Below are 54524 nucleotides of genomic sequence, written 5' to 3'. Positions count from 1 at the left end.
CGCGCACCTTCTCCGCGTCCATGCCGACCAGGTTCTGGCCGTCGAGCAGGATCTCACCGGTGATCTTGGCCGTGCCCGCCTTGTGCAGACCCATGACCGACAGGCTGGTCACGCTCTTACCGGAGCCGGACTCGCCCACGATCCCCAGCGTCTTGCCGCGCGCGACGCTGAACGACAGGTCGTCGACCGACTTGACGACACCGTCGTCGGTGGGGAAATGCACCCGCAGCCCGCGCACCTGGAGGAACGCGTCCGGGTTCTTCGACGGCTCGGGCCGGATCACGGCGCCGCCGTCGAGGCTGTCTTCGGAAAACTCGCTCACTTGGTGCGCACCCTCGGGTCGACGACGGCGTAAAGGAGGTCCACGACCAGGCTGGCGACGACGATGAAGAACGCCGCCAACATCGTGACACCCATGACCTTGGGCAGGTCGTAGTTGGTGATGCCCTCGATGGCGTACTTGCCCAGGCCCTGCAGCGAGAACGCGCTCTCGGTCAGGACGGCGCCGCCGAGCAGCAGGCCGACGTCCAAGCCGAAGATCGTGAGGATCGGGGTGAGCGCGCCGCGCAGACCGTGCTTGACGACAACGGTGCGCTCGGGCAGGCCCTTCGCCCGCGCGGTGCGGATGAAGTCCTCGTTCATCGTGTCGAGCATGCCCGCGCGGGTCTGCCGCGCGTACTGGGCTGAGAACAGGAACGCGAGCGTGATCCACGGTAGGAGCAGGTTGTACGCCCACTCCCCCGGATTCTCCAGGAACGGTGTGTACGCGCCTCCTGGCGCCGCCCAGCCCAATGAATAGCTGAAGAACGACAGCGAGATCAGCCCGGTGAAGAAGATGGGGAGCGACACGCCGGCAAGGGCCACGCCCATGGCCGCGCGATCGAAGAAGGAGCCACGGCGCAGCGCGGAGAGCGTGCCCACCGCGACCCCGCCGACCAGCCACAGCGTCGCCGCGCCCACGGCCAGCGACATCGTCACCGGCGCGCGGTCGAGCAGCTCCGGCCAGACTGGCTGCTTGGTGCGGAAGGAATAGCCAAGGCACGGCGCGGGGCAGTGCTCGACACCGGCGCCGTAGTCGAAGTCGGCGCCGACGACGACGCCCTTGACCCAGTTGCCGTACTGGACGACCACCGGGTCGTAGAAGCCGAGCTTCTCCGCGGTGATCTTGACGGTTTCGGCGGTCGCTGCCCGGCCCACGTAGCGGGTGGCCAGGGTTTCCGGTGTGCCGCCGACAAGCCTGGGCATGACGAAGAAGATCGAGAACGTCACCGCGCTCACGATGAAGAGCAGAACGACCGCTGCGAAGAGCCGCCGGAAGATGTATGTGATCACCGTGGCCGGCACCGGTGGCAGGCCCGGGGGTCACCCGGGCCTGCCACCTGCTGCCTTCACCTGCCTAACGTGGAGTTACCGAGGGGACGTGGTGGTTATTCGACACCCATGGCGAGGTAGTCGTACATGCCGTAGGCGTCGGAGACGAACACGTTCGTCAGGCCCTTGCCACGAAGGATCAGGCTCTTGCTGAAGACGCCCGGGAGGATGACTGCCTCCTCCATGACCTTCTTGTCGATAGCGGCCCACATCTTCTCGCGCTTCGGCGCATCGGTCTCACCGATGGCCTCGTCGAGCATCTTGTCGACCTCGGGGATGCGCACGGAGGTGTTGGAGGAACCACCGGTCTCACGGATCACGCGGCTGTCGACGATCTGCGACAGGAAGCCGAAGCCGTCGTTCCAGTCGGCGCCCCAACCGTTGAGCGCGAGGCCGAGCTTGTTGGCCACGACGTACGGCGGGTTGCCCGCGAACTGCGAGAAGTAGTCACCCTGCGGGAACGGGCGCAGCGTCAGCTTGATGCCGACACGAGCCAGCGCCTGCTGCATCGACTCCGCGGCGGCCTTCTCCTTCGGCCGCTCGGATCGGTAGGCGATGTTGGTCTCGAAGCCGTTCGGCTGACCGCAGGCCGTCAGGGCCTCCTTGGCCTTGGCCACATCGCCCTTGTTGTCCGGGCCCGCCGGGTAGAGGTCGAATTTCTCGGCGCCGGGAATCTGCGGGGGCAGCAGGCTCGTCGCGATGTCGCCACCGGAGAACGTGCCGCCGTACGCGGTCTGGTAACCGGTGCGGTCCACGGCGTACAGGATCGCCTTGCGGCATTCCTTGTTGTCCAGCGGAGCGACCGTCGGGTTGACCGAGGTGTACCAGAGGCGAGCCAGCGTCGGGTTGTCCGCGCTCGCCTTGAGCGCCGGGTCGCTGAGGACGCGGCTCAGGGACGCGGGCTGCACGCCCGTGCCGGTGATGTCGATGTGGAGGTCGCCCGAGATGAGTCGGTTGTCGATGTCGTCGGCGTTGACGTTCATCGTGACCTCGTAGCCGTCCGGCAGCGCCTTACGGTTCGGGTCGGTCTCCGGCTTCCACTCCGGGTTGCGAACGAGGTTGAACTGCTTGTCGATCTCGTTCTTGTCGAACTTGTACGGGCCCGTCGAGATCACGTGCTCGCGGTACTTCGCGCCGGTGTCCTTGGCCTCGGGGACCGGAACGGTCTGCGGCAGGTGCGCGAAGTAGTCGAAGCCACCGAAGGGCTGCTTCAGGTGGAAGACGATGGTGCGGTCATCCGGCGTCTCGATCGCCGAATTGGTGTCCATGTCCTTGGTCTTGTACGGACCCTTGTAGCCCTCGGGCAGGTTGAGGTAGCCCTCGAAGTACGCGGGACCGTTGGGGAAGGTCTCCTTGTCGGTCGACCGCAGCACCGCGTGCTTGACATCCTTCGAGGTCACGGCGGTGCCGTCCTCGTACTTGATGCCCTCACGCAGCTTGTACGTCCAGGTCTTGCCGCCTTCGCTGGGCGTGCCCAGGCTCTCGGCGAGGTCCGGGACCAGCTCGTTGCTCGCGCCGCCGGGGGCGGGCTTGAACATCAGCAGCGAGCGGCCGTAGAGCCGCAGGAAGTTCCACGAGTAGCCGTAGTAGGTCTCGCCCGGGTCCAGGGAGTCCCATGTGCCCGCGTTGGCGATCTTGACGATGCCCCCCTTCTTGTCAGAAGGGTTGAACGTTTCCGTCAACGCCGCGTTGAAGGCGGGGGTCTTGGTGCCACCGCCACCGTTCTTGCCATCGGTGCCGTTGCCACCACAGGCCGAGAGGCCCATGACGACAACCGCGCCCGCGGCCACCGCGGTAACCAAGCGCTTGTTATTCATCTTGCGGTTGCACCCTTTCTTTCCCGGAGCAATGGGATTACCGGAACCAATCACCTATCGAGCCCGCGGATCGAGGGCGTCACGCAGCCCGTCTCCGAACAGGTTGAAGGCCAGCACGGTCACGAAGATCGCCAGACCGGGCCAGAGCATGAAGTGCGGCATCGTGTAGTAGCGCGATGCCTCCGAAAGCATGCCGCCCCAGGTCGCGGTCGGCGCGTTGATGCCGACCCCGAGGAAGGACAGCGCGGATTCGAAGAGGATGTTGGTCGGGATCAGCAGCGTGGCGTACACGAGGATCGGGGCGACCAGGTTGGGCAGCAGTTCCCGGAACAGGATGTACGGGCCACGCGCGCCCAGGCTTCGGGCCGCGTCGACGAACTCGCGCTCACGCAGCGAGAGCGTCTGGCCGCGGACGATGCGACCGATGTAGGGCCAGTTGAAGAAGCCGATGATGAAGGTCAGCATGCCGATGCGGACCGTCTCCGAGCCGAGGCCGAAGATCGTGTCCGGCATGACGCCGACCAGCGCCATCGCGAAAACCAGCAGCGGGAACGCGAGGAAGACGTCCATCGCGCGGCTGATGAGGGTGTCGATCCAGCCGCCGAAGAAGCCTGCCATCACGCCCATCACGGTGCCGATCAAGACCGACAGCACGGTGGCGAGGAACGCGATCAGCAACGAGATCCAGGATCCGGCGAAGATTCGCGCCAGCAGGTCGCGGCCGTTGACGGGCTCGACACCGAGCGGGTGCTCAAGGCTCATCCCGCCGAAAGGGCCCTTGGGAGCGAGCGTGCCGCCCTCGGTGTCGATCAGGTCCTGGTGGAAGTCGTTCGGACCGATGACGTTGAAGAAGCGGTCCAACACCAGCGCGGCGACGGCCGCGAGGATCAACAGGATGATCACACCCGCGCCGACCAGGGCGACCTTGTCGCGCTTGAGGCGCATCCAGGCGATCTGACTCAGCGACCGGCCCTGGATCGCCTTCTTGCTCATCCCGGCGAGCGTGACCTCCGGCTGCGCTTCAGCGGCCGACTCGGTCACTTCGAGCGGCGGCGTCATCCGACGAACCGCCCGTGCCGAGGCGACTGCGCGACGAGCCGAGGCGTGTACGCCTGCCGGCCAAGTCGCGCGGATCGCTGGTAAGCCATCACGCACTCCTCATATCCGCTCAAAACCGTGCACGGGATCACACCGTGTGGTCGCCGACCATAGCCGCTCACTACTACTTCGCTCAGCTACGGCAGGTCACGATCCGGCCAACTGGTATACGCAGAATCACCATTGCGCGACGGTTCGGCCACGGGGGGTGAGATTTCTTGATCGTACGTCCGTTCAGCGGACACTCGGCTGCGTCGAATGCTCAGGAGCGGACACGCACGCAAGCGCGCGCACGTGTGCCGTCGACGGCGAACCAGCCGGCCTCGAATGCCTGCCAGCGCACAAGTTCGGCCCGACTCGCCGCGCCGTCGCGGGCCACCGAGCGGTCCAGGCGAGTCGCGAAATCGCCGAAATCCACCCAGACCAGACACGACAGCCGCGCGTGCACGGAGCGCCTGCCGGAGGAAACGCCCTCGATGATGAGCACCTCCGGCACCTCGACGGTGATCCAGGACCCCGGGGAGGGCACCCCACCAGGCCATTCAGTGCGCTGGTAGCGGCCAGGAACACCGTTTTGGAGGGGATTCAGCACGCCTTCGACGAGCCGGGGCCACCAGGCGACCGGGTCGTCCCAGGTGGCGAAATGATCAGTGGGCACCACGGCCGTGGCCACGCTGCGTGTTCGCAGGTCGTCGGCCAGCCGGGCCGCGAGCGTGGACTTGCCCGCGCCTGTCGGACCGTCCACGGCGACCAGCCGGACAGCGCCCAAACGCGCGGGCGCGGCCAGGATGTCGCCCGTGAGGCTCACACCGTGCGGCGGCCGGACATCGCGCGACCCAGGGTCAGCTCGTCGGCGAACTCCAGGTCGCCGCCCATCGGCAACCCCGACGCCAGCCGGGTGACAGTAAGACCGGGGAAGTCGCGCAGCATCCGGATCAGATAGGTGGCGGTCGCTTCGCCCTCGGTGTTCGGGTCCATCGCCAGGATCACCTCGGTGATCTCCTCCGACCCGATGCGCGTGAGCAGCTGGCGGATGCGCAACTGCTCAGGGCCGACACCGGACAACGGGTCGAGCGCACCGCCGAGCACGTGGTAGCGGCCCTTGAACTCACGGGTCCGCTCGATCGCGAGGACGTCCTTGGGCTCCTCGACCACACACACCGCCGACAGGTCGCGGCGGGCGTCGGAACAGATGCGGCACGTGGTCTCCGCGGAGACGTTGCCGCAGACGTCGCAGAACACGACGCCCTCCTTCACCTTCTGCAGGACCTCCTGCAGCCGGGTGACGTCGGCGGGTTCGGCGCCGAGCAGGTGGAAGGCGATGCGCTGCGCGCTCTTGGGCCCGACCCCCGGCAGTCTGCCGAGCTCGTCGATCAGGTCCTGGACCGGGCCCTCGTACATTTGTCGCTCACATACCCGGCAGGCCGAGCCCGCCGCCCAGTCCGCCCGCGAGCGGGCCCATCTTGGTCTCGGCCAGCTTCTGCGCCTGGGCGCCCGCGTCGCGCACGGCGGCGACGATCAGGTCGGCCAGCGTCTCGGTGTCCTCCGGGTCGACCACCTTCGGGTCGATCTCGAGGGCCTTCAGCTCGCCCGCGCCGGACACCGTCGCGGTGACCAGGCCGCCGCCCGCGGAGCCCTGGACCTCGGCGTCGGCCAGCTCCTGCTGCGCGTTGAGCAGCTGTTCCTGCATCTTCTGTGCCTGCTGCATGATCGCCTGCATGTCGGGCGCACCGCCACCGGGAAACACCGCGGCCCCTCTCGTCCGGGAACGACCCGACGGTCTACGTCGGCGTCGCCACCAGCTTAGAGGGCACCCACCTGTGGCATCGTGGGCGCGGTGCTGAGAAGACACGCGACCGGACTCGCCGCCGCCTGCGCCCTCGCCGCGGCGATGTCCGCCTGCGCCGGGCCGCAGGCCAAGCCGGTCGGCCAGACGCTCGCGTCCACGACCTCGACCTCGCCATCGACCACGTCCACGGCTCCCACCACCTCGGACGTGCCCACGACCACCGCTCCCTCGACTTCGTCGAGCCTGCCCGCGGCGCCGACCACGACGACCGCTAAAGCCGTGCCCGCGACCGGGCGTGTCGTGGTGATCGACCCCGGCCACAACGGCGGCAACGCCACGCACACCGCCGAGATCAACCGGCAGGTGCCCGCCGGGCGCGGGCGCACCAAACCGTGCAACACCACCGGGACGGCCACCCAGACCGGTTACCCGGAGCACGCGTTCGCCTGGGACCTGGCGGTCCGATTGCGCGAGATCCTCACCGCGCGCGGGGTCAAGGTCATCATGACCAGGGCCGACAACGCCGGTGTCGGACCCTGCGTCGACCGGCGCGCGGCCATCGGCAACGAGTCGGGCGCGGCGGCCGTGGTGTCGCTGCACGCCGACGGCTCGACCGCGGCCGGGGCGCACGGGTTCCACCTGGCGCACTCGTCGCCGCCGCTGAACACCGCGCAGGGCGAGCCGTCGCTGCACCTGGCCCGGGCGGTACGCGACAAACTGGTCGCCGCAGGCTTCCCGACGTCCAACTACGCGGGGAAGGACGGTCTGTCCGCGCGCGACGACCTCGCCGGGCTCAACCTGACCGAGCGGCCGACGGTCCTCGTCGAGTGCGGCAACATGCGGGACGCGAATGAGGCGGCGACGCTGTCCAGCCCGGCGGGCAGGCAGCGTTACGCCGAAGGGATTGCGAACGGGATCCTCGGATTCCTCGGATGACCTGTGTTGTGACAGGGTGGAGATCATGTCGGGGATGCGGGTGCTCGATGTCGACGAGCGCGAACGGTTACTGATCTCGGTGACCGATGGCGACCAGGCACGCCTGGTCGAGATCGATGCCAAAGGCGTGCGCCGGAACCTGGAGACGGTGACCGATCTGCGCGCCGCGAAGTACTTGCCCGGCGACCGGAAAATCGTTGTCGAGCATGGGAAACCGGCCCGGCTGTCGCTGCTGAGGGTCGGCGCGGGCATGGCCCCGCTGCTCGGCTCGGCCGACTACGACACCGAGTTGCTCGGCGTGCTGCCCGGCCGCATCGTCTACCGCGCCAACCGGCGGCACCGACTGCTGTTCACCGTGGTCATCCGCAACGTGCTGGTCGGCGAGGAACAGGCCGTCTACGACCGAGGCGGCGCGGTCCTGGAGGCGGCGGTCAGCCCGAACAGCCGCTACATCGCGATCCGGCTGCCGCGCAAGCTCGTGCTGGTCGACACGATGCCGGTCACCGAGGACGACCACGTCCGGCTGATCTCGCCCGAACCCGCCGACGCGGGCAGGCGCGACCTGCGCTGGCTTCCCGACTCGATGCGCCTGGTCGCCACCGAGTACACCGCCGACGAGGCGCGGATCGTGCGCTACAAGGTCGGCGGTGAGGAGTGGGAGCCGCTGGTCCCGTCGCTGCCCACCGGTTCCCAGGCCCGGCTCGCGCCGGACGGCAGGCGCATCGCGGTCGTCGACGGCACCAAGGTCTCGTTCCACCAGACCGAGAACGGCCGCTTCCTCCGCTCCGCCGACCTCCCCGCCCCGGTCAGCCCCGACGGCATCGTCTGGTCCCCCTCGTCCCGCGCGGTCGCCGTGACAACGGAATCCGGCGACGCCGCCCTCGTAGCCGCCGACTCCGCCCGCATCCGCCCCATCACCTAACCCATTCGCGAGTCCAACGTTCAGAACAATGAGTCCAACGTTCAGAACACTGAGTCCAACGTTCAGAACACTGAGTCCAACGTTCAGAACACTGAGTCCAACGTTCAGAACACTGAGTCCAACGTTCAGAACACTGAGTCCAACGTTCAGAACAATGAGTCCAACGTTCAGAACATCGAGACCTACATTCGCGCGATAGCGAACGTCAGGTGTGATGTTCTGAACGTTGGACTCATTGTTCTGAACGTTGGACTCGCGAATGGGTTAAGAGGTGGGGGGTGTGCCGATCTTGTCGACTACGGCGGTTTCGACTGAGGTGAAGCTGATGACGGTGCCCGGCTCGATGCCGTCGATGTCGTCGCCCGCGGTCTTGCGTTCGCCGATGAACTGGCCGGTCGCGACGTCGATGATGATCTCCATGCGATCCTCTTCGTCGCCGATGCCGAACGCGACGCCGACCTTGCCCGCGAGGTTCGCCGCGCGGTCGGTGATCTCGATGCTCGGCACCATCGCGAGGACCCGGTACAGGTTGGCCCTGATCTCCGCCGGGACGGTGCCCGACCGCAGCACGTCCGCCACGTACACGAGCATCTCCTCGTCCGGTCCCGGACCCCGACCCTCGGTGTCGGCACGCAGCCGGTCGTAGAGCTGACGCGGGTCCTTGGGCAGGCTCGCGAGGAACGCGGGCGTCGGAACCTGCCACGCCCCTTCGCGGGTGCACGGTTCCCGGCCCTCGTCGGCGGCGTAGAAGTCACCGCAGCGAGCGCGTTTCTCGCCCTGACCGGGCCTGCGCCCGCCCAACATGCCCGAGGCCTTGACTTCCTCCTCGGTGCCGACGAGGACCTTGTGGTTGCCGGTGACCTGGCGCCGCTGCATCCATTCCTGGTCGAACTCGGCGGGCGCCCACTGCTCGATCAGGTTCTCTTCCAGGACCGCCAACATCTTCCCCTCCGGCGCACCCATGCCCATCCACCACGCGTGCGTGCCGACATAGCGGTACTGACCGGGGCCGACCGGCGGATCGGACGCGCCGACGCGGTCCGCGGCGGCGTTGAGTTCGGCCGCGGCGGCGACGGCTCCCGGCGGATTTCCGTTGAAGGACACCGTTTGCGCCACCAGCAAGCCGGCGACCACCGCGGCGACGGCGGCCGCCGGGGCCGCCCATCGCACCCAGCGCCGCTTCGGGCGGGATGTCTGCGTGCTCATCGTGCTCCCCTGTTCGGGACCGCCCGCGGCGGCCATCAGCTCGGCGCGTGCCCTCGCGAGGGCGTGCGCGTCGGTTCGCACGGCGGAGTTCAGCCGCGACAGCGCGGTGTCCAACTCGTCCTCCGACCAGAGCTCACGCAGGTTGTCGTGGTCACCCATGGCTTTCCTCCTCCCGTGCGGTGTGCTGACGATGACCGTTGGCACGCAACGACTTGCGGACCCGATGGAGCCTGGAACGCACTGTGCCCACGGGAATGCCGAGCGCCTCGGCGACCTCGTTGGAGTCCAGGCCGGCCCACGACGTGAGCAGCAGGACATCCCGGTCGCCGGGCGAAAGGTCGGCCACCGCGGCCGCCAGTCCTCGCACGGCGACCTCGGCGTCGACCCGGTCGACCACCCGCGCCCCCTCGTCGTGGCCTTCCTCGCGGCCCAACGACCGGACTCCCGCTCTGAGCGCGCGTTCCTCCTGGCGCACGAACCGGCGCATCAGGTTGGTCGCGATGCCGTAGAGCCAGGAGCGGACCACGGCCTGCCTGGCGTCGTAGGAATCGCGCTGCCGCAGCGCCACCAGGAAGGTCTCACTGACCAAGTCGTTCGCTATCTCGGGCCCGACGCGGCGGGCGAGGTAGCGGTGCAGTGGGGCCGCGTACTGGTCGAACAGGCGGCCGAACACCGGTGCCACGTCCGGACCGCCCAGGTATGGGCGGTCGGACTCCGTGTCGTCGCGGTCGGTCATCGTCCTCACATCAGTTGTTGCCCGATGCGAGGGCGCGCGTTCACGACTTCAGCGGTTTGGCGCCCAGCTTCTCGGCGAGCAGCTTGAGCATGGCCTCTTCCGGGTCCTGCCGGGAGCCTTCCGCGCCGGGTTCCGGGGCGTGGGCGGCCTGCGCCATCAGCTCTTCCTCGTCTTCCGGCTCCGGCGGCAGTTCGGGCTCCGGCGGCGGAGGCGGCACGTCCTCGGCGGGTGGCCGGTTGTTGATCACTCGGCTGGGCGGCTCGTACGTGCGCTGCGGCGGCTGCGCCGACGGGCGGGCGGGCGCCGCGCTCGTCGGGGTGCTGCCCGGCTCGGCATGGACACAGCGGACCTGCCACGTGCCACCGAGAACGGCGTTGAGCGCCTGGGCGATCGCCTCGACGTTGCGCGGCTCACCCAGCCTGCGCGCCAAGGGGGCGGCGGTGTGCGCGATGACCACCGTGTTGCCCTCGACGGACAGCACGGTCGCGTTGGTGAGCATGGCTTCGGTGCTGCGGCTGGCCTTGCGCACCGCGCCGAGCAGTTCGGACCACACCCGGCGGATGGCGGTGGCGTCCAACGCTCCCGGCGCCGACGGGGTGGCCGCCGGGGCGGTGGGCGCGCTCCCGCTGTGGGGGGCGGCGCCGTTCGCTGGGGTGCTCGGTGTCGGCCAGTCCGCCGCTGCGCCGGCATTCGGCGAAGGCGCGGTGTCGGGTCGGGCGGGCGCCGGAGCGCTCGCGCTGCTGGCGGCGGGGGCGGGCCGGTCTGCCTCGACCGGCGATCCCGCGGCGGTTCGTGCGGGTGGGCGCGCTTCGTCCACTGCGGCCGGAGCGGTGACACGGCCGGGTGTGGTCGCGCCTGCCGGAGCCGCCGTGCGGCCGGGTGTGGTCGGGGCGGCCGTGCCGCCGGCTGTGGTCGCGGCGGCCGGGCTCGCACCGGTCGCGCCCGCCGCGGCGGCGGGTCGGGCGGACGGGGCGGGCTGGTCGGCCTGCCGCTGCGAGGGGCGGGTGATCACCGGTCGGGCCGGGGCGTCCGCGGCGGGCGCGCTGCCGCCGGCGACGACGCGCCTTTCCATCTGCTCCAACCGCTGCAGCACCGCGGAGTCCGCGGCGGCGTCGGTCGACACCGCGCCGGGCAGCAGCATCCGCGCGCACAGCAGTTCCAGCAGCAGGCGCGGGGCGGTGGCGCCGCGCATGTCGACGAGTCCTGTGTGGACGATCTCGGCGTAGCGGGTCAGGGTGCCGGGGCCGATGCGCTCGGCCTGGCCGACCATCCGGTCGATCTCGTCGGCGGGCGCGCTGACCAGGCCGCGGGCGCCCGCGTCCGGCACCGCGCGCAGCAGGACCAGGTCGCGCAGGCGGTCGAGCAGGTCGGAGGCGAAACGCCGGGGGTCGTGGCCCGCTTCGACCAGCCGGTCGACCGTGCCATAGACGGCGGCGGCGTCGCCCGCGCTGAGGCCGTCGACCATGTCGTCGATCAGGGCCACATCGGTGACACCGAGCAGAGCGACCGCTCGCTCGTAGGTGACGCCTTCGGGTCCCGCGCCCGCGAGCAACTGGTCGAGCACCGACTGGGTGTCACGCGCCGAGCCGCCGCCCGCGCGGATGACCAGCGGGAACACGGCCGGTTCGACGGTGGCGCCCTCGGCGGCGCAGTTGCGTTCGAGCAGCTCGCGCATCGCCCCGGGCGGGATCAGCCGGAACGGGTAGTGGTGGGTGCGGGAGCGGATGGTCGCGAGGACCTTGTCCGGCTCGGTCGTGGCGAAGATGAAGACCAGGTGCTCCGGGGGCTCCTCGACGATCTTGAGGAGCGCGTTGAAGCCCTGGGTGGTGACCATGTGCGCCTCATCGACGATGAAGACGCGGTAGCGCGACTGGGCGGGCGCGTAGAACGCCCGGTCGCGCAGTTCGCGGGCGTCGTCGACACCGCCGTGGCTGGCCGCGTCGAGCTCGACGACGTCGACCGTGCCCGGCCCGTTCGGCGCGAGGCCGACGCACGAGTCGCAGGTGCCGCAGGGCTCATCCGTCGGGCCCTGTTCGCAGTTCAGCGACCGGGCGAGGATGCGCGCGCTGGACGTCTTCCCGCAGCCGCGCGGGCCGGAGAAGAGGTAGGCGTGGTTGACCCGGCCCGCGGAGAGCGCGACACGCAGGGGGTCGGTGACGTGTTCCTGGCCGACGACCTCGGCAAAGGTCGCCGGTCGGTACTTTCGGTAAAGGGCAAGCGCCACGGGCCCGACCCTACCCGGCCCGACCGACATGTCCGCGTCCGGGAAGCACCGGCCGCTCCCCGGCGTTGCATCCTGACGTGCCCACCGACGTCCCCTTCTCCGTGCTCGACCTGGCGCCCGTCGCCAGCGACTCCACCGAGACCGCCGCCCTCCGCAACAGCCTCGACCTCGCCCGGCGCACCGAGCGCCTCGGCTACCACCGGTACTGGGTGGCCGAGCACCACAACATGCCCGGCATCGCGAGCTCCGCACCCGCCGTGCTGCTCGCGCACATCGCGATGGCCACCTCGACGCTGCGGATCGGGTCCGGGGGTGTGATGTTGCCCAACCACCCTCCGCTCGTGGTGGCCGAGCAGTTCGGCATGTTGGAGGCGCTGCACCCCGGCCGGGTCGACCTGGGCATCGGCCGCGCGCCCGGCACCGACCAGGTGACCGCGCGGGCGCTGCGCCGCTCGACCGGTCCGCTCTCGGCCGACGACTTCCCCGAGCAACTCGCCGAGCTGTCCAACTACTTCACCGGCCGGGACTCCAACGGCATCACGGCCGTGCCCGCGCTGGACAACCAGCCCGCGATGTGGCTTCTCGGGTCCAGCGGGTACAGCGCCCAGGTCGCCGGGCTACTGGGCCTGCCGTTCGCCTTCGCCCACCACTTCAGCTCGGAGAACACACTGCCCGCGCTGGCGCTCTACCGCGAGCGGTTCCAGCCGTCGGCGACCCTGGCCGAGCCCTACGCGATGGTGGCGGCGTCGGTGATCTGCGCCGACGACGACGAGACCGCCCGCGAACTGGCCCAGCCGGGCGCGCTGCAGTTCCTCCAGCTGCGCAAGGGCACGCCGGGCCGGATGCCGACACCCGCCGAGGCCGCGGCCTATCCGTACACGGACATGGACCGGCTGTTCATCGACGACCGGCTGGACTCACAGATCATCGGCGGCCCGGACACCGTTCGAAAGGGAATCGCCGACCTGCTCGCGGCGACCAACGCCGACGAGCTGATGATCACCACGAATGTGTACGACCACGCCGACCGGGTCCGCAGCTACGAGCTGGTGGCCAAGGGGCGCGAATAGGACCCCGGGCAAAAGGGGACCCCGTGCACCTGCCAGAGCCCGCTTATCCTTGCTGCCTTCCGGCCCTGGGGAGGTTCGCGAGATGAACACCGCACGGGGTCCATGGACGAGTGTACCGGGCCGCCGCGGCGGCCCGCCGAACACCCTTGGTCACCCGGGGAGGGGAAAGCGAAGAGCCGGCCACCACTGGTGACCGGCTCTCGCGGTGCGGAGGATAGGGGATTTGAACCCCTGAGGGCTTTTACACCCAACACGATTTCCAATCGTGCGCACTAGGCCACTATGCGAATCCTCCAACGCGCAAGAGGGTACCGCAGGCGGGTTTGGCCACCCAAAACGGGAGGTCGGACGCAGGTCCGGACCGACGCGCCGCCGTCGGGACCCGACGTTCACCGGAAACCCCCCGGTCGGGTGAATATGCCCCATGGCGACCCGGTGAACGGCGACCAGGAGTTGTTGCGGCGCAGCGAAAGCGCGCGCAACCCGGGGCGTGGCGCACCGTGTCCACCGACGCGCGGGCCTGGTGTCGCGGGCTTAGCCTCGGCCCGCGGCCCCAGGTCGCGGTTATCAGCGAAGAGCAAAGGAAATCACGTGGCTGACGCACTGGAATCTGGTTCGAGCCTGGCCGTGGGCCAGAAGATTCACTCCGCCAACGGCAGGCACTACCTGGAGATGCAGGACGACGGCAACCTGGTCCTGGCGACCGAGGGCATGCCCACCTGGTCGGCCAACGCCAAGGGTTCCGGCGCGGTCCGGGCCGACATGCAGGCCGACGGAAACTTCGTGCTGTACAAGGAAAACGGCGAGGCCGTGTGGTCCAGCGAGACCAGCGGCAAGGACGGCGCCCGCCTGGTGCTGGAGAACGACGGCAACCTGTGCGTCCGCCAGGGCGGCAGCAACGTGTGGGCCAGCAACACCCCGCAGCCCGAGCCCGCGCAGGCGGCCCCGCAGGCCCAGGCCGCGCCCGCCGCCCCCGCGACCCAGACCTACACGGTCGAGGCGGGCGACACGCTGTCGAAGATCGCCAAGCAGTTCTACGGCGACGCGAACCAGTACATGAAGATCGCGCAGGCCAGCGGTGTCGACAACCCGGACATGATCCACCCGGGCCAGGTGCTCACCATCCCCGCGTAAGCGGCGACTGATCGGCCACCCCGCCGATCGACCACTGTGGACGGGCCTACCGGGTGACCGGTGGGCCCGTTTCGCCATCTCCGACAGCCCTGCCGCAGCCCTCACCGCCCTACGGGGCATCGGGGCGCCACCGGTCCCGCGGCACAGCCTCGAGTCCAGGAGCGGCGGCCCGCCTGTGCTCCTGCCGTTCGCGCAGGTCACGCCGCACGGGACAGCGGCGGCGATTGCGTCGACTGGGCCGTAAAGCAAGCTGACCGGAATGCCCCCTGGGTCAGCCCGCTATCCGGCGGCGGCTCGGGTGCAAGTCCGCCCGGTCGGCGGCCAGCAGGCCCGCGCCCCAGCCGTCGGCGCTGCTCACCGACGAGCGGCGGACGCGGACGCCGGGGAACATCGCCTCGAATCTGGCCGTCACCGCCGCGTCCCGGCTGGCCAGGACCGGCACGAGCCGGGTGTCGCCCGAAGCGGCCTGTGCTCCCGCGCGGGCGAGGCGCTCCCGGATTCGGTGCGCGTAGGCGACCAGGAACGAGTGCCGGTACGCGCGGCTGCGCGACGGTGACGCGTTCAGGGCGTGTTCGGCCTGCACCTGCAGGGACCGGGACAGCATGGTGACGATCTCCACATCGGTCTCGTGGCCGACCAGCACCACGCACCCCAGCTTCGGGTAGAACACCGCCCGGCACCGGTTCGCGCCCGCGACGACGTCGACGAGTTGCGCCTTCGGCCCCTGGTAGGGCGCCTGCAGCCATAAGCGGTGGGCGGCGGCGTCCTGCGGGCGGTCGTCGATGCCCTCCACCACGGCCTGCTCGAACGCGTAGCGGGCCATCAGCTCCTGGGCCTTGGCCGAGAGCGCCTCCGCCTCCTCGGGATAGGGCGTCGACTCCGCCTTGGCGAGCAGGCCCCGCACCCGGATCAGCACCCGGGCGTCCACCCCGGTCGGATTGGTCTCGTGCGTGAAGGACTCCCCCGGCCCGGGGACCAGGTGGGGCAGTTGCGGCAGCACCATCAGCTCGGCGATGAGGTCGACCGCCCTGGACAGGGCGTCAACCAGGGTCAAGCGTTTGCTTTCAGCCCAGCTGGGCAGGTGCGCGCCGGTCCACCAGACCTCCGCGCCGATCTCCGCGAGTTGCTGCCGCCAGCGCGGATGCAACTGCCGGTACTGGGCGGTCTGCGCCGCGACCACATCGACCACGAGGGTGGACAGCGAGCGCGGTGTGGCCGCGACGACGTCGGCGGGCAGCCAGCCGCGCTGCCAGAGCAGCTCGACCGTGTGCCCCAGGGCGGACGCAGCGGCGGCGCCTGCCTGCTCCGGCCCGTGCGCCGCCACGTCGCGGACATAAGCCGAGACGGCCCGGGGCGCACCCCGCGACCGCACCGCGGCGGCCTCGGTCAGCCGGGCCGCGAGCACCGCGACCGACCCCCGGGTCTCTCGATCATGTGTTCGCATGGGGCCATGGTGCACCCCCGGTACGACAAACGCAGGCCATCCCGCGGGATGACCTGCGTTTCGCCTGGTAGATCAGGCTTCGTCGTCCGGTGCGGCGTGATCCGCGCGGCCCGGGTTCGGGTCCCTGGACAGGTCGATCAGCGGGTGCCGCTCGGCTCCCTCCGGGGCGGCGTGCTTGCCTGCCTTGACCTCGTTCTCCGTACGAGTGTCGTGGTCCGTGTTCGACACGACGCCCTCCTTCGCTCCCCTGACTGTGCACTCCACTTAGGAGCCGAGGCTACCTGCGCGAGCCCGCACCCACTCGGCTATCCCGACACGGGTGATGGGCAGCGCGTCGGAGATGACCTGGTTACCGGTGGCGGTGACGATCAGGTCGTCCTCGATCCGCACACCGATTCCGCGCAGCTCAGGCGGCACGGTGAGGTCGTTCGGGTGGAAATACAGGCCGGGCTCGACGGTCAGCGCCATGCCCGGTTCGAGCACCCCTTCGTGGTACGACTCGGCGCTCGCGCGCGCGCAATCGTGCACGTCGAGGCCGAGCATGTGCCCGACGCCGCACACGATGTAGCGGCGGTGGTGCTGCCCCCGCGGGTCGAGCGACTTGTCAACCGACCCGGGAAGCAGGCCCCAGTCGTGCAGGCCCTCGGCGAGCACCCGCATCGCGGCGTCGTGGAAGGCCTTGTACTCGCGACCCGGGCGGACCTCGGCCATCGCCGCGAGGTGCGCTTCGTAGACCAAGTCGTAAACCCGCGCCTGGGCGTCGCTGAATTCGCCGGACACGGGGAACGTCCGGGTCACGTCGGCGGTGTAGAGCGTGCCCATCTCGACGCCCGCGTCGAGCAGCAGCACGCCGTCCTCGGCGACCGGGCCGTCGCAGCGGGTCCAGTGCAGGACCGGCGCGTGCTCGCCCGCGGCCACGATCGAGGCGTAGCCGGGACCGTTGCCCAGGGTGCGGGCGCGCCGGTCGAAGGTGCCCTGCAGCCAGCGCTCACCGCCGCCGCGCACGGCTTCGGGGAGTTCGCGGGCGACGTCGGCGAAGCCGAGCACGGTGGCGTCGACGGCGGCCTGGAGCTGCCCGATCTCCCAGTCGTCCTTGATCCGGCGCAGCTCGGCGAGGGTGGTGCGCAGCTCGGAGCTGTGCGCGCCGACCAGCGCGTCGAGCAGTGGCTCCACGCCCTTGGCGGCCAACACCTCGGGCAGTTGCCCGCGCAGGACCTTGGGCAGCTCCTCCAGCGGACGGCACGCGACCCCGAGGGCCTCGGCCCACTCGGCGAGCCCGGGTGCGGCGCCGATCCACAGCTCGCCGTCGCGGGCGTTGGCGAAGAAGTCCGCCTCGGCCGGTCCGGCTGGTTCGCGCAGGTGCAGGACGGCGTCGTGGCCGTCGCCGACCGGGTGCATGACGAGCACGGCGCCCTCGGCGTAGCAACCGGTGAGCCAGGCGAAGTCGCTGTCGGCGCGGAACTCGTAGTCCGTGTCGTTGGATCGCACGGGCGCGCGACCCGCGCCCACGGCGATGCGCTTGCCGGGGAACGCGGCGGAAAGCCGTGCGCGGTGCGCGGCGGCGGCCTCGGCCGCGCCGGGGACCACGCGGACCCGACGGTCGGCCGGACCCCAGTCGTCGCGGACGTAGTCACGGAAACCTGCGGCTTCCACCAACTTCGACGGATCACGCCGAGCCGGGCGGTCGCTCATCTGCTCACCTTCTCTGCTTGTCGCTTTAAGACCACCAAAGCACAGCGGGCCCGCGTCACCGTGACGCGGGCCCGCTGTGGTCGTGCTGCTAGCTGGTCGGCCAGGGGATGCTGGTCGGGTGGAACCGCACGACCTGCGGGTCGTGGTCGCTCGCCTGGTCGGCGAACTCGGCGTTGATGTGCACGATGTCGTAGTCCGTCCGGAAGATGAACGGGCTCACCGTGACGTGGTCGAGCGCCTGGGCGTTGCCCTGGAAGACGTAGCTGTAGCGCTCCGTCTCAGGCAGTTCGTCGATCAGCGCCCGCAGCACGCCACCCTCGGTCAGCTTCGCCATCACCGGGGAGAACTGGAAGTCGTTGATGTCGCCCAGCACCACCACGTTCGCGAACGGATCGATGTCGGTGATCTTCCGCGCGAAGGCGTTGACCAGCTCGGCCTGCTTGAGCCGCTGAACCTCGGAGGTCCGGTTGGGCGGCTGGTTGCGGCCGAACAGCGGCTGGTCGCCGCCCTTGGAGCTGAAGTGGTTGGTCACCACGACCACCGGCTTGCCGCGGAAGGTGAACTCGCCGACGAGCGGCTTGCGGCTGTCCGCCCAGGCCTCGTTGTTCGGCTCGATGCGCCCCGGCGAGAGGGAAAGCTTTGCCTGGAAACGGAACTCGCCCTGGGTGACCTCGATCGGGGTGACCGCGTCACCACCCGGCTTGTCCACAAAGGACACACGGTCCGGGTTGAACAGGAACGCCACCCGGATGTTGCCGCCGGGCTGACCGCCGTCCTGACCGTCGACCGGGTCGATCTGCCGCCAGTCGTAGCGTGGGCCGCCGAGGGCGACGATGGTGTCGCTGAACTTGCGCAGCGTCTCGTCCGCCGCGACGACGCCGTTGTTCACCGGGCCCGAGTTGTCCTGGATCTCCTCCAGGGACAGGATGTCCGGCGTCGACAGGTTGGTGATGATCGCCCGCGCGAGGCGGTCGAACTTCGCCTGCGGGTTGGCCGGGGAGAGGTTCTCCACGTTGTAGGTCGCCACGGACAGCTCGCCGCCGCGCTCCGCCCGGGTGACCTCGGGCTGAAGGTTGCCGGAGACCAGGTCGCCGAGCCGCGTGGCCTGAATGACGTAGCCGCCGAAGCGGCTGAAGTCGACCGGACCGGCGGTCGCGCCTGCCAGCGTGTCGCCGACGTTCGCCTGCGGGAAGGGCCGCTGCGCGAACGGGATCAGGGACAGAACCTGGAGCCTGCCGCTGTTCGGGTCGTCGTAGCCGGTGTACACCGTCGCGCCGCGGGCGGAGCGGTTCTGGTCCGGCTTGGTGGTCACGAACACCTCGTTGAACCTCGTGGTCGCGCCGACCACACGGGCGTTGTCGACCTGGACCCGCATGCCCTCGCGGGACTCGTAGAAGTCGAGCGCGAACGCGGCCGGGTCCAGCGGCAGGGCCTCGATGTTCCCGCCGGGACTCGGCGCGTAGGCGTTCGGCACGGTGTCCGGGGTGAGGATCTCGGCCGCGGGAAGCGGGTTGCCGCTGGAGTTGACCGTCCAGGTGGCGCTGGTCAGCTCGGTCGTGGCGAGCATGACCGAGGACGCGGGGGGCGCGTCCGGGTAGAACTCGTCGACCGTGCCGACGACCGTGACGGCGTCGCCCACGGCCAGATTCGGGGTGACCGAGCCGGTGAAGACGAACAGGCCCTCGCTGGTGGCCGGGTTCGCGTCGGCCTGCGGGTCCTGCAGCCAGAAGCCGCGCGAGGAGCCGAAGGGCCGGACCGCGGTCACGACGCCGGTGGTGCTGACCTTGACGCCGTCCATCGCGGACAGGTGGCCCGCGCCCTGGATCTCGTGGATCTTCGCGGGGGTCGGCGCGGGACCGCCGCCGCCGGGCGTCTGTCCCGCGGCGTTGGTCGGCGTCGGCGCGCCGATCACGAAGTCCGCGGAGTTGTTGTCCGTGTCGGTCAGCGCGGGGCGGGCCGCGGAGGTGGTGTTGCTCGTCGCGGGGGTGGGGGTGGTCTCGCGGACAACCGCCGCCCCGTAGCCGACCAGGTCGCGGATGCGCGCGTCGGCAGCGCAGTCGGCAGCCGTCTTGCAGGTCAGCGCGGCCGTCGAGTTGACCAGGGCGACCGTGCCGCCGGTCGCCGACATCGGGATGGACCCGGTCGCGTTCGGCGGCGGCAGCGCGACGGTTCCACCGGCTCCCGCCGCTTCGGCGACGAGATGGCGACCGTTCGCGCCGAGCACCCCGGTCAGCGGGGTGACCTGCCACGCGGTGGTCGCGCTCGCGGAGGCGGACAGGTACTGCACGCTCCAGCCCGTCAGGTCGACGGGGTTCGCACTGGCGTTGCCGAGCTCGATGAAGTCGTTGGTCAGCGTGGCGCCGGAGTTGCCGCCGCCGCCGTAGACCTCGGCGATCATCGCGCCGGCACTGGGCGCGGCGGTGGCTGCCGGAGCGGCCACGACGACGACACCGAGCGACAGGGCGGTGCCGAGCAGCACTAACCGGGGTGTTCTCACGGGTGTTCCTTCCTCACTGCGGTCCCGGCATCCTTCACCTGTTTGGTTAACAGTGAAAGGCCCGCAAGGGCGGATCATCCCCACACCGGGTGAGGAATAAGGGCCCTTGAAAATTCGGACCGCGAGGAGACCGTGATGCTCTTGCAGGACGCCTACGAGACCGCACAAGCGCTGTTGGACGCCCGACTGCGACCCGACTGGCCGGATCTCGTCGTCTGCTCGTGCACGGAATTCCCGAACGCCTGGTCGTTCGGATACAACACGCGGCGGTTCTTGGTGCACGGGGACATATCGGCCAGCATCGTGGGCGGCGGGCCCGTGGTCGTGCCGAAGTCAGGCCGAGAAGCGTTTCTCGCCGCCTCCGGCCGTCCGGTTGAGGAGCAGATCGGGCACCTCTAACGGACAGCAGAACGCCGGTCCTCCCGTGACGGGAAAACCGGCGTTCTGACTGGCGGTGGCGGTGGGATTTGAACCCACGGACGGGGGTTACCCGTCACGCGCTTTCGAGGCGCGCTCCTTCGGCCGCTCGGACACGCCACCGCGAAAGAGATTACCGAACGCCGTGGGCGCGTCGTCAGCGGGTGGGCTCAAACGCGACGAGTCCGCCGTCGATCGGGTCGACGGCGGACTCGGAGCCTTGCGGAGGTCAGTTGTTGCCCCGCAGCTTGTCCTTGGCGTCCTCGAACGCCGAGCCGGCCTTGTCGCGCAGGTCGTGGGCCTTTTCCTTCAGGCCACCCTCCGCCTGGTCGGCCTTGCCCGAGGCTTCGAGGTCCTGGTTGTCAGTGTGGTGGCCCAGCTTCTCCTTGGCCTGGCCCAGCGCCTGCTCGGCCTTGTCCTTGGCCTTGTCGAACACACTCATCGGACATTCCTCCCTGTCCGAGGGCTGTTCCGCCCTCAGTCAAGGGGTGTCCCGCATTCGGCCTAATCCCACATGAATGTGATGGGAGTCACATCACCGTCGCGAGGCGAAAAAGGCCTCCAGCAACTCGGCGCACTCGGCCTCCAGTACACCGCCCACGACCTCCGGACGGTGCGTGAGCCTGCGGTCGCGCACGACGTCCCAGAGGGAGCCGACGGCTCCGGTCTTGGGTTCCCAGGCCCCGAAAATCACCCGTTCGATACGTGCCAGAACCAGCGCCCCGGCGCACATGGTGCACGGCTCCACCGTCACCGCGAGGGTGCATCCCGCGAGCCGCCAACCGTCGCCGAACGCCGCCGCGGCCGCCCGGAGCGCGAGGATCTCGGCGTGCGCTGTCGGGTCGCCGAGGGCTTCACGGGCGTTGCACGCCGAGGCCAAGACCTTGCCGTCCGGGTCGAAGACCACGGCGCCGATAGGGATGTCTCCCGACACGTCTGCCTGGCGGGCCGCGGTGATCGCGGCCCGCACCTGGTCTTCTTCGCGAGTCACTGCAGGATGGTGTCGAGGTGCTTCGCGTACTCGTCGGCGAAGCCCAGGCGCTGGGCGATCATCTGCAGCTGCTCGTCCGGGTACAGGTCGATCTCGTCGATGATCACCTGCATCTCGGCGGCGGGCAGGCCCAGGTCGGCGAGGATGTCGAGCGAACCCTCGGGCCAGACCTCGTCCTCGTCCTCCGGCGGGTCGACCCGCAGCAGGTCCAGGGCGTCGGCGGCGATGTCGTAGTCCAGCGCGGCCGCGGCGTCCGAGAGCAGCAGCGACACGCCGCCGGGGCTGGGGCGCAGCAGCAGGAAGAACTCGTCGTCGACGGCCAGGAGGCCGAACACGGCGCCGGTCGACCGCGCCTTGCGCAGCTCAGTGATAGCCGCGTCCAGCTCGCGCAGCGACGAGGCGTCCATCGGATCGCAACGCCATTTGCCGTCCTCTCGGACGACCGTCACTCCGAAGCCCGTTACCGGCTCCTGCTCCGACATGCCCACACCGTATTCCGCTTAGAGGTCACCCGGAAGAAGCAGTCCCCCTAACTGGGGGTCGATGACACTATCGAGAGATGAATATGCCGCACGACTCGAGGTTCAGCGGCCTTTTGCCAGCCGCCCACGCGCTGCAACCCAAAACAGTCTCCCTGCGCAGGCAGCTCCACAAGCACCCCGAACAGGGACTCCTGCTGCCGAAAACGCAAGCGGCAGTGTTGCACGCATTGGAGGGTCTTGACCTCAAGATCGTGAAAGGAAACGCCGTCGGTTCGGTCGTCGCGGTGCTCCGCGGCGCCCGTCCGGGTCCCACCGTGCTCCTTCGTGGCGATATGGACGCGCTCCCGCTGACCGAGGAAACCGGCCTGGAGTACGCCTCGACCGAGCCCGGAACCATGCACGCCTGCGGCCACGACACGCACACCGCGATGCTCGCGTCCGCCGCGCGGCTGCTCCATGCCCGCCGCGACGACCTCGCGGGCCAGGTCGTGTTCATGTTCCAGCCGGGCGAGGAGGGCCACCACGGCGCCCGGTTCATGCTCGACGAAGGCCTGCTCGACGTGGCGGGCGCCCCGGTCGAGCAGGCGCTCGCCCTGCACATCACGTCGAAGGAGCTCTCCGGCGTGATCCGGTGCAGGCCCGGCCCGATCATGGCGGGCGCCGACTCGTTCCATGTCACCGTGACCGGCCGCGGCGGCCACGCCTCGATGCCCGCGGACGCGCTCGACCCGATTCCCGCCGCCGCGGCGATGGTCGGAGCGCTGCAGACGGCGGTCACCAGGCGGGTCAGCGTGTTCGAGCCCGCCGTGGTCACGGTCGCGCGGATCACCGCCGGGACCACGACCAACATCATCCCGGAGACGGCGTTCCTGGAGGGCACGCTGCGCACGCTGTCCGACCAGACCCGCAAGACGATGATCGAGGAGATCGTCCGCGTCTGCGAGCACGTCGGCGCCGCGCACGGCTGCGCAGTCGAGGCGTCGGTGACGCCGGGCTACCCGGTGACGGTCAACGACGCCGACGTGGCCGACCGCGTCGTCGAACTGGCCGCCGAGGCGCTGGGCCCGCGCTACTCCGCTGTCCTGCCCAACCCGCTGATGGGCGCCGAGGACTTCTCCTATGTCCTGCGGCAGGTCCCGGGCGCGATGGCCTTCCTCGGCGGGTGCCCGCCCGACACCGAACCGGCCGCCGCCGCGCCCAACCACTCCAACCGGGTCCACTTCGACGAAGCCGCGCTCACCCACGGCGTGACCATGTACGCCGCCTTCGCGCTGGACGCGTTGTCGGGGTAGGGCGTGTCCTGTGGATCATGGGCTAGGGCAGGATGACCCGATGCGATCGGTGTGCGTGATCGGGTTGGGTCTCATCGGCGGTTCGGTCCTGCGCGCGGCCGCAGCCGCGGGCAGAACGGTGTGGGGCGCGACCGGCTCGGCCGCCGACTCCGACGCCGCGGCCGCCGACGGCTACACGGTTGCCGCCGTCGCCGACGCCCTCAAGCGGGCGGCCGACGAGGACGCGCTGGTCGTGCTCGCGGTCCCGCTGCCCGCCGTGGACCAGGTCCTGCGCCAGGTCGCCGACGTGGCGCCGCACTGCCTGCTCACCGACGTCGTCAGCGTCAAGGGACCGGTTGCCGACGCGGTCGCCCGGCACGCGCCGGAAGCCCGGTTCGCGGGCGGGCACCCGATGGCCGGGACGTCCGCGTCGGGATGGTCGGCGAGTTCGACCGACCTGTTCCGCGGCGCCGCGTGGGTCGTCGTCGCCGATGACGACACCGAGGTGGCGGCCTGGCGGGCGGCGGCCGACCTCGCCATCGACTGCGGCGCGCACGTCGTCCCGGTCACCGCCGACGAGCACGACGCGGCCGTCGCCCGGATCTCGCACCTGCCGCACGTGCTGGCCGCGGTCCTCGCCTCGTGCGGCGCCGACGGCGGCCCGCTGGCGCTCGCGCTCGCCGCCGGGTCCTTCGGCGACGGCACCCGGGTGATGGGGTCGCGCCCGGAGCTGGTCCTCGCCATGTGCGAGGGAAACCGGCCCGCACTGTTGGGCGCGGTCGACGACGCCCTCGGCAAGCTTGGCGCCGCGCGGGGAGCGCTGGCCTCCACCGGGTCGCTGGGCGCCACCATCCGCGCCGGTCACAGCGGCCGCGCGAGGCTGGCCGAACTACGGGCCGCGGGCACCACCCGGGTCATCGTCGATCTCACCGACCGGGACGTGATCGACGAACTGCAGTCGGTCGGCGCCCAGGGCGGCCGGGTGGTGGCGTTCGAGGGCGACCTGGCGATCGCGGAAATACCCGCGGACTGAGATATCGGCTCGGCAACGAAAGCCGAGCCGCGGGCTGAACAGCCATACGTTGACCGGGTGGATCTCGACGAACCCGCCTTACCCAGCCGCCGCACACCGCACCGGGTCGCGATAGTCGCGGGCGGCCTGGCGGTGATCGGCGCGGCCATCGCGCTCCTGCGCACACCGGAGCCGGTCGATTCGGGTCCACGTCCCGTGCCACCCCCGCAGACGACGGTCAAGGAGTTCGCCGCGGACGGCATTGTCCTTCCCGCGCCCGGCAATCCGCCCACGCAGCCCGCGGGACTCAGCGTCATATCGGGTCCGCAGCGGCTGCTTGTCGCGTGGGGACCCGACCGCACCGGGAAGCCGGAGCCCGACGGGGCGGCGGGATATGAGATCCGCTGGGGGCGCGGCGACACCATCGACAACGTCCGCCTCCTCTCGCAGCCCGTCGCCCAGCTCGACGCGCTCGAAAACGGCACGCCCTACCAAATCGAGGTCCGCACCATCGATTCGTTCGGCGGGCGCTCGCTCCCGGCCATCATCAGCGGGACGCCGCGGGCCCCGGAGAACGAACCCGCCTGGTCCTTCTACGACCGCTTCAGCTCCCGGGTCGTCCCCGAGCCGCAGCGCTGGCGGCTGAGCGGGACCTCGGACTGCGGCCGCGCCACGCGGGGCGAGGGCGACGACGGCAAGCGCATGGTGATCAGCGGCCAGTGCGGCACCGAGCCGCTGGTCCTGCGCCCACGCGCCCCATTCAAACTCCACGAGAACGCGGTCGACGGCGAGCTGGGGCGCGTCGTCGTGGAGACCGACCACCCCGGGCAGGCAGGCGAGCTGACGATCGACCTGGTCCCCGGCCCGGCCGACCTCGTCGGTGGTCCGACCGCCCTCTCCCATGAGGACCCGGCACTGCCCCCGGACACGATCCGCGTTCGAGTCACCGGCGAAGCCACCGCCATGGCCGAGATCCGGGCGGCCCCCGGTATGACTCGCAGTGGCGTCACCGCCGACCTGAACCCGATGGCTCCCGCCGAGATCGGCGTCAGCGTCCGCTGGGAAATCGTGGTCCGCACCGACGGTGTCCGGCTCGTGCGTGACGGCAAGGTCGTCGCGGCAAGCGACGCCGTCCCGGCGTGGCGGGAAGCCACGGTCCTGGTCGGGTTCGCCGGCGGCCCGACGGGGCTGCACGCCGCCGTCGACCTGGTCGGGTTCGTCGGGGCGCCGACCGCGGTCCCGGTCTTGGTGGTGCCACCGGTGCTGGACACCGGGAGGTCGGTCATCGAAGCGGGGTCCGGCCTCGTGACCCCGTCGGGCGGAGCGCGCGTCCAAGGCGCTATCGGCGGACAGCTCCGGGTCACACTCGTGCCCACGAACCGCGCCCCGGCGGACGACCAGTTCACCGTCGAGGTCGGCGGCCGAGAGTTCCCGGCGCGGCCCGCGGTCACCGGTCAGACCCCCGCGCGCGGGGTCCGGTATCCAATCGTCGCCGATCTGCCGCCCGACGCGCTCGTCCTGCGCGGTGACGGCAAGACGCTCCCAGTCCGGGTGCGTGGCCCGGTCCGGCGTGGTGAGGGCGCGGCCAGGGTGGTCAGCGCGTCGATGGAGCTGACCGCCCCGCCGGGTGCGGTGTCGGCGCGCAGCGGGTCCGGGACCGACGTCCCGCTCGCTCTGACCCGGCTCGGGCTCGCTCAGCCCAGCGCGCGGTTCCTCGACGCGGCCGGGCGGGTGATCGGCCGGGACACGGTGGTCCCGCGCGGGCGGATGGTCCTGGAGGTGACGGCCGACGGCCCCGGTGGGCAGCGGCTCGGCGGCGAACTGGCAGGCCTTGCCGGGATCGAGATCCGGCTGGACGACCAGCGGATCGCGGGCATCCCCACCGTCGCGGACGGGCCGGGCGCCGCCGGGGTGTGGCGGCTGGCGGTGGACACGACGGGGATGTCCGCGGGCGAGCACATGATCGAGATCAAGGCGATCGGGGTGGACCCGCGCGCGGCGTTCGCCGTGGCCTACGCGCCGTTCCGGGTCTAGACCCGGCGGCCCACGCCTGCGTGATCGATGACGACGCCGTCCGCGTCGACGACCAGCGTGCTGGTGGTCCCGGCGCCGGTGAACTCGATCGTCGCGCCGCCCTCGGTGATGGACACGGTCCGGTAGGTCGCGCGGACCAGGCTCACCGCGAGGTCCGGCAGGGCGACGAACACGACCGGGAGCTCGGCCTCGCCCGCGACCCGGTGCAGCCCCAGCCTGCGGATCGGCAGCGTGTGAAACGTGATCGCGCCCGCGACGGCGACCGTCACGGACCCGTCGAACTCGTCGCGCCGGGACACCCCGTCGCGGTCGACCAGCCAGACACCGTCCTCGGTGCGGCTGAGCGAGATCTGGCGCTCGTCCTCCGACGTCGTGGTCCGCAGCAGCAGCCTGCCCGCGGTGTCGCCTTCGACGGAGGCCTCGAACGACGCGCTGAACGCCTCCGACCTCTCGTCGGCCGCCGCGATGATCCGGCCGGAAGCGCGCAGCCTGCTATCGCTGACCAGCAGCCGAACCGACTCCAGCCGGGGCGGGCTGTCGCACTGCCAGGTGACCATCGAGGGTTTTCGCGCAGCAGCGGAGCGGGCCCCTCCCTGAGGAAGGGCCCGCTCGTCACGCTGCTTGTCTAAGCTCACGCCTGGTTGCCCTCGGGGGCTTCAGGGGTGGCGCCGGGCTTGTCCGGGATCATGTCCTGAACCTTGTTCACGACACCGTCGATCTTCTCGTCGTGGCCGGTGAACTTGCTCTTGGCGAACTCGCCCGCCTTCTCGACACCCTGCTCGATCTTGTCCCCGTGCTCCTCGACAAGACCAGCGGCCTTGTTCTTGAGCTCGTTGAAGTCGATACCCATCAGTGCTCCTCACGCACTCCCCGACTCGGGCGCGCACCCGTGCAGGGTACCCAACCAAGTCTTGCCATCCCACTGCGGAAGCTGCTCCGCGTGGCTCAACTTACTCATTTCGGCGCAGTTCGCGACCCGGCGCGCACATGGGTGAGGCCCCGCCGGACTGGTCCGGCGGGGCCTCACTCAGCTCAACTTCAGGCGGAGCGGCGGCGGCGCTGGTAGATCAGCGCGCCCGCGCCCGCGCCGACGAGGCCGAGGCCCACGAGGGCGGGGACCAGGATCGACGCACCGGTGTCCGGCAGGTCGGAGCCCTGCGGGGTCGGGGCGGGGGTCGTGGTCGGCGCCGGGGTCGTCGGGGCCGGGGTGGTCGTCTCGGGGCTGGTGGTCGGCGTGGTCGTGGTGACCGGCGCGGCCTTCCAGTCACCCTTGGCGGCGGCCTCGACCTTCAGCTCCGACGAGTCGGCGACGATCAGCGACTGCGCTGGGTCCTTCGCGTAGCCCTCCACCATGAAGAGCCTGCCGATCTCGACCTGCGACATGCCCTTGAGGACGAACGAGCCGTCACCGGCCTTCGCGTCCGCCGGAACCTTCAGGAACAGCTCGGCGCCGTCCTTGATGTCCTTGGCGGCGATCTCCTTGCCGTCCTTGTCGGTGATCGCGACACCCTCGGGCAGCGACTCCACGATCTCGGCGACCGGGCCGTTGGTCGTGACCTTGAACGGTCCGATCAGTTCGCCCGCCGCGCCCTTCGCGCTCTCGGGGCTGATCTTCAGCTCCGGCGCGGGCTTGGGCGCGATGTCGGTGGCGGAGCCGACCAGGTGCTTGTACAGCGCGAGGACGTCTTTCGCCGCCTCCGGCTTGTGCGGGGTCGGGTCGGACTCGACGACGTTGATGCCGTCGCTGAAGTGCCAGATCGCGGCCTGGGTAGCCCCGATCGCTTCCGCCTCGTCGAGGTCCGTGAGACCGGGAAGCGCCTGCAGATCCTTCAGGTCCTTGCGCGGGACGCTGTTGTGCAGGACCCAGTTGATCTTCCCGCTGTTCTTGTGGAACGTGTCCTTGGGGTGCTTGTCCCAGGGCACCTCGACCATGTCGCGGTCACCCTTGGCCCGGACATGGATCTCCACGCAGTACACATCGAGCTTCGTGCCATCGGACAGTTGGAACTTCGACAGCACGGGCTCGGTCACCCAGGTGGGGCTGACGCGCACGCCGACGCCTCGCGTGCCCTCGTTCTCCAGCCACCTGCCCTTGACGGGGTCGGCGGCCGAGGCGGGCACCGCGGCGAGCATCAGGGCGGCCGAGGCCACGGCCAGCACGGCGCCGGCGCGGCGCATCGGGAAGCGAGTTCCCATGGAGTCTCCTTGATCAGATCCGACGACGATCCTGCAAACGATGGATGCGGCGTGGATGCGCAATGCCCGCCGCGGCTGTGTCCGGCGAATAGATCATCACTCGAATGAGTAAGATCATCCCCTTGGCGGGGCGAACTCTACTCAGAGTTGTAATCACCCCAGCACTGGGGTGACCCCTAACTGGGTGACCCGCCACCGCTGGGTGAAACCGAGGTGGATAGCCCCTCGCCGCGAAACGAATACGGGGTTGTCGCGCCCGCACTAAAGTCGGCACGTGACCGGGTGGCCAAGCGAAGATCCGATGCGTGAACACACAACGGGAAGCGGCTCGCCGCCACTGTCCACTTTCACCGAATTGCCCGCTCCGACCAGGTCGCTATTGCCCGCGACGCTGAGCATCATCGCGATCATCGCCATTGTCGGAACCGTTATCACCATCGGCGTAATCAACCGCAATGGCGGTACCCCCGAGGCGGTGCCGACCCCTGCCCCGGCCACCACGAGCGTCCCTCCCGCGACCAGTTCCATCGTGAACACCCCGGCCCGACTCACCTATGCGGTTCCGACGGACTGGATGGCCTCGAACGAAACCGTCGACGTCCTCGGCGTCAGCTTCACCGGCGCCGCCGAGTACGGGGCCTACGACTGCGCCGGCGCCCGACGGACCCGGGCGCGCGTGATGGGGGCGGCGGCGCAGAGCAAGTCGAGCAAGCCCCTGGACCCGGAGTCGACGGCCGCTACCTTCGCCAAGGCGTTCGCCGAGACCTACTACCCGGGCGCCCGGGTCGACTCGCCCGCCGGCCAGTCGACGCTGGTCGACGACAAGCCCGCCGTGGTGGTGACGGCGAAGATCAGCCCGAAGGCCGACCCGGCGTGCCTGCCGAAGGAAGCCGAGGTGACGGTCCTCGCGACGAGACTGGGCGACCGTGGCGCCGCCCTGCTGGTGATCACCAACGACCTGACGCGCGGGCCGGGCAGCACGGAGACCCTGCCCGGCGCGACCATCCGAAAGATTGTCGACAGCGTCCGCCGGAACTAGCCCTCCCAGCGGTCGACGACCTCCGCGAGCACCGACAGCGGCAGTGGTCCGCCGCCTAGGACCAGGTCGTGGAACCGACGGATGTCGAACGCCTCGCCCAGCCGGTCTTTGGCCGCCGCGCGGATACGCAGGATCTCGAGCCTGCCGACCATGTAGGACAACGCCTGACCCGGGTACGCGATGTACCGGTTGACCTCGTTGCCGATCTCGAGCGCGGACAGCGGGGTGTTCTCGCGCATGTAGGACAGCGCCTGCTCCCGGCTCCAGCCCTTGGCGTGCAGTCCGGTGTCCACCACCAATCGCGCCGCGCGCAGCGAGTCCATCGACAGCATGCCGAGGCGGTCGACGTCGCCGCTGTAGAGGCCCATCTCCTCGGCCAGCCGCTCGGTGTAGAGGCCCCAGCCCTCGGTGTAGGCGTTGACGTCGGCGAGCTTGCGCAGCATCGGCAGGCCGGTCAGCTCCTGCGCGATGGTCAGCTGGAAGTGGTGTCCCGGCACGGCTTCGTGGAACGCGGTGACCTCGGCGACGAACCGGTCGCGCTCGTGGGCGCGATCGGTGTTGGCGTAGTACACCCCGGGCCGCAGACCGTCCAGCGACGGCGGCATGTAGTAGGCGGCAGGCCCGCCGGGCGCCTCGGCCGCGGGGATGGGCTGCACCTGGCAGCGCTGCCCGGGCAGGGTGCCGAACCACTTCGGCGCCTCGGCCTCTGCCCGCTCGATGGTCGCGCGCGCGTGCGCGAGCAACTCGTCACCATCGCGCCAGCGCAGGTCTGGGTCGGTGATCATCCGCTGGAAGATCTCGGCTTGGTCGCGCACGCCGAACACGCGCTCACCGATCTCCGCGTACTCCTCGCGCAGGGCCGCGATGAGGTCCAGCCCGGTCTGGTGCAGGTCCTCGGGTGTGCGGTCCGTGGTGGTGTGGGCCCGCGACAGACCGGCGTACGCGGCCTCACCGTCGGGCAGCGCGCACAGGCCGGGGCGGTCGTCGGGCCTGCCGTGCGGGGCGATCTCCTCAGCGAGTGCTTCGCGGTAGCGGGCGAACGCGGGCCGGACCAGGTCGGCGACGATCCGCGCGCGTTCCGCGGCGAACTCCTCGCCATCGAACGGCTGCGACAGCAGCGGGTCGGAGTCGGGCGCGCCGAGGTAGCGGTCCAGGTGCGCGACGGCCGCGTCGACGAGCCTGCGCACGGGTACACGGCCCGCGGCGACGCCGGCGCGGTGGCGTTCGGTCACCCCGTCGAGGTGCTCGGGCACCGCACGCAGCCTGGTCAGGTAGGACTTGGCGCGCTCGGCGTCGGGCAACGCGATCATCGGCAACAGGGTGAGCAGCGCGGAGGCGGGGCCGACGAAGAAGTCCGAGATCGTGTACTCGATCATCCGCGAGTCGATCCGGTCGATCGCCGCGCGGGCCTGCTGCGCGACGACCTGCCCGGTCACCCCGGTCGAGTCCTGGGCGCGGGCCGCGATGTCGGCGACCTTGGACCGCAGGTCCTGCTCGGCTTCCTCCGACGGGTCGGAGAGCCGGTCGTCATAGCCCGGCAGGCCGGTCAGGCTCGCGCCGAGCGGGTCGGCGTCCATCAGCGCGTCCAGCAGTTCGTCCGCGAGCGCGGTCTCCCCAGAGGTCATGCGCCCGAGATTACAAGGGCGCATGTAACGATGTGGTTCCCGCGCACAGGAGGCAATTCATGGTCATCAACCGACAGACGTACGCCGTCGAGGTCACCGCGAGCAGCCGCGCCGACGCGGCGACGATCTTCGCCATGGTCGCCGACGGCGCGCGCTGGTCGGAGTGGGCGGGGCCGGTGATCGCGCACTCCTCGATGGAGCGGCTCGGCGACCCGGCGCCCGGCGGGGTCGGCGGGGTCCGGCTGCTGGGTCGCAAGCCGGTGCTCGTGCGCGAGGAGACCCTGGAGTACGAGCAGGACCGCCGCCACGTCTACGCGCTGCGCTCGCCGTCGCCGATGAAGGATTACCGCGGCGAGATCACGCTGACCCCGCGCGAAGACGGTGGCACGGATGTCGTGTGGCGGGCCAGTTTCACGGAGCTGGTACCGGGCACCGGTCCGGTACTTCGATTCGGTCTGAACAAGGGCATCAAGCTGTTGAGCCGCAAGCTGCTCAGCGCGGCGCAGCGCTGACCGCGTCGGCCAGCCCGTCCGCCCACAGGGCGTAGCCGCTCTCGGACGGGTGGAACCGGTCGACGCAGAAGAGGTCGCCGTCGATCAGCTCGTGCGGCAGCGGAACGTGCGCGACGCCGGGCACCCGCCGGGCGATCCGCGCGGCGGCCGCGTCGAGTTCGGCGGCGCGCAGGCCCAGGACGGAGCGCAGCGGGCGGGGCAGTGCCGGGAAGCGGGCCATCGGCGGGACACCGGCGAGCACGGTCCGGCCGTGTCTGGCGCGCAGGTCGATCAGCAGCCGCAGCAGGTCGCGGGTCCAGCGGGCGGCGGTGTGGAACTCGATCACGTCGTTGACGCCGAGCACGACGACCACGACGTCGGCCGGGTCCAGGGCGGGCGCGAGCTCGGTTCGAGTGACGTGGGCGTCGGCGCCGATCCGCGCCGAGACCTGCCAGCTCACCGCATGTCCACGACCGGCGAGGGCCGCCGCGAGTCGGCCCGCCAGGCCCACGTCGTGGGTGCGCGCGCCCACCCCCGCCGCTGTCGACTCACCGAGAACGGCGAGCCGCAGGGGCTCTCCCGCGCCCGCGGTCCCGGTCGTCGGGCCTTCGGCACCGGGCAGTCGCGGAATGGTGCGGCGCAGTGTGAGGCCTTGGACCGCCAGCACCGGAAGGAGTGCGGCGGCGGCAAGGGTCGCGCGCATCAGCGGGCCGCTTCCTGCGCGCGCCACTTCTCCTGCATGGCGGCGGTCTCGGCCTTGAGGAACAGGAAGAACCGCCGCGTGTCATCGATCCGCTTGCCCGCGCGCGAGTCCGTGCCGAGTGCTTCGGCGCCGTCGGTGAGCGCGGAGTTCCAGGCGTCGTAGAGCTTGTCGCGGTTGGTGATCGCTTCGAGCCAGGTGTTGTCGTCGACGGCGTAGTGGTCGCGCCGCTCGCCCGGCTCGCGTCCTTTGTGGATCAGGTGGACCTGGTCGAGGTACCGCACCGCGCCCGAGATGGCGGCGGGACTGACGTCGAGCGCTTCGGCCAGTTCGGCGGCTGTCATCCGGCCGGAGTCGGTCGCCAGCAGCCGGGTGAACACCCGAGCGGGCATCCGTGCCATCCCGGCTTCGGAGAGCAGCAGTGCGAAGCGCTCCACGAAGCGCGCCACATCGTCATCCCTGGAATCGGTCACGGGTTCACCTTCTCAGGTCGCTCGTCTTCAGAATATTCACAAAGTTGTGAAATGAGAGTAGCTTCTGTGCCATGACAACCGCAATCTCGGTGTCCGGCCTGGTCAAGACCTTCGGCCGGACGCGTGCGCTCGACGGGCTCGACCTGACGGTGCGGACCGGGGAAGTCCACGGATTCCTCGGCCCCAACGGGTCGGGCAAATCCACCACGATCCGGGTGCTGCTCGGGCTGCTCAAAGCCGACTCGGGCAGCGCGTCCCTGCTCGGCGGCGATCCGTGGGCCGACGCCACCGAGCTGCACCGCAGGCTGGCCTACGTGCCCGGTGACGTCTCACTGTGGCCGAACCTCTCCGGCGGCGAGGTGATCGACCTGCTGGGCAGGCTGCGCGGCGGCTTGGACAAGCGCAGGCGCGCGGACCTGCTCGAGCGGTTCGACCTCGATCCGCGCAAGAAGGGCCGCACCTACTCCAAGGGCAACCGGCAGAAGGTCGCCCTGGTCGCCGCGCTGGCCTCCGACGTCGAGCTGCTGCTGCTCGACGAGCCGTCCTCAGGCCTTGACCCGCTGATGGAGTCGGTGTTCCAGGAGTGCGTGGCCGAGGAGCGCGACCGTGGCCGCACAGTGCTGCTGTCCAGCCACATCCTCGCCGAGGTGGAAAGCCTGTGCGACCGGGTGAGCATCATCCGCGCGGGCCGCACAGTCGAAACCGGCACCCTGGCTGAGCTGCGCCACCTGACCCGCACGACGATCACCGCCGAGCTGGCCACACCGCCGAACGGGCTCGCGTCTCTCGCGGGTGTCCACGACCTCAAGGTCAATGACCACCAGGTTTCGTTCGATGTGGACAGCCACGAACTCGACGCCGCCCTGCGCGCGCTCACGCTCTCCGGTGTCCGGTCATTGACCAGCCAGCCACCGACACTGGAAGAGCTGTTCATGCGCCACTACCAGGAAGACGTGGCGCGATGACCGGCACCTGGACGCTCATCCGGCTCGCGCTGCGCCGCGACCGGATCATCCTGCCGATCTGGATCGTGCTGCTCGGCCTGACCCCGGCGTCCACGGTCGCCGCCTATGAACAGCTCTATCCCGATGCGGCGTCGCGCGCGATGCTCAACGCCTCCGCGGGGGCGAACCCGTCGCTCGCGGTGCTCTACGGGCCCGCGTACGACCTGAGCACCGCGGGCGGGTTCACCGCGTGGCGCTACGGGCTGTTCCTCGCGTTGTTCGCCGCGCTGATGGGCATCTTCACCGTCACCCGGCACACCCGCGCGGAGGAGGACAGCGGCAGGCTCGAACTGATCGGGTCCGGCGTCGTCGGCAGGCACGCCGCGCTGACCGCGGCCATCGCGACGGCGGCCGGGGCGAACCTGGTGATCGGCCTGTCCATCGGCCTGGGGCTGACCGGAGCGGGACTCAGCGCCTCGGGTTCGTTCGTGCTCGGGCTGGGTGTGGCCAGCGCTGGCCTGGTGTTCACCGCGATCAGCGCGGTGACCGCGCAACTCACCGAGTACTCGCGTTCCGCGAACGGGATCGCGTGCGCGATCCTCGGCGGCTCGTTCCTGGTCCGCGGTGTCGGCGACTCGACCGTCTCGCTCGACTGGCTGTCCTGGCTGTCCCCGCTGGCGTGGCCGCAGCGCGCGAAGCCGTTCATCGACGACCAGTGGTGGCCCCTCGGCCTCGCGGTGCTCGCGACCGCCATGCTCGCCGCGGGCGCCTACCGGCTGGTGTCCCGGCGCGACCTCGGCGCGGGGCTGCTGCCCGGCAAACCGGGTCCGGTCAACGCGCCCGCGTCGCTGTCGAACACGTTCGGGCTCGCTTGGCGGCTGCAGCGCGGCGCCCTGCTCGGCTGGACCATCGGCGCGGTGGTCATGGCGGCGGTGTTCGGATCAATCGCCAACGGCATCGTCGACCTCGTGGGAAGCAACGAGCAGATACGCGAGATCATGCAGCGGATGGGTGCGGCGCAGACTCTCGTCGACTCGTTCATCGCCGCCATCGCGGGCATGTTGGGGATCGTCACGGCGATGTACGCGACCCAGGCGGCCCTGCGCGCGCGATCCGAGGAGACCGGTGAGCGCGCCGAACCGGTCCTCGCGACCGGCGTGAGCCGCATCTCGTGGGTGACGAGCCATCTCGCGTTCGCCGTGGTCGGCTCCGCGGTTCTCCTCGCGTTCTCCGGGCTCTCGATGGGCCTGGCGCACGGTCTGCGGGTCGGCGACCTCGGGCAGGTCGGCGGCATCCTCGTCGGGACCCTCGCGCAGCTACCGGCGGTCTGGGTCGCGGGAGCGGTCGCCGCATTGCTGTTCGGGCTCCTGCCCAAGGCGACGACCGCCGCGTGGGCCTTGGTCGGGGTGTTCGCGTTGATCACGTTGTTCGGGCCCGCGCTGCGACTGAGCCAGCCAGTGCTTGACGTCTCCCCGTTCACCCACGTGCCCAAGCTCCCAGGTGCGGAGTTCACCGCGACGCCGTTCCTGTGGCTCTCCGCTGTCGCGATCGTGCTCTTCGGGCTGGGAATCGCGGGATTTCGTCGACGGGACATCGGCTGACGGAATGCGCGCGCGGGTAAACGGGTTGACCCGATCAGGTCATCCCGACCTACAGTGCGCGCGCTGAACAACTTCTCTGGGGGCGGTCTCGGGTGTCGGTTGCAACGTTGGAACGGCCCGAGACCCTCCCCCGTGAAGTGTGGGTGCTGGTCTCGGCCAACTTCGTGATCGCCATCGGCTTCGGTCTGGTGGCGCCCGCGCTGCCGACCTTCGCCCGCAGCTTCAACGTCAGCGTGACCGCCGCGTCCATTGTGGTCAGCGCCTTCGCGGTGGCCCGATTAGTCTTCGCCCCCGCCGCGGGCGCTCTGCTCAGCCGGATCGGCGAGCGTCGGGTGTATCTGATCGGCCTGTGGATCGTGGCGGCCAGCACCGGGGCCTGCGCGTTCGCCAACGACTACTGGCAACTGGTGACCGTGCGGGCGCTCGGCGGCATTGGCTCCACGATGTTCACCGTGTCCGGCATCGCGCTGCTCATCCACCTGACCCCGGCCGGGGTCCGCGGCAAGGCCACCGGGCTGTGGGGCACCAGCTTCCTGCTGGGCACCGTCGTCGGCCCCCTCGTCGGCGGCGGCCTGATCACCATCTCGCTGCGCGCGCCGTTCCTCGCCTACGCGGCCGCGCTTGTCGTCGCGATCCTCATCGTGTGGCTGGCGCTGCGGAACTCAACCCTCATCGCGTCGGCGAACGACGACCCGCAGCCCGGCATGCCGCTGCGGACCGCGCTGCGCGACAGCGGCTACCGGGCAGCCCTGGCCTCGAACTTCGCCAACGGCTGGGCCGCGTTCGGCGTCCGGGTCTCGCTGGTGCCGCTGTTCATCACCGAGGTGTTGAACAAAGAGGACTCCTTCGCGGGGACGGCGCTCGCCGTGTTCGCCGCGGGCAACGTCGCGATGCTGATGTTCTCCGGCAGGCTGTCGGACCGGTGGGGGCGCAAACCGCCGGTGCTCATCGGGCTGACGGTCGCGGGCCTGGCCACGATCTCGATCGGCTACACCACGTCAGTGCCGGCGTTCCTGCTGGTCACGGCCATCGCGGGGATCGGGACCGGCATCCTGAGCCCGCCGCAGAGCGCCGCCGTCGCCGACGTCATCGGCAAGGCGCGCGGCGGCCAGGTCCTGGCATCGTTCCAGATGGTCGCCGACATCGGGGCCATCCTCGGCCCGATCATCGCGGGCATACTCGCGGACCAGCTGTCCTACACCGCCGCCTTCATCGCCACCGGCGCGCTGTCGCTGGCCGCGGCCCTGGTGTGGCTGCCCGCCCGGGAGACGCTGCCTGCCAAGTCCGAGAAGAAGACGGTCCACCCGACCCCCGAAGAGGCCATTGGGGCCGAACTTCCGTGACACACGGTGTACTACGTTGCTCCGTTGGAGCGGAATCCGTTGATCCCAACCGGCAATGACCCAAATGTGCTGTTTCGACACCCGGTCCAGTGGGAACCTTCAGATCAGGGCCTAGGGCGAGGCGAGTTGATCGGCATGACGGCGACATTGTGGATCGTGACCGCGGCACTGATCGCGGCCTTCCTCATCTGGCGCCTGCGCCGAGCCAACCAGACACTCACGACCATCCTCCGTGAGGAACGCGAGCGCCCCGTGGACTTCGACGTCGACGACCGCACCCCGCACCACCTGGGCAAAGACGGCCGAACCTGACCCTGTGGACAACTTCCGCGCCGTATCGGCCCGGCGACGTAACGTGACCACATGGCATTCACCATGGAATACACGAGCACCGTCCACGGCGTCACCTACGCCCTGACCGCGTCCCCCACGTCCCTGGAACTCATCGGCGCCGCCGAGAACGGCGATATCGTCGCCGAGGGATCGATCCGCCTGCCCCCGGGCGCCGCCACGGAAGCGGCGGGCCTGGTCCGCCAGGCCCTGGCGACGATCGCCATCTTCGAGGGCAAGGCCCGCCCCCGGGTCGCCAACTCCCACGCCCGCTGGACCCCCGACGACGACGCCTCCCTACGCGAAGACTGGCTCAGCCAACCATCCTCGACCCCAGCCACCACCGCGATCCGCGAGTTGGCCAAGGCCCGCGGCCGCTCCCCCGCCGCCATCCGCGCCCGCCTGGGCCGAATCGGCTGCGACCCCGACGTAGCGGGCAGACTGCTGACCCCCGAAACCGCCGAACTCCTCGGCCGCGACGCCATCGCCGGAGCCGCCTAAGTCCATCGTGGACATTAACGGCAGTTCTGCCCGAGTGATCTACAGGACGGACCCAGGATTCCTCGATGCTGGTCAAGATGGAGGAATCTGTTACCTCACAACAGCTTTTCTTCCACACCGCATCTCACCGATCAGCACCAACCATTGTAAGTACACCAACCGGGCCAAGTGCCCGACGGGCGTCGACCACCATCCGCGCCCACCTGAACCACCAAACCCCTCACCCCGCGGACTGCCGAAGCAAGACCGATCGGCAGATCACGGATGTTCTCGATCAGTCGCATCCATCGGTGCCCCGGGAACGACCGCATGCGCCGAGATCGGATGTCGCGGACGAACTTCGAGGCTCTCGATGCGGCGGCTCCGGGTCCGAGTGAAATCCGGCCAAAAATGGCAACGACGGCACCCAAGCAAAAGACCCAGGTCATCGACCTGGGTCCTTGGTGCGCCCGAAGGGATTCGAACCCCTAACCTTCTGATCCGTAGTCAGATGCTCTATCCGTTGAGCTACGGGCGCGTGTTCAGTTGTGCTCGGCGAGCCGAGTGGTACAGCGGAGGCTCCGGGATTTGAACCCGGGATGGGGGGTTACCCCAAACCGCATTAGCAGTGCGGCGCCATAGACCAGACTAGGCGAAGCCTCCCGGGGAGCCCCAAGCCGCTCGGCGATAAGACTACACAGGCCCCCAGGTGAGAGGCAAAACGCCCCCCTCTGAACAGCAAACCCGCTGGTCAAGCCCACCAAACCGCACCTGCCCACACCCGTAGCCCAGGATGGTGGTCCTCAGCCACATCGACACCCGCGCCGCCCCCGCTAGAGTCGCGATTGCCACACCCAGAAGGAGGGGCACACATGGACAAAGTCGTCCGCAGCGCCGCCGATGCGGTCGCCGATATCCCGGACAACGCGAGCCTGGCCGTGGGCGGGTTCGGGTTGTGCGGCATCCCGAGCGTGCTGATTCAGGCCTTGCTCGCCAAAGGCGTGACGGGACTGGACGTGGCGTCCAACAACTGTGGGGTCGACGACTGGGGTCTGGGGCTGCTTCTCCGGGAGCGTCGGATCGCGCGGATGACGAGCTCCTACGTCGGCGAGAACAAGGAGTTCGCCCGCCAGTACCTGTCCGGCGAGCTGGAGGTCGAGCTGACCCCGCAGGGCACACTGGCCGAGCGGCTGCGGGCCGGTGGCGCCGGGATCCCCGCGTTCTACACGCGGACCGGGGTCGGCACGCAGGTGGCCGACGGCGGGGTCCCTTGGCGTTACGACAGCGAGGGCAACGTTTCCGTGGCCTCGCCGCCCAAGGAGGTTCGCGAGTTCGACGGGCTGGACTACGTGCTGGAGCACGCCATCGTGTGCGACTTCGGCCTCGTTCGGGCGTGGAAGGGTGATCGGCACGGCAACCTCGTGTTCCGCGATTCCGCGCAGAACTTCAACCCGCTCTGCGCCCAGGCGGGCCGGATCAGCATCGCCGAGGTCGAGGAGCTCGTCGAGCCGGGTGAGCTGGCCCCCAACGAGGTCCACCTGCCCGGCATTTTCATCCAGCGGGTCGTCCCGCTGACCGCGGAGCAGGCCGCCGACAAGCGCATCGAGCGCCGCACCGTCCGTCCGAAGCTGGAGGCCTGAGCCATGGCACTGACCCGTGAGCAGATGGCCGCCCGCGCGGCCGCCGAGCTGTCGGACGGCTCGTACGTCAACCTCGGCATCGGCCTTCCCACCCTGGTCCCGAACTACGTGCCCGACGACGTCGAGATCGTGCTGCAGTCGGAGAACGGCATCCTCGGCGTCGGCGCGTACCCGTACGACGGCGAGGAGAGCCCCGACCTGATCAACGCGGGCAAGGAGACGGTCACCCTGCGCAAGGGCGCCTCGTTCTTCGACTCCGCCGCGTCGTTCGGCATGATCCGCGGCGGCAAGGTCGACGCGGCGATCCTGGGCGCCATGCAGGTGTCCAAGGTCGGTGACATCGCCAACTGGATGATCCCCGGCAAGATGGTCAAGGGCATGGGCGGCGCGATGGACCTGGTGCACGGCGCCAAGCACGTCGTCGTGCTGATGGAGCACGTCGCCAAGGACGGCTCGTACAAGATCGTCAACGAGTGCTCGCTGCCCTACACCGGTCTTCGGGTGGCGCAGCGGATCATCACCGACCTCGCGGTCATCGACATCACCGCCGACGGCCTCGTCCTGCGCGAGACCGCGCCGGGCGTGAGTGTCGACGAGGTGCGCGAGAAGACCGAGCCCGAGCTCACCGTCGGCTCGGACGTCGTCGAGATGGCCGTCGCGGTCTGAACTGCGAACTCATCGTTCTGAACGGTGAACTCGATGTTGTGAACGTGGGACTCGCGGGCCTGGCGGGGTGGGAACCCCCGCCAGGTCAGCGCAGGTGCGCGTCGAACCAGTTGAGGGCGCGCTGCCAGGCCTCGAAACCGCCGGTCTCGAAGGCGAAGCGGACCACATCGGTGGCGACCGAGGCGGTCGCCGCCGCGTCGCGCAGCTTCTCGACCTGCTGCTCGGTGATGTCGTCGCCCTCGGTGCGGTAGAGCCCCAGCCACGGGACCCGCAGGTCCGCGGCCACCTCGATCAACGGGGGCAGACCGGCCGACAGCGGCTCGATGATCCCGCCGCCCGCGACGGTCACCGCCGCGCCGATCGTGCGGCTGGCGGCGACGACAAGGGCCACCGCGCCGCCGAGTTCGAAGCCGATGACGCCGATCCGGTCGAGGTTCACCTTGCGCTCGGCGAGCCAGGCGAACGCGATGTCGGTCGCGGCGAGCACGGATTGCCCGGACAGTTCGCTGACCTTGTCGCGGGCCTCCGCGTGGTCGACCTCCGCCGACCCGCCTTCGTAGAGGTGCGGGACCACGATCAGCCACCCCTCTGCGGCCAGCCCGGCGACCATGGCGAGCACGGCTTCGGTGATGCCGCGGGCTTCGTGCAGCACGACGAGTCCGCCGCGGGTCACTCGGTCGGGTTCGGCGTAGGTGAGGCGCAGCGCGCGGCCATCGGCCAGCCGGAAGTCCTCGGTGCGGGTCTGGGCCATGACCAAGCCAACCATGGGTAGGTGTGTCCTCGTCAACGTGATCACACGCTCACCCGCCGTGTCGGACTAGATTCGGGGCAGCGGCAGCGTCGCCGCCCCTGTGACGACGAGGAGCTTCGATGAGTGTGCGTACTCGCGCCGATCTGGACGCCCTGCCCGGTTACGTGCCGGGTCGGTCCATCCCGGGCGCGATCAAGCTCGCCAGCAACGAGGTGTCGCTCGGCCCGCTGCCGAGCGTGGTCGAGGCGATCGCCCAGGCGGCGGGCCACATCAACCGCTATCCGGACAGCGGCGCGGGCGAACTGGTCGCACGGCTGGCCCGCAAGCTCGACGTCAGCGAGGACCAGGTCGCCGTAGGCTGCGGCTCGGTGACACTGTGCCAGCAACTCGTCCAGGCGACCTGCACGCCCGACGACGAGGTCATGTTCGCGTGGCGCTCGTTCGAGGCCTACCCGATCATCACCCAGGTCGTCGGCGCCGCCCAGGTGCGGGTCCCGCTGACCGAGGGCCACGAGCTGGACCTCGACGCGATGGCCGCCGCGGTGACGCCAAAGACACGGCTGATCTACTTGTGCAACCCGAACAACCCGACCGGGACCGCGCACCCGAAGGCCGCGATCGAGCGGTTCATCGCCGCGGTGCCCGATGATGTGCTGATCATCATCGACGAGGCGTACGGCGAGTTCGTCGAGAACCCGGACATCGCCGACGGGGTGGAACTGGCCAAGGAGCAGTGGGCCGCGGGCCGCGACAACGTCGCCGTGCTGCGCACCTTCTCCAAGGCGTACGGCCTCGCCGGGCTTCGCGTGGGCTACCTCATCGCGCCTGAGGCGGTGACGGCCGCGGTCCGCAAGGTGTTCGTGCCGTTCGCGGTCAACATGGTCGCCCAGGTCGCCGCGATCGCCTCGCTCGACGCCGAGGACGAACTGCTGGCCCGCTGCCGCGACATCGTCGGCGAGCGCGGCAGGGTGCGGGCGGCGCTGATCGAGGCGGGCTATGAGGTTCCGGTGACCGAGGCCAACTTCGTGTGGCTGCCGCTCGGTGAGCGGACCGCGGCGTTCAACGAGCACTGCCTGTCGCACAAGGTGGTCGTCCGCGCGTTCGTCGGCGAAGGCGCGCGCGTCACCATCAGCACGCCCGAGGAGAACGACGCCTTCCTGGCCGCCGCCACGTCCTTCCCACGCTGATCAGGCCGGCGACGGCGTGTCCTTAGTGGACACGCCGTCACCGGGTCAGCAGCTGGAAGATCGCGGCCAGGCCGACCAGGACGATCACCGCGCGCAGGACCGTGGGCGACAGCTTGCGGCCGATCTTCGCGCCGATGAGCCCGCCGACGATGGCGCCGACGGCGACCAGCGCGACCGCGTCCCAGGCCACGTCGGCGACGAAGATGAACACGATGCCCGCCACCAGGTTGACGATGGCCGCGAGCACGTTCTTGACCGCGTTGATCCGCTGCAGGCTCTCGTCCATGAGGATGCCCATCAGCGCGAGCAGCAGAACCCCTTGCGCGGCACCGAAGTAGCCGCCGTAGATGCCGCTGGCGAAGACTCCGGCGATGAGCGCGAGCCCGCCGTGGACATGCCGCTCCCCTTGCCGCTCGGTCAGCTTGCGGGCCAGCCACGGCTGCAGGATGACCAGCACCAGCGCGAGCCCGATGAGGATCGGGACGATCGTCTCGAAGGCGCCGGGCGGCAGGACCAGCAGCAGGACCGCGCCCACGACACCGCCGACAAAGGACGCCGCACCAAGCCGCAGCAGCCGCGGGAGTTGTCCGGCGAGTTCACGCCGGTAGCCGATGGCGCCGGTGATCGACCCCGGCACCAGGCCCAGCGTGTTGGACACGTTGGCCACGACCGGGGGGAACCCGACCGCGAGCAGCACCGGGAAAGTGATCAGCGTGCCGGAGCCGACGACGGTGTTGATCCCGCCCGCGAAGACTCCGGCCAGCACGACGGCGATGGCTTCCCAGACAGTCATCGTTTACATCCCACGCTGGGAACACTAGGCCACGTCTGACAAACAAGCCGCGACCGACCGCCGCCTGAGGGGACCGTGACGAACACGACCACGGCTCGCGCGGAGCCGCGCCCGTCATCTCAAGGTGACCCAGACTCGGAATTCCGGGGAGGCTGACCAGCCAGTTTCCCATCGCGCGCGAGGAATGCGTCGAACATCTCACGCTCGGCGTCGTCGAGGTACTGGCGCAGCAGTTCCTCCGCGCGCTCCGGCTCGCCGCCCCTGAGTCGGTCGAGGATCTCGCGGTTGCGCCGCAGATAGCCCTCGTGGAACGAGCGCGCGTCGCCCATCTCGTGGAAGCCGAGCCGTAGTTCGGCGCCGACCTGGCGCATCATCTCGTCGAGCCGGGGGCTGCCGACCAGGCTCACGATCGCTTGGTGGAAACGGATGTTGGCGGTGCCGACGTCGACCCAGCGGCCTTCGGCGGCGGCCCGCTCACCGCGTTCCACGGCCGCGGTCATCCGCTCGATCCCGGCTTCGGTCGCCTGCCCCAGCGCCGCGCACTCGACGACCTTGCGGACCCGGTAGAGGTCGCGGACGTCGGCGCGGACCAGGCTGCGCACGAACACGCCGCGGTTGAGCTTGTGCACCAACAGCTTCTCGTGGGTGAGCAGCCGGAACGCCTCGCGCAGGGTGTTGCGGGAGACCTCCAGCGGCGCCATGAAGGCCTCTTCGGTGACCCTGCTGCCCGGCGGCAGCGCGCCTTCCATGATGAGGTCGCGCAGCGCCGACGCGGCGACATCGGCCGCGCTGCTCCGCCCCTGCCGCCGTTCACGGACGAGTTCGGTGAGCCGTCCGACGATGTCGACCGATGCCACGTTTCCTCCCACTCGTCCTTCCAGGGTAAATGTCTGATCGTTCCATTGTCAGATTGTTGAACAATCCCTACGGTACGGGAGTGACGGTGCCATCGAGCGAGCGGGGTGGATCATGAGCACAGTCCGGACCGAGCAGGCGATGAGCTGGTACCAAGAGCTTCCGCCCAAGGGGCGCAAGGCTTTCGTCGGAGCGTTCCTCGGCTTCGGGCTCGACTCGTATGACTTCTGGGTGCTCCCGCTCGGCCTCGCCGCCATCGCGGCGTCATTTGGCCTGAGCACCGGCCAAACCGGTCTGCTGTCCACCGCGACGCTTGTGTTCTCCGCACTGGGCGGCGTGATCGCCGGCGTGCTGGCCGACCGCATCGGCCGGGTCCGGACGCTGATGATCACGGTGGTCACGTACGCCCTGTTCACCGCGCTCTGCGGGTTCGCGCAGGACTACGAGACGCTACTCGCCCTGCGCGCCTTGCAGGGCCTGGGTTTCGGCGGCGAGTGGGCCACCGGCGCGATCCTGGTCGCCGAGTACACCGCCGCCCGCCACCGCGGCCGTGTCGCCGCGGTCATCCAGAGTTCGTGGGCGGTGGGCTGGGGCGCGGCGGTGATCGCCTACACCGTGGTGTTCAACCTCGTCGACCCCGACCTGGCCTGGCGGATCCTGTTCATCACCGGCGCGCTGCCCGCGATCCTGGTCGTCTACCTGCGGCGCGGGGTCGAGGACGCGCCCGTGTTCACCGAGCACAAGGCAGCCGCCCGGGGTTCACTGCGGGCGATCTTCCGCCGGGACCTGTTGCGCACCACGGTGTTCGCCTCACTGCTGGCCACCGGCTGCCAGGGCGGCTACTACACGCTCGCCACCTGGCTGCCGACGTATCTCAGCAAGCAGCGCGGGCTGACCGTCATCGGCACCGGCGGCTACCTCGCCTTCCTGATCACCGGCGCGTTCCTCGGCTACCTGACCGGCGGGTATCTGTCCGATCGCCTGGGCCGCAAGCATTCCTTCCGCATCTTCGCGATCCTCAGCGCGACCCTGCTGATGCTCTACACCCAACTGCCCGCCTCCGCCGGCGGGTATGTGCTGTTCCTGGGATTCCCATTGGGTTTCTGCTCCTCGGCGATCTTCAGCGGCTTCGGCGCGTACCTCGCCGAGCTGTACCCGAGCCGGGCGCGCGGCGCGGGCCCCGGCTTCACCTACAACTTCGGCCGCGCGGTCGGCGCCTTCTTCCCCGCCGCCATCGGCGTCCTCGCGGGCCACTACGGCATCGGCGGCGCGATGTCCTTCGGCGCCTTGGCCTACGCGCTGGTCGTGATCTCCCTGTTCGGTCTCCCCGAGACCCGGGACCGCGAACTGACTTGAGGACGATCACGATTGCGTAGCGTCGGTAACTGACGGTCGGGCGGAATTGATAGCCAGGGCATGAGCCGATCTGCCCTGCCGCGTGTCGCCATCGGGATCGTCTGGTCGATCACCGCCATCGCGGCACTCGTCGCGGGCGGTGTCGGCGTGATGCTCATCGCGGTGGCGCTGCCCGTACTCGCGATCGCCGCCTTCGCCGCGGTCGTGGGGCACGCGCGGTTCGCGTTCATCCCGGACCGGGGGCACGCGGTCGCGGTCGCGGCCATAGCGTTCGCGCTCATCCTGATCGCCGGGGCCATCCTGCCCGCGCCGGTCCCGGCACCGCTGGTGGCGGCGCCGACAAAGACCCCAGAGGCGGCACCCAACTCGACGACAGCGGAGATCGCGGCCGTGACAGCGCCCCCGACAACCGCCACGACCACCTCCGTGCGCATGACGACCACGCCCAAAGTCACCAGGCCGGTCTCGTCGAAGCCGAAGGCGACCACACCCAGGGAGACGCAGGCGGCATCGTCATCGGCCACACCGCTGTCGACCAAGCCCGGCTGCGACCCGTCCTACCCGACGATGTGCCTCGCGCTCACCGGCCCGGACCTGGACTGCTACCAGCTCCCGCAGCGGCGTTTCCCGGTCCGCGCGCCCGACCGACACCGGTTCGACCCGGACAACGACGGCGTCGGCTGCGAGTAGGCCGCCATATATGGCGCTCCCACGGATGGTGCGCGACCTCTCGACACCGAGGACCCGCCACGGCGGTCGGTGACATCCGGGCGACGGCCTTCCCGGAAACCTCGTGACAGGTCGATCCACGGCCTCGTCTCGATCGACGTCGCGGTGCCCATGTTGCCCGCCTGCCGCCTGATCGGGCCAGTGCGGATGCCTATCGTCGCTGGTCGGAGGCGGTGACATCGGCGACATCGCACCCAGGCGCCGTGGCGTGTTCAGGGCCGGTTCATCGGGCACTGTTCAGATCCGTCCCGTGAGTGCGATCCAAGTTGAGAAACTGACCCAGCGGTTCGGTGCGGTGGCCGCGGTCGACGACGTGTGGCTCGACATCGCAGACGGCGAGTTCATGGTGCTGCTCGGGCCGAGCGGCTGCGGCAAGTCGACGTTGCTGCGGATGATCGCGGGGCTGCTCCCGCCGACCGAGGGCCGCGTGCTGATCGACGGGGTGGACGTGACCCATGCCCCGCCGCAAGGCCGCGACCTGGCGATGGTGTTCCAGAGCTATGCGCTCTACCCGCACCTGTCGGTCGCCCGCAACATCGGGTTCCCGTTGCGCGCCAGGGACATGCCCAAGCGCGCCATCGAGGCCAAAGTCGCCGACGTCGCGGCCGCGCTCGACCTGGCCGCGCTCCTCGACCGCCGTCCCCGCGAGCTGTCCGGCGGGCAACGGCAACGGGTCGCGCTCGGCCGGGCCCTCGTTCGCGACCCCGGCGCGTTCCTGATGGACGAACCACTGTCCAACCTGGACGCCAAGCTGCGTGCGGGCACTCGTGCCGAGCTGTCCGCGCTGCACGACCGGCTCGGTGCGACGTTCGTCTACGTCACCCACGACCAGATCGAGGCCATGACCATGGCCACCCGGATCGCCCTGCTGAACAACGGCAGGCTCGAACAGGTCGGCACCCCGGAACAGGTCTACGACGAACCGGCGTCCACCTTCGTCGCCGAGTTCCTCGGCACACCCCCGATGAACCTGCTCGACGTGACGCTGCGATCCGGCGTCGCGACCGCCCCCGGCGTCACGGTCCGGCTCGACCTGCCCGACCGCGACCTCATCCTCGGCGTGCGGCCCGAGCACCTCCAGCTCACCACCGGCGACGAGGCGATGTTACGCGGCCACGTCACCCGCGTGGAGAACCTCGGCAGCGAGGAGGTCGCCATCTGCGCCGTCGGTGCGGCAACCGTCCGCGTGCGCGCCCGCCGCCCGATCGGCCCGCGCGCGGGCGACACCGTCGCGCTGCGCGCCGACCGCTTCCACCTGCACCTGTTCCACCCGGAGACCGGCCGCAGGCTGGTCCCGCTCACCCACCAGGAGATCTCGTGCGTGTCCTGATCCAGGCGGTCACCGCGACCGTCACCGCCATGGCACTCGTCGGCTGCGGCCTCGGCGGCGGCGAGCCCGCCCCCGAGGCTGCGGCGAACCGGGTGCCCGACCTCGCCGCGGGCCAACAGGTGTCGATCGTGTTCGAGTCCTACAACTTCGGGCAGGCGGGCCCGTGGACCGACACGTTCACCGAGCTGATCGCCAAGTTTCGGGAGAAGCACCCGAACATCACGGTCACCGCGAAGAAGCCGCAGGGCAACAGCCCGAACCCGGCCGCCGACACGGTGTCGAGCCTGCAGAGCCAACTCGCCGCCGGATTGGTGCCCGACGTCGCGCAGCTCGGCTTCAGCGACCTCGACTTCACCGTCAACCAGCTTCGCGCCGCACCGCTCGACGACCTCGTCGGCCGCGACGCCGTACAAGCCAACTTCGACGGCGCCCGCCACCCGTACGCGAAGCCAGCCCGGACCCTGGGCGATTGGGGCGGCAAGACCTACGGCGTGCCGTTCGTGTTCTCCACTCCGGTGCTGTTCTACAACGCCGACCTGCTCAAGGCGGCCGGGTTCGACCCGTCGACGCCCCCGGCGACCTGGGCCGAGGTCGAAAGGTACGCCTTGGCGGTCAGGGAGAAGACCGGCAAAAACGGCGCCTACGTCGACTGCCTCAGCAAGATCGCCAAGGACTGGTGCTTCCAGGCACTGGTCCGCTCGGCCGGTGGGCGAGTGATCTCCGAGGACCGCACGAGGTTGACCTTCGCCGACCCGCCCGCCGTCGAGGTGGTCACGATGGCGCAGCGAATGGTCGCCTCCGGTGCCACGCCGAAACGCACCCAGCAGCAGGCCGTCGACGCGTTCGCGCGCGGCGACATCGCCATGATCTTGGAGTCCAGTGCCGTGCAGGGCACGTTCGCCAAGGGCGCCAAGGGGAAGTGGGACCTGCGCTCCGCGCCGATGCCCGCGTTCGACGGCCGCCCGGCGGTGCCGACCAACTCCGGAGCCGCGCTGTTCGTCTTCGCCAAGGACCCGGCCAAGCAGCGCGCGGCATGGGAGCTGATCAGGTTTCTGACCAGCGAGGAGTCGTTCACCACGATCGCCACCAAGATCGGGTATCTGCCGCTGCGTACCGGGCTGGTCACCGATCCGGCCGGGCTCAAGCCATGGGCGGACTCGAACCAACTGATCCGCCCGAACCTGGCCCAGCTGGAACGGATGGAGCCGTGGGTGTCCATGCCCGGCACCAACTACCTGCAGATTCGCGACGGGATGATGGAGGCCGTCGAGGACGCGGTCTACCAGGGCAAGGACCCGGCCGCGACGCTGAAAGCGCGGCAGGACCAGGTTTCCGGGCTGCTGGCGGCGGGCCGGTGAGCCCCGACCTGACGCTGATCCAGTTCAGCGACACGCACATCCAGCCAGAAGGCGCGCTGATGCACGGCGTCGTCGACACGCACGCCGCACTGGCCGCGGCGGTCGACGTGGTCCGCGCGTCCGGGGTGGTCCCGGCTGCGGTGCTGCTCACCGGCGACCTCACCGACAGCGGCGAGCCCGCCGCGTACCGACGGCTGCGGGCGTTGGTCGAACCGATCGAGGCGCCACTGGTGTCCGTGATGGGCAACCACGACGAGCGCACCGCGTTCCGCACCGAGCTACTCGGCACCGATCCATCCACAATGGACCACGATGTGGTGGTCACCGTCGACGGGCTGCGGATCGTCGTGCTCGACAGCTCACTGCCCGGCCACCACGACGGCCATCTCGGTGCCGGTCAGCTCGAATGGCTCGCGGAGGTGCTCCGTGAGCCCGCCGCGCGCGGCACGCTTCTGGTGCTGCATCATCCGCCGCTGCCATCACCGGTGCCGACCGTGAACCTGCTGCGGTTGCGCGATTCCAGGCGGCTGGCCGAAGTGATCGACGGCAGCGGCGTGCGAATGGTGATCACCGGACACGCGCATCACACCGGGTGCGGCACGATCGGCGGCGTCCCAGTGTGGGTCGGCCCGGCCACCGCGTACGGCGTGGAGCCGGTCCCGCCGCGCGGGCGGCTCACCGCGCGGGCGTTCAGCGGGTTCAGCCGGATCGACGTGATCGGCGACCAGGTGGTGGCCACCGCGGTCCCGGTGTCCTCGGCGGACCGCGTGTACGACGTGGACGAGACCACGCAGGTGGGGCGCGTGCGTGCCATGCTGGGCGACCGGGCATGACGATCCTGGCCGAGCTGCCCACCCCGGCGCCAACCCGTGCGGCGGCGCCGGTGGCGCGGCCGTCGTTCGCCGCGCGGATCCGCCGGGCCGCGCCGCCGTACCTCTACCTGGCGCCCGCGCTGGTGCTGCTCGTCGTGTGGACCTACCGGCCGCTGGCGCAGGCGGTGCGACTGTCGTTCCACACGTGGAACCTGCTGCCGACGTCACCGATCACCGAGGTCGGCCTCGCCAACTACGAGCGGCTGCTGTCCACCCCGGACCTGGGCGCTTCGGTGTGGCGCACAGTGCTGATGGTCCTCGGCATCCTGCCGTTCTCGCTGGTGATCCCGGTGGTCGTCGGGCTGGTCGCGGCGCGCGTTCGCGGCCGGATCTACCAGGCGATGATCTTCGCGCCGATGCTGGTCGCGCCGGTCGCGGCGGCCGCGGTCTGGCAGTGGCTGCTCGATCCCGGTGCGGGAGCGGTGAACCGGGTGCTCGGCGTGCGCGCGAACTGGCTGCACGACACCGACCTCGCGCTGCTCACGATCATCGTGGTGACCGGGTGGCACATCGTCGGGTTCGCCGTGCTCGTCGTGTCCGCCGGGCTGTCCGGGATCAACCCGGACTACGCGGACGCGGCAGCCATGGACGGCGCGAGCCGCGGCCGGATCACCCGGTGGATCACCCTGCCGCTGTTGTCGCCGACGATGGCGTTCCTGGTGCTGATGACCGTGCTGCTGTCCGCCCAGTGGACCTTCCCGCTGATCGACACACTCACCCAGGGCGGCCCGTCGGACGCCACGACGAACATCTATTACCTGTTGTGGGACTACGGGTTCCACTCCTACGACGCCGGACTGGGCGCGGCCGCCGGTGTGATCTTCTTCGTCGGCTTCGGGCTGATCGCGGTCGGCGTCGTCGCCCTGTCGGACCGGGTGAGCCACCATGACGACTAAGGTTTCCAGGCAGGTTTCCGGGCACGTGGTGTTGGGCACGCTCGGCGTGCTGTGCGTGTTCCCGATCTACTGGCTGTACGCGACATCGCTGCGCGCGCCCGGCGACATCGGTTCGCTGTCACCGCTGCCGTGGCCACTGTCGCTGGACAACTACGCCGACGCGTGGCGCACCATCGACCTCACCGGCATGCTGGTCAACTCGGCGGTCGTCGCGGTGTGCACGGCGGCCGGGCAGCTGCTGGTCGGGTTGTTCGCGGCTTACGCGTTCACGGTATGGCGGTTCCCTGGGCAACGGCTGCTGTACTTGCTCTTTGTCGGCAGCTGGCTGGTGCCGTTCCAGGTGACGATGCTGCCCAACTACGTGCTGCTCTCACGGCTCGGCCTGCTGAACACCATCGCGGGCGTGATCGTGCCGACGCTGTGCTCGGCCCTCGGTGTCCTCCTGCTGCGCCAGCACCTCGCCGGGTTCCCACGCGAACTGCTGGAAGCGGCCGCGATGGACGGGCGGTCGTCGTGGGCGACACTGTGGACGGTCGTGGTGCCCGCGCTGCGGCCGGTGCTCGCGGCACTGGGCATCCTGCTGGTGATCAACGCGTGGAACGAGTACTTCTGGCCCGCGTTGGTGTTGCGCGACAACGCGATGGTGCAGCTGGGGATCCGCAGCTTCATGGGCACCGAGGGCAACGACTGGGGTCCGCTGATGGCCACCGCCGGGCTCGCCTGCCTACCGGTGTTCGCGCTCTACCTGGTGCTACAGCGGCACATCGTGAACGCGTTCGTCCGATCCGGACTCAAGTGAGCGCCGGTGGATCTCGGCGGGGTCCGGCAGGCAGTCGACGAACGCGTCGGCCAGCTCGGCGGGCTCGTCGCGCCACACCGCGTGCAGGTCGAGCGTCGGCACCGGGTCGTACAGCGCGACCGCCGTCGTGCGGCCGTCGGTGTGCCGAGCACGGAGCGCCGACGCGAACCCGACGACAGGGCGGACCGACGCCAGGATCGCGGTCGCGCCCGGGTCGTCCACTCTGTCGGCCACCGTGAGGCGGATCCCGCTGCGTTCGGCGGCAGCGAGGATCGCGTCGTACATCGCGGAGGACTGGTCGCGGCGGAAGAGGATGCACGGCTCGCCCGCCAACTCGCCGAACGGCACGCGCTCGCGTCCGGCAAGGCGGTGGGCCAGGCCGACGACGGCGACCAGCGGCACCCGCAGCAGCAGGCGGTGCCTGAGATTCGGCGACGCCGGGCGGCCGTAGACCATGGCCACGTCGATGCGCTTCTCATCGAGCGCCGCGAGCTGCGGGCCGGTGCGCATCTCGCGCATGTCGACGTCGATGCCAGGGTGGCGCTCGGCCAGCGTGGCGAGGGTGGCGGGCAGGACGTAGCGTCCGGCCGGGAAGTTGTAGCCGGCGCGGACCGTGCCCTCGCGCCCGGCCGCGACCGCGCGCGCCGCCAGCGCCGCCCGGTCCAGGCGGGCCACGATGTCGCGGACCTGGTCACGGAAGACGACCCCGGCCGGAGTCAGCGTCACGTCGTGCGACGTGCGATCCACCAGCCGGGTGCCAACCGCGCGCTCCAGCCGTTGCAGGTGGGCGCTGAGCGACGGCTGGGCCAGATGCAGCCGCGCGGCGGCCCGGCCGAAGTGCCGCTCGTCGGCGATCGCGAGGAATGAGATCAGGTGCCGCAGCTCCATCCGATCAGCGTAATCGCGCCGGATAACCGCAGGTGACGGCCAGGCGAGCAGGGGAGGACCGATGAGCGGACCCATGGTGGTGTGGTCGGACTTCGGCGGTGTGCTGACACCGCCGGTGACCGACGCGCTCGCCTCGGTGGTCGAGGCCACCGGCGTCACCGCCGACACGTTGCTGGCGGCGGCCTCGGTGATATCGGCGGAACTCGGGACGCGCGGGGTGCTTGAGCCACTGGAGCGGGGGCTGATCAGCCAGGCCGAGTGGGGCGAGCGGGTGACGCGGGTCCTCGACCGGCGTCCACGGACGGATCTCGGCCTGCTCGACGAACACTGGTATCGGGACAGGACCCTGAACCGGCCGCTGTTCGACTACCTGGCGGGACTGCCGTGCCGAGTCGGTCTGCTGACCAACAGCGTCCGCGAATGGGAGCGGCACCGTGCGGCGATCATGCCGGACACGTCGATCTTCGCGGCGATCGTCCGCTCGCACGAGCACGGTGTGTGCAAGCCGGACCCGGAGATCTTCGCGATCGCCGAGCGAGCGTTGGACGTGCCACCGGAGAGGTGCCTGCTGGTCGATGACGTGCTGGTGAACTGTGAGGCGGCGGAGACACGAGGCTGGACCGCGATCCACCACACGTCCACGCGGACCACGATCACCGAACTGGACAGGGTGGTTCTGGCAGCCGATCAAGGTCCACCCGGCATTGATCAAGGCAGGCGATAAGCCCGGAAGGCTCACCACGTCCACCGGACCGCGCGCATCGCGTTCAGCGAAGATCGTCGACGAAGGGTGATCCTCGAACGCGGCCTCGACGGTGCCGCCACTGCTCGGGGTGATTGAACGACCGCGGCCCAACAGCTTCCTGCGGAAGCCCGAAAGAGACCCCGTCCGAGACCCTGACAGCGGCACGGGCACGCCGCTCGGCGTACCCGTACCGCGCTTCTGCTGGTCAAAGAGCGGAGGCGGAGGGATTTGAACCCCCGGACGGTTGCCCGTCTTCCGCTTTCAAGGCGGATGCATTCGGCCGCTCTGCCACGCCTCCCTGCCCGGTCAGCCTAACGAAGGCGACAACCGGGTTCTCACCCCTGGTCGAGATGCTCGATGACGCGCTCGAAGAGGCCTGCGACGACCTCCTGCTCCTCGGGTGTCATGAGGTCGACCAGGTGGGCGCGGACGCCTTCTACGTGGGTGGGGGCGGCTGACCGGAGGGTGTCCATGCCCTTCTGGGTCAGCTCGGCTATGACGCCTCGGGCGTCGTCGGCGCATTCGACGCGTTTGACGAGGCCGAGTTTTTCCATGCGGGAGATCTGGTGGGACAGCCTGCTCTTGGAGGACGCGACCTGGCCCGCCAGGTGGCTCATCCGCATCTGCCACCCCTCGCACTCGGAGAGGCGGACCAGCACCTCGTAGTCCGGCAGCGCGATGCCGTCGCTCTCCTGGAGTTCGCGGTTGAGCCGCTGGCGCAGTAGTTCACTGCCGATGACGTACGCGCGCCAGGAGCGCATCTCGTCGGGCTGCAGCCAGCGCGGTTCAGGTGTCACGGGCCAAGATTACGGCCAAAACGGTGCCGAACAGTGCTCTTCGCGTTTTCACACCGTGCCGGTTCGGCCACTCATTCGTGAAACCGCTTGTGGGTGTGTCCACGACGGAACCCGCGCGGTCCGTTTCGGACAGTGAGGGTGAATTTCACCAGTTCAGGACCGGTGAAGGGGTTGTCAGCGGGGTGTGATGGGGGCAACATGGGAAGGGAGACGGCTGGCCCGAGTGGACCCGAGCGCTAGGCCGAACGCGCTGGTCGCCGTGCCTGTCGAGGAAGGATAGGTGGTGCCGTGGCGGAGCAGCTATTCCCAGTAGTGGCCGGCGGCACGCCGCGACCCCGCGGCTGAGGCGACAGCATCGACCCAGCTGTGATTGCGAGCGGCGGATTCACCGGATTCGAGAGTGCCCATGCGTGACGCGCATCCGGATGGCACCTCGACGCTGTTGAACCCTGCGTCGGACGTGTCTCCAGACCGTTCGGCAGGGCTCCACGCCAACCGGCGAGGCGGCGGCCACTACATCAGCGGTAACACCTGGGTGCGGCAGCCCGACGGCGCCGCACCCAGGCGCATGTCCGCCCAGCCTCAGGCCGGGGACCTGGTTATCGTTTGCCCCGACAATGCCAGCGGGGGCGGGTGCCCCCGACCGTCGGACGCGGAGTGGGCCTGTGGAGTTCAATGACGACGTAGCCCTGGATACCTCCCAGGTGCAGGACATGCGCGGCTCCGGCGGCGGTGGCGTCGGGAGTCGGGTCGCCCTCGGCGGCGGCGGGCTCGGAATCGTGGGCATGATCTTGTATTTCGTGCTCTCCCAGCTCGGCGGGCTCCCGCAGGGCTCCCCCATCAGCACCCGTGACGTCGGCCAGGGGCAGACGGTGTCGAACTCCGACCTCTCCAAGGAGTGCCGGACCGGCAAGGACGCCAACACCAACTCCGACTGCGCGCTGGTCGCGATCATCAACTCCATCCAGGGCTACTGGACCGACGCGTTCGCCCGGTCGGGCAGCACCTACCAGGCCGCGCCGACGAACTTCTTCACCGGCGGCGTCAACACCGCGTGCGGCAGCGCGACCTCCGATGTCGGCCCGTTCTACTGCCCCGGCGACCAGGAGATCTACATCGACCTGGCGTTCTTCAAGGAGCTCCAGTCGCGCTTCGGCGCGCAGGGCGGCACGTTCGCCGAGGCCTACGTCATCGCCCACGAGTACGGCCACCACGTGCAGACGCTGCTGGGCACCTCCGACAAGGTGAAGCGCGGGACCGGCCCGACGTCCGACGCGGTGCGCTTGGAGCTGCAGGCCGACTGCTACGCGGGTGTGTGGGCCAACCACGCCACCAGCGTGCCCACGTCGAGCGGCAAGCCACTGATCAAGTCGATCTCCCAGGACGACGTCAACCGCGCGCTCGACGTGGCCGCGCGGATCGGCGACGACTTCATCCAGGAGAACCTGGGCAGCGGGCAGGTCGACGAGAGCCAGTTCTCCCATGGCTCGTCGAAGC

The 54524-nt window shown here is 69.9% G+C and carries 56 protein-coding genes, 5 tRNA genes and 1 other RNA gene (2 of these 62 cut by a window edge); 27 read left to right on the top strand and 35 right to left on the bottom strand.

What is annotated here, in order from left to right:
* The 7 genes from GPZ80_RS07070 to GPZ80_RS07040 all read right to left on the bottom strand — a co-directional run.
* A protein-coding gene (locus GPZ80_RS07070; protein ID WP_312880176.1) for an ABC transporter ATP-binding protein crosses the window boundary here: on the bottom strand, window positions 1-322 show its 5' portion. Its footprint begins 764 nt before the window's first position; 322 of the gene's 1086 nt are visible here — the first part of the coding sequence; its start codon is at window positions 320-322; its stop codon lies beyond the left edge, outside the window.
* Window positions 319-1332, bottom strand: a complete 1014-nt coding sequence (locus tag GPZ80_RS07065) for an ABC transporter permease (RefSeq protein ID WP_187219290.1) — start codon at window positions 1330-1332, stop codon at window positions 319-321. Before GPZ80_RS07065 ends, GPZ80_RS07070 begins: the two co-directional genes overlap by 4 nt.
* Window positions 1333-1427: 95 nt before the next feature.
* A complete protein-coding gene (locus tag GPZ80_RS07060) occupies window positions 1428-3188 on the bottom strand; it encodes an ABC transporter substrate-binding protein (RefSeq protein WP_187219288.1) in 1761 nt (586 codons plus the stop codon).
* A gap of 54 nt (window positions 3189-3242) precedes the next feature.
* Window positions 3243-4247, bottom strand: coding sequence for an ABC transporter permease (locus GPZ80_RS07055; RefSeq protein WP_187219286.1), 1005 nt, complete (start codon window positions 4245-4247; stop codon window positions 3243-3245).
* A 301-nt stretch (window positions 4248-4548) separates the two neighbouring features.
* Complete coding sequence (locus GPZ80_RS07050) at window positions 4549-5094, bottom strand: uridine kinase family protein (RefSeq protein ID WP_312880175.1); 546 nt, start codon at window positions 5092-5094, stop codon at window positions 4549-4551.
* Complete coding sequence (recR, locus tag GPZ80_RS07045) at window positions 5091-5687, bottom strand: recombination mediator RecR (protein WP_187219284.1); 597 nt, start codon at window positions 5685-5687, stop codon at window positions 5091-5093. Before recR ends, GPZ80_RS07050 begins: the two co-directional genes overlap by 4 nt.
* 7 nt (window positions 5688-5694) lie before the next feature.
* Window positions 5695-6006: a YbaB/EbfC family nucleoid-associated protein gene (locus GPZ80_RS07040; RefSeq protein ID WP_187219282.1), complete on the bottom strand. Its 312-nt coding sequence runs from the start codon at window positions 6004-6006 to the stop codon at window positions 5695-5697.
* A 117-nt stretch (window positions 6007-6123) separates the two neighbouring features.
* Between GPZ80_RS07040 and GPZ80_RS07035 the strand changes: the two genes are divergently transcribed.
* Both GPZ80_RS07035 and GPZ80_RS07030 read left to right on the top strand, forming a co-directional pair.
* Window positions 6124-7011, top strand: coding sequence for an N-acetylmuramoyl-L-alanine amidase (locus GPZ80_RS07035; protein ID WP_312880174.1), 888 nt, complete (start codon window positions 6124-6126; stop codon window positions 7009-7011).
* Window positions 7012-7036: 25 nt separating this feature from the next.
* Window positions 7037-7933, top strand: a complete 897-nt coding sequence (locus GPZ80_RS07030) for a TolB-like translocation protein (RefSeq protein ID WP_187219280.1) — start codon at window positions 7037-7039, stop codon at window positions 7931-7933.
* 264 nt (window positions 7934-8197) lie between these two features.
* Here GPZ80_RS07030 and GPZ80_RS07025 read toward each other — a convergent pair whose 3' ends face one another.
* From GPZ80_RS07025 to GPZ80_RS07015, 3 genes are read right to left on the bottom strand one after another with little or no spacing between them, the layout of a single operon-like run.
* Window positions 8198-9298 carry a CU044_5270 family protein gene (locus GPZ80_RS07025; RefSeq protein ID WP_187219278.1) on the bottom strand — a complete coding sequence of 367 codons (1101 nt, stop codon included), beginning with the start codon at window positions 9296-9298 and terminating at the stop codon, window positions 8198-8200.
* A complete protein-coding gene (locus GPZ80_RS07020; RefSeq protein ID WP_187219276.1) occupies window positions 9291-9875 on the bottom strand; it encodes an RNA polymerase sigma factor in 585 nt (194 codons plus the stop codon). Before GPZ80_RS07020 ends, GPZ80_RS07025 begins: the two co-directional genes overlap by 8 nt.
* Before the next feature lie 40 nt (window positions 9876-9915).
* Window positions 9916-12099 carry a DNA polymerase III subunit gamma and tau gene (locus tag GPZ80_RS07015; RefSeq protein WP_187219274.1) on the bottom strand — a complete coding sequence of 728 codons (2184 nt, stop codon included), beginning with the start codon at window positions 12097-12099 and terminating at the stop codon, window positions 9916-9918.
* Between the two features lie 77 nt (window positions 12100-12176).
* Between GPZ80_RS07015 and GPZ80_RS07010 the strand changes: the two genes are divergently transcribed.
* Window positions 12177-13169, top strand: coding sequence for an LLM class flavin-dependent oxidoreductase (locus tag GPZ80_RS07010; RefSeq protein ID WP_312880173.1), 993 nt, complete (start codon window positions 12177-12179; stop codon window positions 13167-13169).
* Window positions 13170-13179: 10 nt separating this feature from the next.
* On the opposite strand, the gene ffs is transcribed toward GPZ80_RS07010, so the two are convergent.
* Together ffs and GPZ80_RS07000 are read right to left on the bottom strand one after the other, a co-directional pair.
* Window positions 13180-13274, bottom strand: an RNA gene (ffs, locus tag GPZ80_RS07005) — signal recognition particle sRNA small type.
* Window positions 13275-13377: 103 nt separating this feature from the next.
* Window positions 13378-13464: transfer RNA gene (locus tag GPZ80_RS07000), tRNA-Ser, on the bottom strand.
* A 296-nt stretch (window positions 13465-13760) separates the two neighbouring features.
* Between GPZ80_RS07000 and GPZ80_RS33295 the strand changes: the two genes are divergently transcribed.
* Complete coding sequence (locus GPZ80_RS33295; protein WP_312880172.1) at window positions 13761-14303, top strand: LysM peptidoglycan-binding domain-containing protein; 543 nt, start codon at window positions 13761-13763, stop codon at window positions 14301-14303.
* Window positions 14304-14574: 271 nt separating this feature from the next.
* On the opposite strand, the gene GPZ80_RS32490 is transcribed toward GPZ80_RS33295, so the two are convergent.
* The 4 genes from GPZ80_RS32490 to GPZ80_RS06975 all read right to left on the bottom strand — a co-directional run bounded on the left by GPZ80_RS32490 (window position 14575) and on the right by GPZ80_RS06975 (window position 19936).
* Window positions 14575-15747, bottom strand: a complete 1173-nt coding sequence (locus tag GPZ80_RS32490) for a DUF2786 domain-containing protein (protein WP_187219270.1) — start codon at window positions 15745-15747, stop codon at window positions 14575-14577.
* Window positions 15748-15819: 72 nt separating this feature from the next.
* Window positions 15820-15975, bottom strand: coding sequence for a hypothetical protein (locus GPZ80_RS06985; protein ID WP_187219816.1), 156 nt, complete (start codon window positions 15973-15975; stop codon window positions 15820-15822).
* A gap of 36 nt (window positions 15976-16011) precedes the next feature.
* Complete coding sequence (locus tag GPZ80_RS06980) at window positions 16012-17439, bottom strand: aminopeptidase P family protein (RefSeq protein ID WP_187219268.1); 1428 nt, start codon at window positions 17437-17439, stop codon at window positions 16012-16014.
* An 88-nt stretch (window positions 17440-17527) separates the two neighbouring features.
* Window positions 17528-19936 carry a DUF8508 domain-containing protein gene (locus GPZ80_RS06975; protein WP_312880171.1) on the bottom strand — a complete coding sequence of 803 codons (2409 nt, stop codon included), beginning with the start codon at window positions 19934-19936 and terminating at the stop codon, window positions 17528-17530.
* Between the two features lie 135 nt (window positions 19937-20071).
* Between GPZ80_RS06975 and GPZ80_RS06970 the strand changes: the two genes are divergently transcribed.
* Window positions 20072-20335 (top strand): YrhB domain-containing protein, encoded by a 264-nt coding sequence (locus tag GPZ80_RS06970; RefSeq protein ID WP_187219265.1) that lies wholly within the window; start codon window positions 20072-20074, stop codon window positions 20333-20335.
* A 50-nt stretch (window positions 20336-20385) separates the two neighbouring features.
* On the opposite strand, the gene GPZ80_RS06965 is transcribed toward GPZ80_RS06970, so the two are convergent.
* The 4 genes from GPZ80_RS06965 to GPZ80_RS32485 form a co-directional block, all read right to left on the bottom strand.
* Window positions 20386-20476 (bottom strand) — tRNA-Ser (locus tag GPZ80_RS06965).
* Window positions 20477-20582: 106 nt separating this feature from the next.
* On the bottom strand, window positions 20583-20795 hold the full coding sequence (locus GPZ80_RS06960; RefSeq protein WP_187219263.1) for a CsbD family protein: 213 nt from the start codon (window positions 20793-20795) through the stop codon (window positions 20583-20585).
* Between the two features lie 93 nt (window positions 20796-20888).
* Window positions 20889-21344 carry a nucleoside deaminase gene (locus GPZ80_RS06955; protein ID WP_187219261.1) on the bottom strand — a complete coding sequence of 152 codons (456 nt, stop codon included), beginning with the start codon at window positions 21342-21344 and terminating at the stop codon, window positions 20889-20891.
* Entirely contained in the window at window positions 21341-21826 is a 486-nt protein-coding gene (locus GPZ80_RS32485) for a tRNA adenosine deaminase-associated protein (RefSeq protein ID WP_187219259.1), read from the bottom strand. The genes GPZ80_RS06955 and GPZ80_RS32485 overlap by 4 nt, the downstream gene beginning before the upstream one ends.
* Before the next feature lie 83 nt (window positions 21827-21909).
* On the opposite strand from GPZ80_RS32485, the gene GPZ80_RS06945 reads away from it, so the two are divergent.
* The 3 genes from GPZ80_RS06945 to GPZ80_RS06935 are packed head-to-tail and all read left to right on the top strand — an operon-like array spanning window position 21910 to window position 26143.
* A complete protein-coding gene (locus GPZ80_RS06945; protein WP_187219766.1) occupies window positions 21910-23118 on the top strand; it encodes a M20 metallopeptidase family protein in 1209 nt (402 codons plus the stop codon).
* A gap of 40 nt (window positions 23119-23158) precedes the next feature.
* Window positions 23159-24130, top strand: a complete 972-nt coding sequence (locus GPZ80_RS06940) for a prephenate dehydrogenase (RefSeq protein WP_187219257.1) — start codon at window positions 23159-23161, stop codon at window positions 24128-24130.
* Between the two features lie 57 nt (window positions 24131-24187).
* Window positions 24188-26143: a fibronectin type III domain-containing protein gene (locus GPZ80_RS06935; protein ID WP_187219255.1), complete on the top strand. Its 1956-nt coding sequence runs from the start codon at window positions 24188-24190 to the stop codon at window positions 26141-26143.
* Here the strand turns inward: GPZ80_RS06935 and GPZ80_RS06930 are convergent.
* From GPZ80_RS06930 to GPZ80_RS06915, 4 genes are all read right to left on the bottom strand, one after another.
* On the bottom strand, window positions 26140-26700 hold the full coding sequence (locus tag GPZ80_RS06930) for a putative glycolipid-binding domain-containing protein (RefSeq protein WP_187219253.1): 561 nt from the start codon (window positions 26698-26700) through the stop codon (window positions 26140-26142). The genes GPZ80_RS06935 and GPZ80_RS06930 overlap by 4 nt on opposite strands.
* Before the next feature lie 74 nt (window positions 26701-26774).
* Window positions 26775-26993, bottom strand: coding sequence for an antitoxin (locus GPZ80_RS06925; protein WP_187219251.1), 219 nt, complete (start codon window positions 26991-26993; stop codon window positions 26775-26777).
* A gap of 188 nt (window positions 26994-27181) precedes the next feature.
* Window positions 27182-28339: a thioester domain-containing protein gene (locus GPZ80_RS06920; protein WP_187219249.1), complete on the bottom strand. Its 1158-nt coding sequence runs from the start codon at window positions 28337-28339 to the stop codon at window positions 27182-27184.
* Window positions 28340-28600: 261 nt separating this feature from the next.
* Complete coding sequence (locus GPZ80_RS06915) at window positions 28601-28867, bottom strand: hypothetical protein (protein WP_187219247.1); 267 nt, start codon at window positions 28865-28867, stop codon at window positions 28601-28603.
* On the opposite strand from GPZ80_RS06915, the gene GPZ80_RS06910 reads away from it, so the two are divergent.
* Window positions 28815-29378, top strand: a complete 564-nt coding sequence (locus tag GPZ80_RS06910) for a DUF8017 domain-containing protein (RefSeq protein ID WP_512699343.1) — start codon at window positions 28815-28817, stop codon at window positions 29376-29378. The two genes, GPZ80_RS06915 and GPZ80_RS06910, sit on opposite strands and share 53 nt — an antisense overlap.
* On the opposite strand, the gene GPZ80_RS06905 is transcribed toward GPZ80_RS06910, so the two are convergent.
* On the bottom strand, window positions 29375-31003 hold the full coding sequence (locus tag GPZ80_RS06905) for a DUF885 domain-containing protein (protein WP_187219244.1): 1629 nt from the start codon (window positions 31001-31003) through the stop codon (window positions 29375-29377). The two genes, GPZ80_RS06910 and GPZ80_RS06905, sit on opposite strands and share 4 nt — an antisense overlap.
* A 59-nt stretch (window positions 31004-31062) precedes the next feature.
* Here GPZ80_RS06905 and GPZ80_RS06900 point away from each other — a divergent pair, with 59 nt between their 5' ends.
* A complete protein-coding gene (locus tag GPZ80_RS06900) occupies window positions 31063-31515 on the top strand; it encodes an SRPBCC family protein (protein WP_222718979.1) in 453 nt (150 codons plus the stop codon).
* Here the strand turns inward: GPZ80_RS06900 and GPZ80_RS06895 are convergent.
* Complete coding sequence (locus GPZ80_RS06895; protein WP_187219242.1) at window positions 31496-32197, bottom strand: GDSL-type esterase/lipase family protein; 702 nt, start codon at window positions 32195-32197, stop codon at window positions 31496-31498. The two genes, GPZ80_RS06900 and GPZ80_RS06895, sit on opposite strands and share 20 nt — an antisense overlap.
* Complete coding sequence (locus GPZ80_RS06890) at window positions 32197-32667, bottom strand: GbsR/MarR family transcriptional regulator (protein WP_187219240.1); 471 nt, start codon at window positions 32665-32667, stop codon at window positions 32197-32199. The genes GPZ80_RS06895 and GPZ80_RS06890 overlap by 1 nt, the downstream gene beginning before the upstream one ends.
* A 71-nt stretch (window positions 32668-32738) precedes the next feature.
* On the opposite strand from GPZ80_RS06890, the gene GPZ80_RS06885 reads away from it, so the two are divergent.
* The 5 genes from GPZ80_RS06885 (at window position 32739) to GPZ80_RS06865 (ending at window position 37386) form a co-directional block, all read left to right on the top strand.
* The gene (locus tag GPZ80_RS06885) at window positions 32739-33632 is read left to right on the top strand and encodes an ABC transporter ATP-binding protein (RefSeq protein ID WP_187219238.1); all 894 of its coding nucleotides are present in this window, start codon (window positions 32739-32741) and stop codon (window positions 33630-33632) included.
* A complete protein-coding gene (locus GPZ80_RS06880; protein WP_187219237.1) occupies window positions 33629-35212 on the top strand; it encodes an ABC transporter permease in 1584 nt (527 codons plus the stop codon). The genes GPZ80_RS06885 and GPZ80_RS06880 overlap by 4 nt, the downstream gene beginning before the upstream one ends.
* Before the next feature lie 92 nt (window positions 35213-35304).
* A complete protein-coding gene (locus tag GPZ80_RS06875) occupies window positions 35305-36555 on the top strand; it encodes an MFS transporter (protein WP_312880169.1) in 1251 nt (416 codons plus the stop codon).
* A 156-nt stretch (window positions 36556-36711) separates the two neighbouring features.
* Complete coding sequence (locus GPZ80_RS06870) at window positions 36712-36867, top strand: hypothetical protein (protein WP_187219234.1); 156 nt, start codon at window positions 36712-36714, stop codon at window positions 36865-36867.
* Between the two features lie 51 nt (window positions 36868-36918).
* Window positions 36919-37386, top strand: a complete 468-nt coding sequence (locus GPZ80_RS06865) for a hypothetical protein (protein ID WP_187219231.1) — start codon at window positions 36919-36921, stop codon at window positions 37384-37386.
* A 441-nt stretch (window positions 37387-37827) separates the two neighbouring features.
* On the opposite strand, the gene GPZ80_RS06860 is transcribed toward GPZ80_RS06865, so the two are convergent.
* Both GPZ80_RS06860 and GPZ80_RS06855 read right to left on the bottom strand, forming a co-directional pair.
* Window positions 37828-37903, bottom strand: a tRNA-Arg gene (locus tag GPZ80_RS06860).
* Window positions 37904-37938: 35 nt separating this feature from the next.
* Window positions 37939-38028: transfer RNA gene (locus GPZ80_RS06855), tRNA-Ser, on the bottom strand.
* A 209-nt stretch (window positions 38029-38237) separates the two neighbouring features.
* Between GPZ80_RS06855 and GPZ80_RS06850 the strand changes: the two genes are divergently transcribed.
* Both GPZ80_RS06850 and GPZ80_RS06845 read left to right on the top strand, forming a co-directional pair.
* Complete coding sequence (locus tag GPZ80_RS06850) at window positions 38238-39005, top strand: CoA transferase subunit A (RefSeq protein ID WP_187219229.1); 768 nt, start codon at window positions 38238-38240, stop codon at window positions 39003-39005.
* 3 nt (window positions 39006-39008) lie between these two features.
* Window positions 39009-39671 carry a CoA transferase subunit B gene (locus tag GPZ80_RS06845; RefSeq protein ID WP_187219227.1) on the top strand — a complete coding sequence of 221 codons (663 nt, stop codon included), beginning with the start codon at window positions 39009-39011 and terminating at the stop codon, window positions 39669-39671.
* A gap of 85 nt (window positions 39672-39756) precedes the next feature.
* On the opposite strand, the gene GPZ80_RS06840 is transcribed toward GPZ80_RS06845, so the two are convergent.
* Window positions 39757-40422 (bottom strand): dienelactone hydrolase family protein, encoded by a 666-nt coding sequence (locus GPZ80_RS06840; RefSeq protein WP_187219763.1) that lies wholly within the window; start codon window positions 40420-40422, stop codon window positions 39757-39759.
* Between the two features lie 119 nt (window positions 40423-40541).
* On the opposite strand from GPZ80_RS06840, the gene hisC reads away from it, so the two are divergent.
* Entirely contained in the window at window positions 40542-41609 is a 1068-nt protein-coding gene (gene hisC / locus GPZ80_RS06835; protein ID WP_187219225.1) for a histidinol-phosphate transaminase, read from the top strand.
* A gap of 37 nt (window positions 41610-41646) precedes the next feature.
* On the opposite strand, the gene GPZ80_RS06830 is transcribed toward hisC, so the two are convergent.
* Complete coding sequence (locus GPZ80_RS06830) at window positions 41647-42402, bottom strand: sulfite exporter TauE/SafE family protein (RefSeq protein ID WP_187219223.1); 756 nt, start codon at window positions 42400-42402, stop codon at window positions 41647-41649.
* Between the two features lie 119 nt (window positions 42403-42521).
* Window positions 42522-43259 (bottom strand): GntR family transcriptional regulator, encoded by a 738-nt coding sequence (locus GPZ80_RS06825; protein WP_187219221.1) that lies wholly within the window; start codon window positions 43257-43259, stop codon window positions 42522-42524.
* A gap of 109 nt (window positions 43260-43368) precedes the next feature.
* On the opposite strand from GPZ80_RS06825, the gene GPZ80_RS06820 reads away from it, so the two are divergent.
* The 7 genes from GPZ80_RS06820 (at window position 43369) to GPZ80_RS06790 (ending at window position 50597) form a co-directional block, all read left to right on the top strand.
* Complete coding sequence (locus tag GPZ80_RS06820; protein WP_376771661.1) at window positions 43369-44613, top strand: MFS transporter; 1245 nt, start codon at window positions 43369-43371, stop codon at window positions 44611-44613.
* A gap of 60 nt (window positions 44614-44673) precedes the next feature.
* Entirely contained in the window at window positions 44674-45303 is a 630-nt protein-coding gene (locus GPZ80_RS06815) for a hypothetical protein (protein WP_187219217.1), read from the top strand.
* A 289-nt stretch (window positions 45304-45592) separates the two neighbouring features.
* The gene (locus GPZ80_RS06810) at window positions 45593-46672 is read left to right on the top strand and encodes an ABC transporter ATP-binding protein (RefSeq protein ID WP_187219215.1); all 1080 of its coding nucleotides are present in this window, start codon (window positions 45593-45595) and stop codon (window positions 46670-46672) included.
* Window positions 46660-48030, top strand: a complete 1371-nt coding sequence (locus tag GPZ80_RS06805; RefSeq protein ID WP_312880168.1) for an ABC transporter substrate-binding protein — start codon at window positions 46660-46662, stop codon at window positions 48028-48030. Before GPZ80_RS06810 ends, GPZ80_RS06805 begins: the two co-directional genes overlap by 13 nt.
* Window positions 48027-48863, top strand: coding sequence for a metallophosphoesterase family protein (locus GPZ80_RS06800; protein WP_187219214.1), 837 nt, complete (start codon window positions 48027-48029; stop codon window positions 48861-48863). Before GPZ80_RS06805 ends, GPZ80_RS06800 begins: the two co-directional genes overlap by 4 nt.
* On the top strand, window positions 48860-49798 hold the full coding sequence (locus tag GPZ80_RS06795) for a carbohydrate ABC transporter permease (protein WP_187219212.1): 939 nt from the start codon (window positions 48860-48862) through the stop codon (window positions 49796-49798). The genes GPZ80_RS06800 and GPZ80_RS06795 overlap by 4 nt, the downstream gene beginning before the upstream one ends.
* Window positions 49788-50597: a carbohydrate ABC transporter permease gene (locus GPZ80_RS06790; RefSeq protein WP_187219210.1), complete on the top strand. Its 810-nt coding sequence runs from the start codon at window positions 49788-49790 to the stop codon at window positions 50595-50597. The genes GPZ80_RS06795 and GPZ80_RS06790 overlap by 11 nt, the downstream gene beginning before the upstream one ends.
* Here GPZ80_RS06790 and GPZ80_RS06785 read toward each other — a convergent pair.
* Window positions 50550-51485 (bottom strand): LysR family transcriptional regulator, encoded by a 936-nt coding sequence (locus tag GPZ80_RS06785; RefSeq protein WP_187219209.1) that lies wholly within the window; start codon window positions 51483-51485, stop codon window positions 50550-50552. The two genes, GPZ80_RS06790 and GPZ80_RS06785, sit on opposite strands and share 48 nt — an antisense overlap.
* A 61-nt stretch (window positions 51486-51546) precedes the next feature.
* Here GPZ80_RS06785 and GPZ80_RS06780 point away from each other — a divergent pair, with 61 nt between their 5' ends.
* A complete protein-coding gene (locus GPZ80_RS06780; RefSeq protein ID WP_187219208.1) occupies window positions 51547-52209 on the top strand; it encodes an HAD-IA family hydrolase in 663 nt (220 codons plus the stop codon).
* A 234-nt stretch (window positions 52210-52443) separates the two neighbouring features.
* Here the strand turns inward: GPZ80_RS06780 and GPZ80_RS06775 are convergent.
* A tRNA-Ser gene (locus GPZ80_RS06775) sits at window positions 52444-52528 on the bottom strand.
* 37 nt (window positions 52529-52565) lie between these two features.
* Window positions 52566-53027: a MarR family winged helix-turn-helix transcriptional regulator gene (locus GPZ80_RS06770; protein WP_376771650.1), complete on the bottom strand. Its 462-nt coding sequence runs from the start codon at window positions 53025-53027 to the stop codon at window positions 52566-52568.
* Between the two features lie 665 nt (window positions 53028-53692).
* Between GPZ80_RS06770 and ypfJ the strand changes: the two genes are divergently transcribed.
* A protein-coding gene (gene ypfJ, locus GPZ80_RS06765; protein ID WP_187219206.1) for a KPN_02809 family neutral zinc metallopeptidase crosses the window boundary here: on the top strand, window positions 53693-54524 show its 5' portion. The gene runs 83 nt beyond the window's last position; the window shows 832 of its 915 coding nt (coding positions 1-832); the start codon lies at window positions 53693-53695; its stop codon lies beyond the right edge, outside the window.

The sequence above is a fragment of the Actinokineospora xionganensis genome (assembly GCF_014323725.1).
Taxonomy (GTDB): domain Bacteria; phylum Actinomycetota; class Actinomycetes; order Mycobacteriales; family Pseudonocardiaceae; genus Actinokineospora; species Actinokineospora xionganensis.
The sequence above is the reverse complement of the archived record's forward strand: the minus strand, read 5'-3'. Positions and strand labels throughout refer to the sequence as shown.

Excerpts from the sequence above, each read along its gene's own strand:
- GPZ80_RS07060 (WP_187219288.1), bottom strand. The coding sequence starts at position 3,188 with ATGAATAACAAGCGCTTGGTTACCGCGGTGGCCGCGGGCGCGGTTGTC.
- GPZ80_RS07055 (WP_187219286.1), bottom strand. The coding sequence starts at position 4,247 with ATGACGCCGCCGCTCGAAGTGACCGAGTCGGCCGCTGAAGCGCAGCCG.
- recR (WP_187219284.1), bottom strand. The coding sequence starts at position 5,687 with ATGTACGAGGGCCCGGTCCAGGACCTGATCGACGAGCTCGGCAGACTG.
- GPZ80_RS07040 (WP_187219282.1), bottom strand. The coding sequence starts at position 6,006 with ATGCAGGCGATCATGCAGCAGGCACAGAAGATGCAGGAACAGCTGCTC.
- GPZ80_RS07030 (WP_187219280.1), top strand. The coding sequence starts at position 7,037 with ATGTCGGGGATGCGGGTGCTCGATGTCGACGAGCGCGAACGGTTACTG.
- GPZ80_RS07025 (WP_187219278.1), bottom strand. The coding sequence starts at position 9,298 with ATGGGTGACCACGACAACCTGCGTGAGCTCTGGTCGGAGGACGAGTTG.
- GPZ80_RS07020 (WP_187219276.1), bottom strand. The coding sequence starts at position 9,875 with ATGACCGACCGCGACGACACGGAGTCCGACCGCCCATACCTGGGCGGT.
- GPZ80_RS32490 (WP_187219270.1), bottom strand. The coding sequence starts at position 15,747 with ATGCGAACACATGATCGAGAGACCCGGGGGTCGGTCGCGGTGCTCGCG.
- GPZ80_RS06980 (WP_187219268.1), bottom strand. The coding sequence starts at position 17,439 with ATGAGCGACCGCCCGGCTCGGCGTGATCCGTCGAAGTTGGTGGAAGCC.
- GPZ80_RS06970 (WP_187219265.1), top strand. The coding sequence starts at position 20,072 with ATGCTCTTGCAGGACGCCTACGAGACCGCACAAGCGCTGTTGGACGCC.
- GPZ80_RS06960 (WP_187219263.1), bottom strand. The coding sequence starts at position 20,795 with ATGAGTGTGTTCGACAAGGCCAAGGACAAGGCCGAGCAGGCGCTGGGC.
- GPZ80_RS32485 (WP_187219259.1), bottom strand. The coding sequence starts at position 21,826 with ATGTCGGAGCAGGAGCCGGTAACGGGCTTCGGAGTGACGGTCGTCCGA.
- GPZ80_RS06945 (WP_187219766.1), top strand. The coding sequence starts at position 21,910 with ATGCCGCACGACTCGAGGTTCAGCGGCCTTTTGCCAGCCGCCCACGCG.
- GPZ80_RS06940 (WP_187219257.1), top strand. The coding sequence starts at position 23,159 with ATGCGATCGGTGTGCGTGATCGGGTTGGGTCTCATCGGCGGTTCGGTC.
- GPZ80_RS06930 (WP_187219253.1), bottom strand. The coding sequence starts at position 26,700 with ATGGTCACCTGGCAGTGCGACAGCCCGCCCCGGCTGGAGTCGGTTCGG.
- GPZ80_RS06925 (WP_187219251.1), bottom strand. The coding sequence starts at position 26,993 with ATGGGTATCGACTTCAACGAGCTCAAGAACAAGGCCGCTGGTCTTGTC.
- GPZ80_RS06920 (WP_187219249.1), bottom strand. The coding sequence starts at position 28,339 with ATGGGAACTCGCTTCCCGATGCGCCGCGCCGGCGCCGTGCTGGCCGTG.
- GPZ80_RS06915 (WP_187219247.1), bottom strand. The coding sequence starts at position 28,867 with ATGGAACTGGTCGCGGGAGGGACGCTCGTGGTGGCCGGGGCAGGGGTC.
- GPZ80_RS06905 (WP_187219244.1), bottom strand. The coding sequence starts at position 31,003 with ATGACCTCTGGGGAGACCGCGCTCGCGGACGAACTGCTGGACGCGCTG.
- GPZ80_RS06900 (WP_222718979.1), top strand. The coding sequence starts at position 31,063 with ATGGTCATCAACCGACAGACGTACGCCGTCGAGGTCACCGCGAGCAGC.
- GPZ80_RS06895 (WP_187219242.1), bottom strand. The coding sequence starts at position 32,197 with ATGCGCGCGACCCTTGCCGCCGCCGCACTCCTTCCGGTGCTGGCGGTC.
- GPZ80_RS06885 (WP_187219238.1), top strand. The coding sequence starts at position 32,739 with ATGACAACCGCAATCTCGGTGTCCGGCCTGGTCAAGACCTTCGGCCGG.
- GPZ80_RS06880 (WP_187219237.1), top strand. The coding sequence starts at position 33,629 with ATGACCGGCACCTGGACGCTCATCCGGCTCGCGCTGCGCCGCGACCGG.
- GPZ80_RS06865 (WP_187219231.1), top strand. The coding sequence starts at position 36,919 with ATGGCATTCACCATGGAATACACGAGCACCGTCCACGGCGTCACCTAC.
- GPZ80_RS06850 (WP_187219229.1), top strand. The coding sequence starts at position 38,238 with ATGGACAAAGTCGTCCGCAGCGCCGCCGATGCGGTCGCCGATATCCCG.
- GPZ80_RS06845 (WP_187219227.1), top strand. The coding sequence starts at position 39,009 with ATGGCACTGACCCGTGAGCAGATGGCCGCCCGCGCGGCCGCCGAGCTG.
- GPZ80_RS06840 (WP_187219763.1), bottom strand. The coding sequence starts at position 40,422 with ATGGCCCAGACCCGCACCGAGGACTTCCGGCTGGCCGATGGCCGCGCG.
- hisC (WP_187219225.1), top strand. The coding sequence starts at position 40,542 with ATGAGTGTGCGTACTCGCGCCGATCTGGACGCCCTGCCCGGTTACGTG.
- GPZ80_RS06830 (WP_187219223.1), bottom strand. The coding sequence starts at position 42,402 with ATGACTGTCTGGGAAGCCATCGCCGTCGTGCTGGCCGGAGTCTTCGCG.
- GPZ80_RS06815 (WP_187219217.1), top strand. The coding sequence starts at position 44,674 with ATGAGCCGATCTGCCCTGCCGCGTGTCGCCATCGGGATCGTCTGGTCG.
- GPZ80_RS06795 (WP_187219212.1), top strand. The coding sequence starts at position 48,860 with ATGACGATCCTGGCCGAGCTGCCCACCCCGGCGCCAACCCGTGCGGCG.
- GPZ80_RS06790 (WP_187219210.1), top strand. The coding sequence starts at position 49,788 with ATGACGACTAAGGTTTCCAGGCAGGTTTCCGGGCACGTGGTGTTGGGC.
- GPZ80_RS06785 (WP_187219209.1), bottom strand. The coding sequence starts at position 51,485 with ATGGAGCTGCGGCACCTGATCTCATTCCTCGCGATCGCCGACGAGCGG.
- GPZ80_RS06780 (WP_187219208.1), top strand. The coding sequence starts at position 51,547 with ATGAGCGGACCCATGGTGGTGTGGTCGGACTTCGGCGGTGTGCTGACA.